Source organism: Nocardia sp. NBC_01503, assembly GCF_036327755.1.
Classification (GTDB): Bacteria; Actinomycetota; Actinomycetes; order Mycobacteriales; family Mycobacteriaceae; genus Nocardia.
In genome coordinates this window covers 4,749,210-4,806,880 of sequence record NZ_CP109596.1, presented here as the reverse complement: position 1 = coordinate 4,806,880, position 57,671 = coordinate 4,749,210, and the positions used below count along the sequence as shown (strand labels likewise).

30 protein-coding genes (2 of these 30 cut by a window edge) are annotated in these 57,671 nt (G+C 67.4%); 5 read left to right on the top strand and 25 right to left on the bottom strand.

The genetic code is table 11. The features are described from left to right. From OHB26_RS21590 to OHB26_RS21545, 10 genes are all read right to left on the bottom strand, one after another. A protein-coding gene (locus OHB26_RS21590) for a WXG100-like domain-containing protein (protein ID WP_330179083.1) crosses the window boundary here: on the bottom strand, nt 1-514 show its beginning. Its footprint begins 1,718 nt before the window's first position; only the first 514 of its 2,232 coding nucleotides appear in the window; its start codon is at nt 512-514; its stop codon lies beyond the left edge, outside the window. Nucleotides 515-529: 15 nt separating this feature from the next. Continuing rightward, complete coding sequence (locus OHB26_RS21585) at nt 530-27,520, bottom strand: C2 family cysteine protease (protein ID WP_330179082.1); 26,991 nt, start codon at nt 27,518-27,520, stop codon at nt 530-532. Then, entirely contained in the window at nt 27,520-28,653 is a 1,134-nt protein-coding gene (locus tag OHB26_RS21580) for a hypothetical protein (protein WP_330179081.1), read from the bottom strand. The genes OHB26_RS21585 and OHB26_RS21580 overlap by 1 nt, the downstream gene beginning before the upstream one ends. Before the next feature lie 880 nt (nt 28,654-29,533). After that, on the bottom strand, nt 29,534-30,961 hold the full coding sequence (locus OHB26_RS21575; protein ID WP_330179080.1) for a sensor histidine kinase: 1,428 nt from the start codon (nt 30,959-30,961) through the stop codon (nt 29,534-29,536). 12 nt (nt 30,962-30,973) lie between these two features. After that, entirely contained in the window at nt 30,974-31,633 is a 660-nt protein-coding gene (locus tag OHB26_RS21570) for a response regulator transcription factor (protein ID WP_330179079.1), read from the bottom strand. Between the two features lie 111 nt (nt 31,634-31,744). Further along, complete coding sequence (locus OHB26_RS21565; protein WP_330179078.1) at nt 31,745-32,092, bottom strand: hypothetical protein; 348 nt, start codon at nt 32,090-32,092, stop codon at nt 31,745-31,747. Nucleotides 32,093-32,439: 347 nt separating this feature from the next. Continuing rightward, complete coding sequence (locus OHB26_RS21560) at nt 32,440-34,020, bottom strand: MFS transporter (RefSeq protein WP_330179077.1); 1,581 nt, start codon at nt 34,018-34,020, stop codon at nt 32,440-32,442. Between the two features lie 30 nt (nt 34,021-34,050). Beyond that, nucleotides 34,051-35,481: an aspartate ammonia-lyase gene (locus OHB26_RS21555; RefSeq protein ID WP_330179076.1), complete on the bottom strand. Its 1,431-nt coding sequence runs from the start codon at nt 35,479-35,481 to the stop codon at nt 34,051-34,053. Nucleotides 35,482-35,521: 40 nt separating this feature from the next. Beyond that, nucleotides 35,522-37,684, bottom strand: a complete 2,163-nt coding sequence (locus tag OHB26_RS21550; protein WP_330179075.1) for a serine/threonine-protein kinase — start codon at nt 37,682-37,684, stop codon at nt 35,522-35,524. 86 nt (nt 37,685-37,770) lie between these two features. Then, nucleotides 37,771-39,330: an amino acid permease gene (locus OHB26_RS21545; RefSeq protein WP_330179074.1), complete on the bottom strand. Its 1,560-nt coding sequence runs from the start codon at nt 39,328-39,330 to the stop codon at nt 37,771-37,773. Nucleotides 39,331-39,533: 203 nt separating this feature from the next. On the opposite strand from OHB26_RS21545, the gene OHB26_RS21540 reads away from it, so the two are divergent. The 4 genes from OHB26_RS21540 (at nt 39,534) to OHB26_RS21525 (ending at nt 45,271) form a co-directional block, all read left to right on the top strand. Further along, complete coding sequence (locus OHB26_RS21540) at nt 39,534-40,283, top strand: MerR family transcriptional regulator (protein ID WP_330179073.1); 750 nt, start codon at nt 39,534-39,536, stop codon at nt 40,281-40,283. An 88-nt stretch (nt 40,284-40,371) separates the two neighbouring features. Further along, entirely contained in the window at nt 40,372-40,686 is a 315-nt protein-coding gene (locus OHB26_RS21535) for a hypothetical protein (protein ID WP_330179072.1), read from the top strand. Between the two features lie 9 nt (nt 40,687-40,695). Then, nucleotides 40,696-43,737, top strand: a complete 3,042-nt coding sequence (locus tag OHB26_RS21530) for a WXG100-like domain-containing protein (protein ID WP_330179071.1) — start codon at nt 40,696-40,698, stop codon at nt 43,735-43,737. A 202-nt stretch (nt 43,738-43,939) separates the two neighbouring features. Further along, nucleotides 43,940-45,271, top strand: coding sequence for a hypothetical protein (locus tag OHB26_RS21525; protein ID WP_330179070.1), 1,332 nt, complete (start codon nt 43,940-43,942; stop codon nt 45,269-45,271). Nucleotides 45,272-45,324: 53 nt separating this feature from the next. On the opposite strand, the gene OHB26_RS21520 is transcribed toward OHB26_RS21525, so the two are convergent. The 4 genes from OHB26_RS21520 to eccB form a co-directional block, all read right to left on the bottom strand. Continuing rightward, nucleotides 45,325-45,681 carry a YbaB/EbfC family nucleoid-associated protein gene (locus OHB26_RS21520; protein ID WP_330179069.1) on the bottom strand — a complete coding sequence of 119 codons (357 nt, stop codon included), beginning with the start codon at nt 45,679-45,681 and terminating at the stop codon, nt 45,325-45,327. Nucleotides 45,682-45,715: 34 nt separating this feature from the next. Next, complete coding sequence (locus OHB26_RS21515; RefSeq protein ID WP_330179068.1) at nt 45,716-46,207, bottom strand: hypothetical protein; 492 nt, start codon at nt 46,205-46,207, stop codon at nt 45,716-45,718. Further along, nucleotides 46,204-47,280 carry a hypothetical protein gene (locus OHB26_RS21510; RefSeq protein ID WP_330179067.1) on the bottom strand — a complete coding sequence of 359 codons (1,077 nt, stop codon included), beginning with the start codon at nt 47,278-47,280 and terminating at the stop codon, nt 46,204-46,206. The genes OHB26_RS21515 and OHB26_RS21510 overlap by 4 nt, the downstream gene beginning before the upstream one ends. A gap of 266 nt (nt 47,281-47,546) precedes the next feature. Then, nucleotides 47,547-48,956, bottom strand: coding sequence for a type VII secretion protein EccB (gene eccB, locus OHB26_RS21505; protein WP_330179066.1), 1,410 nt, complete (start codon nt 48,954-48,956; stop codon nt 47,547-47,549). 126 nt (nt 48,957-49,082) lie between these two features. Between eccB and eccE the strand changes: the two genes are divergently transcribed. Then, a complete protein-coding gene (gene eccE, locus OHB26_RS21500) occupies nt 49,083-50,813 on the top strand; it encodes a type VII secretion protein EccE (RefSeq protein ID WP_330179065.1) in 1,731 nt (576 codons plus the stop codon). Nucleotides 50,814-50,898: 85 nt separating this feature from the next. Here the strand turns inward: eccE and OHB26_RS21495 are convergent, their stop codons facing one another. From OHB26_RS21495 to OHB26_RS21445, 11 genes are all read right to left on the bottom strand, one after another. Further along, the gene (locus OHB26_RS21495; RefSeq protein ID WP_330179064.1) at nt 50,899-51,192 is read right to left on the bottom strand and encodes a hypothetical protein; all 294 of its coding nucleotides are present in this window, start codon (nt 51,190-51,192) and stop codon (nt 50,899-50,901) included. A 33-nt stretch (nt 51,193-51,225) separates the two neighbouring features. Continuing rightward, nucleotides 51,226-51,540 (bottom strand): WXG100 family type VII secretion target, encoded by a 315-nt coding sequence (locus OHB26_RS21490; RefSeq protein WP_330179063.1) that lies wholly within the window; start codon nt 51,538-51,540, stop codon nt 51,226-51,228. A 102-nt stretch (nt 51,541-51,642) separates the two neighbouring features. Further along, the gene (locus tag OHB26_RS21485; RefSeq protein ID WP_330179062.1) at nt 51,643-52,428 is read right to left on the bottom strand and encodes an ESX secretion-associated protein EspG; all 786 of its coding nucleotides are present in this window, start codon (nt 52,426-52,428) and stop codon (nt 51,643-51,645) included. A 49-nt stretch (nt 52,429-52,477) separates the two neighbouring features. Then, on the bottom strand, nt 52,478-53,479 hold the full coding sequence (locus OHB26_RS21480; protein ID WP_330179061.1) for a PPE domain-containing protein: 1,002 nt from the start codon (nt 53,477-53,479) through the stop codon (nt 52,478-52,480). A gap of 35 nt (nt 53,480-53,514) precedes the next feature. After that, on the bottom strand, nt 53,515-53,820 hold the full coding sequence (locus OHB26_RS21475; protein ID WP_330179060.1) for a PE domain-containing protein: 306 nt from the start codon (nt 53,818-53,820) through the stop codon (nt 53,515-53,517). A 12-nt stretch (nt 53,821-53,832) separates the two neighbouring features. Next, nucleotides 53,833-55,161, bottom strand: a complete 1,329-nt coding sequence (locus OHB26_RS21470; RefSeq protein ID WP_330179059.1) for a hypothetical protein — start codon at nt 55,159-55,161, stop codon at nt 53,833-53,835. A 2-nt stretch (nt 55,162-55,163) separates the two neighbouring features. Then, complete coding sequence (locus OHB26_RS21465) at nt 55,164-55,478, bottom strand: type VII secretion target (RefSeq protein WP_330179058.1); 315 nt, start codon at nt 55,476-55,478, stop codon at nt 55,164-55,166. A 248-nt stretch (nt 55,479-55,726) separates the two neighbouring features. Next, nucleotides 55,727-56,011: a YbaB/EbfC family DNA-binding protein gene (locus OHB26_RS21460; protein WP_330179057.1), complete on the bottom strand. Its 285-nt coding sequence runs from the start codon at nt 56,009-56,011 to the stop codon at nt 55,727-55,729. Beyond that, nucleotides 56,008-56,547 carry a hypothetical protein gene (locus OHB26_RS21455; protein WP_330179056.1) on the bottom strand — a complete coding sequence of 180 codons (540 nt, stop codon included), beginning with the start codon at nt 56,545-56,547 and terminating at the stop codon, nt 56,008-56,010. The genes OHB26_RS21460 and OHB26_RS21455 overlap by 4 nt, the downstream gene beginning before the upstream one ends. Then, entirely contained in the window at nt 56,540-57,319 is a 780-nt protein-coding gene (locus OHB26_RS21450; RefSeq protein ID WP_330179055.1) for an ESX secretion-associated protein EspG, read from the bottom strand. Before OHB26_RS21450 ends, OHB26_RS21455 begins: the two co-directional genes overlap by 8 nt. Beyond that, nucleotides 57,316-57,671, bottom strand: the end of a protein-coding gene (locus tag OHB26_RS21445; protein ID WP_330179054.1) for a WXG100 family type VII secretion target. The gene runs 1,297 nt beyond the window's last position; 356 of the gene's 1,653 nt are visible here — the last part of the coding sequence; its start codon lies beyond the right edge, outside the window — the gene reads right to left on this strand; the stop codon is at nt 57,316-57,318. The genes OHB26_RS21450 and OHB26_RS21445 overlap by 4 nt, the downstream gene beginning before the upstream one ends.

Here is a 57,671-nt window from a genome sequence, read left to right as displayed (position 1 = left end):
CCTTCCGACCTACCTCACCCGAAGCCTTCAAGATCGTCTGCACGATCTTCTCGACCGTCGCGTCCTCCAAAGCCCGCAGGCTGGAACGGGTTCCGCTCACCGCCGCCGCCTCCAGCGCGGGCGCGGTCGGCGGAAACATCCACGCCCACGTGATCTCCACCGCCAGCAGAGCGTAGGAGATGATCATCATCAACTTCTGTTCCTGCACGGTGGTGCCGAAATCGAAAGCGGCATTGCCGATCTCGTCGAAGTCACGCGCCAGGACGGCGAGTGAACCGTCACCCTCCAGCAGGCCGCCGAAGAGCTCGGCGATGGTCGCGGCGCCGTCACCGGCGTGATACGCCCCGGTCGCCTGCCGCCGCACCGCCGCCAGCGGATCCACCTGGGCCGAAATCGATTTCGCCGCCACGTTCCAGGCATCGCCGATCGCGAACAGCAGATCCTCATCGCCCTCCGGCGGGTCGACCCCGACCAGCCAGCCCAGCCACCTCAGGTCGTGCGGGATCTCGATCACGACCGACGCGACCCGCTACCGGCCACGGAGACCACTCAAATCCATGAAGTCCGGTTCCTCGCCGACCGATTCCCGCTCGGCGGATTCCGCGGGCGACGGCGGCCGCAGTCCCGACAGCCGGATATCGTTCTCCTCCAACCACCTTCGGCTCACCCACACGGTGGAGCGCTGCCCCGGAAGGGCGACCTCGAACTCATCGCCGACAGCGGGTCCGGTGAGCGCCGGTGGCGGGGTGTCCAGCGTCAGCTCGATATCGTTCTCCCGCAACCAGTCCCGGCTCACCCACCTCGGCGAACTCCCGCCCGGCCGAGAGACCTCGAACTCATCGCCGGTAGCGGAGGCCGATCGTTGCCGTCCCGTCCAGACCAACGGCGAACCTCCCGCCACCGACTCGTGCCGTTCGGCGGCGCATCGCGCGTTATGCGCCACCGCCTGCTGCTGCGCGGCGAGAATCAGGTGCGGCCAGGCGAAATGAGCGTCGTTCAGCACATTGTGCCAGCCACCACGGCGGCTCACCCGCCACCAGCGCGGCCGGCCGTCCACGACCAGGCGGACATCGACGGTATCGGTCTCGATACTCTCCGGGCTCTCGCGAACCATTGCCCGGACCGCACCCGGGTCACGGCCGACCAGCTCTCGAAGCTGTTCGACGGCACGCGGGTCCGACGCCGCCCGCATCTCCGAGAAAATCCGCAGATCCGCGGCGCTCGGGCCACCGGCCCCCCACAACCGACCCGCGAGCCGCCGCTGCGGCTGCTCGGGCGAGACCGATTCCGCCAACACCTGATCATCGGCGGCCACCGCGTGCGCGGTCAGGAACAGTGGTCCCGGCGGCATGGATTCCGAGTCGTAGCGCGGCGGCCCCTCGGCCAGCAATCGGTCGCCACCGGCGAGTTCGTGCAGTGTCAGCGGATGGATTTCACGCAACCCGAGGACGCGTTCCTGCAACCATTCCCCGTCCTGCCAGACCAGCGCGTCCGCGGCGGGATCGGTTCGGACCAGGAACATCTCGCGTCCGTCGACCATTCGCGTATGTCCGGTCCACTCCACCTCCGGGAATTGCCCGTGGAGCATTGCCGCCGCGCCCTCGTCCGCGGCGAACCTGTCCGCGAGCTCGTTCGCCATGAGAACCAGGTAGGGCCAGATCGGAGTATCGGCGGGCGACCTGACAGGCACGATGAACGAACGACCCACCCGCACCCACCGCGGCCGATCGCCCACTATCAAACGGATGTCGACCGTTCCGGTCTCCACATTCTCGGGAGTCTCCCGAAACATATCGCGGACCGCGGCGGGATGATCCGCGACGAGGTCGCGCAGCTGAGCGATCGCCGCCGACAATGCCGGCGTGTTCAGGTCATCCAGCACGTTCACATCGCCCACGTCCGGACCGCCCACAGCCCACAACGGGCCGAAAAGCGGTGGCATTCGACGCAACCCGTATTGCGCGGCGGCACCCTCGTCCACCCACACCGAACCCTGCGACGTATGCAGCAGGACCCGCCCGCGGGTCCCGCGCGCCGGATCGATACGAACCGGTTCACCCTCGAACACCGTCACCTCCCGGGCGACTCCCGACATATCCCACCCCCGCGTCACCCAGGAACGCAGGTATCCCTGGTGCTGCTCCGAGAAGTGGAAGCCGTTGTTGCGCAGATCGCTCTCCCATACCCAGCCGGCCGCGCCCAGCCCGTTCGGGTCCTCCCCCGTCACGAACAACCGGGTTCCGTCCACGGTGGTGACCCGGCTCGAGGGATGGTTCCCGAACCGCACCGTCGTACCCGTGAACTCGGTCACCGTTTCTGCTCCGGTCACCCAATCTTCCTGGGTGATCAGCAGATACGGGTCCGGGAGCCGCAGATACGAAGGCAACTGGACCGTTACCACTCGCCCATCGGTCGCCGTATCCGGCAGCATCAGATACGGAGGCCGGGGCGGGCCGTGCCGCTCCGCATCCGCCGGTACCCGGGGCGGAGCCAGGCGAATCGGACCGGGCGGCATAGCGATACCGGCCGGTGGCGCCGACTGTCGCTGCGGTACCGGCTGTTCCATGGGCGCAGGCTCTTCGATCAGCAGCGCGTCCCCGGCCTCCCGCCGCTCCGGCGCCGCGGCGGGCGCACGGTCCCGCGTGAACTCGCCCGCACTATGCGAGGTTCCCGAATCCGAATCCGTCGATTCGACACTGTCCTGCGACGCCGATTCATGTATGTACAGCGGGCCGATCGACTCGTGCCGCACGAGCTCGGCGACCGCGGGCCGGGCCGCGCGCCCTTCCCTGCGCACGCCATGCCGGAGGCTGCCCAGGAAATTCCAGCGTCGCCCCGAACGGGGACGCCACCACGGCGACCGCGGCGGGCGCGCGGAATCCTCGGCCGGGACCTCGGCACGATCCCGCCGCAGTCCCCGAGCCAGCCGACGGACCGAATCGCCGAACACCGCCCGCGCCGGGCGTCGCACCGGCGCATCATCGTCGCCGACGCCACCGCGCCACAGTTGCCCATCCGAATGCGTTGCCGCGGAAGGGTTCTGGGTGTGCTCGTAGGCGAAGACCTCACTGTCGCCCGCGCGGACGGCGACCCAATAATGCCCGTCGTCAGCACTCACACCGTCGCGGAACAGTGCTTTGACCCGCGTGCCCGCAACGCCGAAACGCAGCGACCGCACCGATCCATTCCGGAAATACACATCCAGATTCAGCCGCAGTGCCCGCGCCGCGGCCGGCAACAGCCGGTCGGCGGCGAGGTTGTTCCACTGCCCCGGCTCCAGCAAGACCCGCAACTGCTTGGTGAACTGGCGAAGACGCAGGTCCATCGAACGCTCCGCACCCATGAAACCGCCGAGATACGCCGCCGGATCGTGCAGCATCGCGCTCACCACCGTGCGCCGGAAGTCCAGGTGCGCCCGTTCATCCGCCACCGGGATCTCCAGCGACCGCGCCAGCGCATGCCAGAGGCAATTGTTGCCCAGTCCCGGCTGTGACTCCCATACCGTGTCGCGACCCGGCGGCACGATACCGCCGATCGCATCGGCTCTGTGACGCTGATCCGACGAGCCACCGGCACCGGCCATCGAGACCGTGTGCCCGGCGACCGGGGCACCGGGCGAATCCTGCGGACCGTAGGCGAAATGCGTTGCGGTACCGGCTGATACAAGATCATCGAACTTGTTCAGATGTTCGAAATCGACGAGCAGGACACCGCCGTCACCGTATTCGACACCCGCTATCGGACTCGGCACCCGAGGGTTACGGCCCCAGGGATTCTCCAGCCGTAGGACGAAGCGGCCGTCGGCCCGGTCCTCGACTCCGAGCAGCGAGTATCCATGGCCGCCAATCAGACCCGGGTACCGGGTCGCGTCCTCCGCTTCATGCCCGTACCGACGGGTGGAGATGGACAACGAGTCGCCTCGTCGCAGCAGGAACCGAATCAAATCGGCCAGGTGCCGCTGCACGGTCTTATCGGAGAACGGAATCGCACTGTCGGCGGTGTCCCGGTAGTACCCGTGCACAGCGTCGAGTTCATGACGCCAGCGGTCCCGTTCGGCGGCGGTCAGCAGCGCGTCCACGAATCGCCGGAACCGCCGCGGGGTATCGATCCGGCCAGGCTGCCGGTCGGCTTGCCAGCGCGGCCCCAGCTCGCCCAATCGATCGGCGAAAGCGGGATCCGCCCGCGCCACCGAGACGAGTGCCGGGTTCGCGCGGATACGCGCGTCGACCAACTCGTGCAGCGTGTCTACGCCCAGGGTCATCGGATGCAGGAACTCCGGATTGCCGAGAGCGCGAACCGGCTGACGCAGGCTGCCGAAACCGCCCGGCTCGAACGGAGGTAGCAACTCCGCGAACGTCTTGCCGGGCATGCCGCCGTAGATATCGGCGAAACTGCCGCCCCGCCACACCACGTACGCCTTCTCGATCAGCGCGGGCCACACCGCGGAACCCGGACGGGCCGCCGCGTATACCGCCGAACCAGCCGGACTGACGAATAGCTCCCGGGTAATCCGAACCCATTCCGGCCGGCCATTGTTGAAGAACCGCACCGACACGGTGCCATCCCGGTGACCGTGAATCATTTCCTCGATCTTCGCGGGATTGCGCTCGGCCAGATTCTGCAATGGCGCCAGCAGATAGCAATCACCGGCCAGCCCCTGCACGACATCCGCTCGGACCGGGCCGTTCGGACCGAACAACGGACCGTCGGCCGCGCGCCGCCCGGGCCCCAGCGCGCTCGCCGCGGCGGCGGAGACAATGCCGTCCCCGTTCAGCAACAGCTCACCGGCACCCGGCCCAGGCCGCAGGGCCGCGTATCCGCCCGCCGGACGTTCGACAAGGGCGGAACCCGATGTCAGCCAGCGCAACCCCTCGACCCGAGGAACGGTGCGGGTATGCACGACATCGGCCGCGAGACCGGCGAACTCGGGCAGCAGATTCCGGTGCACCCGGTACTCGCCGCCATTGCGGTACAGCGCGAACAGTTGTGGATCATCCCCGCAGACACCGACCTCCCAGGCATCGCCCGGAACCAATCTCAGCAAATCCCCGCGTTGTCCGTAAATGATGTTCAGCTCGCCGGCCGGTGCGAACACGGTGGCGGCGGCGGGCATCGGCGAACGCGGGATCGACGCCGGATCGAGCGGCACCCCGTACCGCCGCACCGATACGACGGCCCCGGCCTCGATATCCCCGCGCAGAATCCCATACGCCTTGTACGCCAGCGCGGGCCACATCGCCTCACCTTCGGCGTGCGCCACTTCCGACGGCGAATCGCCGAAATGGATAAGAGTCCGATCGACCCGCACCCAACTGGGCGCACCATCGACAAAGAACCGCACCCCGACCGTCCCATCGGGATACTCGTGGAACATCTCGACCAGGGCCTGCGGATCCTCGGCCGCGATCAGCCCCATATTGGCGATCAACCGGCCCGCCGACCATATCCCCAGCGGTCCCGGTCCGGCGTCCTCCGCGCGTGGCACCGGCCGCCCGTCCACCGTTGAAAACACCGGGCCCGCATGCATTCTCACCGTCGGCTCGACCTCCAGCGCGACCCCGGCCGCCTCGGGGATCACCACGACCGAGCCCCGATGCTCCAGCTCCCAGCTGCCGGGGACGATCTCCCGAACCGATACCTCGGCACCGCCGAGCAGCTCTCGCACCTCCCCGTCCACGTCGGCGAACAACAACCGGCCGGGGCGGATCCCCGGTGCCGAATCCAGGGCGCGAGGTGTTCCCAGCCGCGAGCCGTCCGGCTGAATCGTCCATTCGAAGAAGGCGAGCACACCCGGGCGCACGCGGTGCACGGCATCCGGTCCGGCACTCAGCTGCAGCGAGTTCCGCTCTGACACACCGTCGGAACCGCGCTCCTTATACCACGTCACACTCTGTTCGGGACCGATCACCAAAGCCCCGCCATCGTCATCGATCACCACGGTTGTCCGATTGTCAGCGATGGCGTGGTTCAGATCGTTGATCTCGAGCTGCCGTACCACGAGCTCGTCCGGCACCTCCGACGCGAACGCACCCCTGATGCGCGGATCACCCACCGGGACCGTCGAATCCGCGAAAAGCTCCGGCAGGCCGCCTTCCTCCCAGGATTCGCCCTGGGATTCAACGAAATATCCGGGACCGGCGCCCTGGTCCTCGACAGCCCGATGCGCGGTTCCGTCGAAACTCTCCTCGAAGATCAATTCCGCCAGTTCGCCCGCAGTCGGGTGCGCGGTCACCACATCGCTGATCTGCTCGGCGTAGACCCGGGCCCGCAGATTCGCCGGGCTCAGCGTGACGGCCTTCCCGGTATCCGGGTCGTACAGCTGAAAGTGATCGGCGGTGGTTCGGATCGCCGCGAACGTGGTACGGGCTCCCGGTCCCGTCAACCAGAGCCGTGCACCCACCGCCATCTCATCGAAATCGATGTCCGCGAGCGCCGCCGACGACGCGGAGACGCCGAGTCCCGCGCGGGCCCACTCCACCCAGGCCCTTTCACTACCGGGCCGCAAGGCTTCCCGGCTCGGGTCATATCGGGCGACGACCGCGTCGACCGCCCGCCGGCGCTGGTCGACCGTCAACTCCTCGAAGTCGAGCAGACCGCCTTCGGGTAGACCGTGCAGCAGCCAGTGCCGTGCCAGCCACCCGCCGAATCGGCCGAGCGAAACGCTGCGAGGTTTACTCGTCCGCGCCGCGTAGATCCGCGGAACCGATCCTCGCGCCTCCGAATGCCATACCGGCGACGAGGAGAGTGGACCGCTGCCCCGGGGTCGCTCCAAGTGCAAATACGGATTCCGCAATCGTGGACCGCCCGGATTCGGCAACACCACAGCGGTTTCCGCACCACCGATCCGGGTGCTGAGCGCTTCCGAGGCAGGCCGCGCCCCCTGCTGGTCAGACACGTTCGCGGGCGATATGACACCCGCCTCCGACTGGGCGACCGCCGCGGACCCTTCGCCGCGATCACTTCCGATCGCCGCGGCCGCTCTCGCGGTGTCATCGAACGCGGTCATGGCATCGGCCCCGGTCGCCGGCGACGCGATAGGTTGCGCGACCTCCGTGTCCGCGCCGGACCGGCTCGGGGGCAGGATCTCCGCCTTCAATATGGTCATGCCGTCGGCGGACATTCCTACGCCATTGATCTTGTATCTCGTACCGCGAGCCAGCAGGAATTCGAATTGATTGCCGCCCTGGGCCACCGTGTCTTTCCCTATGTAGAGCCCCGGCGCGCCGGGCGGGAGGATCAACTCCAAACGGTATCCGGAGAACACATTCACAATGGTATTCACGGCAACCGAGGTCGACATGTATCCGGGTTCCGTCTGGACTGCACCGATCAGCAGCCGCGGGTCACGGCCATTGAGCGGCTCGCCCCCCTGATCGACCAGATACCCGATATCACTCACCACGCGAACGATCTGAATGGGTTCGGATATCAGCGCGGGCCGGCCGGTAGCTCCGTCCAGGAGATCGATCTGTTCCATGAGCTGGGCCGTGAACGGCTCCTCGAAGGGTAGGCGATAGTGATCCCAGAGCAACTCGCATAATTCACTCGCGGCCACCAATTTTTCGAGCCGCCGCGGATCTGCCAACGTGTCGCGGATCTCCCGCAACCGTTCGGCATTCTCCTCATCCGGCCCCGCGTCCTCGAGTTCTATTTTGTCCTGTTCGAGCTCGGATATACTGGGCGCATCATAGTAGTCGTCCCCCTTCAAGATTTTCAAGACATTGAAATCCGTAAAGAGACCGTCGATATATCCAGCAATGTCGCCGGTATCGGAGGCGTTCCGCAAGATCCGATTGATCCACGTTTCCCGCTCATAGTGATGGACGGCGAGCTCCATCTTCCGGGGCGACATACTTTCCGGGCCCGCCATCGGCGTCCGACGCAATTTTTCCAGCGTCTCGAGGTGGCGACTGGCGTACTCGTCGCCGGCCCTGTCACTGGAGAAGCGGCGAACTCCGTCATTATCGACTTGACCGGCCGCAGCTGTCCGCGCCTCCGCGAATTCGGTGAACTCCGCGAATCGGCCGCCCCAATTCTCCACTGTCCGGCCGACACTCACCGCGGCGCTCGGATATTCCGCCGACTCGGCACCGCTGAGTGCACCGGCGTCCTGCCGCTGCGGCGATTCGAGTGCGGCCGAGGTCGACGGCGTACTGTCGCCCGCGGTGGACCGCGTGCCCGCACCCGCCGAGGATATGCGCGTGAATTGGTTGAAATGCCGCGCGAGAACCTCGACCACACCCCCGTTCGGGTCCGTCGGACGTGACCCGTGCGGATTGGTCAGCCGCACGCCGGTCACCCGCCCGGTGGCTTCATCGGTCACCAAGCCCGAGACGATATAGGCGTGACCACCCACGAGTTGGGTGTACGGGTGTCTGCCCACGGCACGGGGGCGAGTGCCGACGGCGACGGTATCGCCGTGATTCAGCAGGTAGTCGATCCGGTCGAGCGCCCACCGCGTCACCACCGAATCCGGCAGCGGCGCATCGGATTCCCACCGCGTCATCTCGGCCAGCAGTACTTCGATCAGCTGCTCCCGCTGCCCATATTCGCCGGCTCCGAGCGTCGCCCTCAGGAATGCGTCGAACCCGGCCGCTTTCCGGGCGTCGTTGGCACGGGATACTTCCGGGTTCGGCCGGCCGTTCAGCCAATCACGCCAGGCCCCCTCGAGGGTCAGCAGCTCGTTCGCGAACTCGGCACTACCCACCAGCTCCGCCAGCGCATCCGGGCCCAATGTCATCGGATGCGCGAAGGTCTCGTCGTCGGAGGTTCCGGTCGGCTGCGCCCGGCCCGCCGCACCGGGCAGTTCAGTCGGGCGCAGCATGCCCGCGGTGGCCCCGGCGGAACCACCACTGGCCGCGACATATCCCCGAGCATTACCGCGATAGATCGCCCACGCCTTCTCGATCAGGGCCGGCCACAATGGCTGGCCCGGCTCGTTCGCCGCGTAGGCCATCTTGCCGCCGTAGGCGTAGAAGCGCCGGTCCACCGGAACCCACACCGCGCGACCGTCGGGCTCGATGAATCGCACCTCGAAGTCATGATCCGGACGCGACCGGATCATCTCGCGAATCCACTCCGGATGATGCCGCGCCAGATCGAGGAGGGGAGCCAGGAGATAGCATGTCCCCGCGCCACCCTGCCGCACATCCTGCGGACGCGGTCCATCCGGGCCGAAAATCTCGCTGTCGACCTCCACGAGGCCGGGCACCCGCACACCCTGGCGCTGAAGTTCGGCCTCGGCGACCTGATGCCATACCGTTCTGCCCACCGCTGTCGCGGGAGCATGCACCAGGACTTGATCGGATGCGCTGTCGCACCGGCGGATCGCGACCCGGGCGCCTCCGGCAAAGCGGATTCTCTCGCCCTCCGAGTCGAATTCGATCCCGGTCGCGGGCATTGTCACCATCGCAGCCGGGACACGCTCGTCACGTTCCGGATCATGCACCGCGGCAACGGCTTTTTGTGCCTCGAGCAGCAGCGCGGGCCAGATCGGATCGGTGTCGTAGACATTGCTCCGGTCCAGCGTGGTGGAGCCGTCCACCCGCACCCACCGCGGGCGGCCGTCGACCATCAGGAGCACATCGAACAGTTCGACGGAGTCCGCACCCGCCCTGCCCGCGACGGGCCGCACCATATGCTCGACCGCGCCCGGATAGTCAACGAGGAGTTCACGAAGCTGTTCGGCGGCGGCGTCATCCTGACCCCGCAAAATCTCCAGATCGCTCACCTCCGGCTTGCCGGTGTCCCCGAACAGCGGGCCGTCGAGCGCCCACACATAGGGCAGCCCGGCTCGTTCGGCCGCGAGCCGTGTTACCGAAACAGCCGGGTCACCGGCCCTGTACACCAGCACCCGGCCCCATTGGCGGCGATCCGGTTCGACCAGAACCGGATCACTCGCGAACAGATCCAGACCGCGTGGGTGCCCGGACAGTCGCCGCTCCAGGACGAACCCGCCCCGTAGCGCATTACGGCGGTATCGGGAACGCAGGAAAGCGCTCTGGGACACCCAGCCGCTGTCCGCTACTCCTGTCACCAGGTACGACTTCAATCCGTCAGCGCTCACCCGGGTCGACTCCGGCCCCTGAACGTACTCGAAAACGCCTCCCGGATGGGGCATCAACTGCCGTCCATCCTCCGTCACCACCGGAGCGGTGTCCGCTTCGACACGGTGCACCCGCCGGGCGGGATGCAGCACCGCCGCGCTCGTCGCACCATGCGGAACCAGCGCGATCGGACCGGCGATCACCGAAGCCGATGCGGGCCGGGACATTTCGTCGACCCGCAGGGGGTTCGGCCGACTGTACAGGTGATCCAGTGCCGCACTGTTGCGGAGGGGATCGGCCGGGTATTCGCCGCCTTCGTCCGACAACCTGGTGAGCACACCCGCGCGCACCTCGATCAGCGCCGCGGCGGCCGCCGGGGCGCCGTTCAAAAGGCTTGCGTGCGTGAGCTGTTCATCGCTCTGCCGCGCCTCGGGAACCGCGTACATATTGCCGTACTCGTCCATCACCATGACCGCGAGCGAGATCGCTTGGCGCGTAGTGATTTCCGTATCCCAGGTGGTGTCGAACAGGCCACCGTCGGACCTGTACAGCAGTCCCCGCGGCCCCACTACGATTCGGAACCGCTCACGCTCGGCGGGCGCGAGCGATGAATCGATCGCGGCCGAGGCGCGCACCCCCTCGAGCGACCGGTCCACGGCATTGATTCGCTCCGGCACCGGAAGGTCGGTCCAGGCGAAAACCGGCCGCGCCGCGCGCGAGCGCCCGGACTCGGAATCGGCACTCTCCCCGTACTGTTGGCGATCGAGATCGTCGAAATCGGGTAGCGCCGCGCGGAAACCCTCGACCTCATCCGAGGTTATGCCGGAATCCACGGCCGCCATATGCCTGCGGAACATGCGCGCCGACAGCCCGATCTCCCGACGCGTATCGCTATCCATCGTCGTGCGCAGGAAGCCGACGAAACCGTCGGCGTACCGGGCATCATGAAGTCCCAGCCAGCGCCGATACGCGCGCTCGGCGAACCGCACGGCGAAATCCGTGACCGCGTCCCCGCTGACACCCCGAGCGACCGCCGCCTCGATTCCCGCGGCGTAGGCCCGATCGTAAGCGTCACGGGCCGGGGTCCAATTATCCGGATCCTGTTGTGCGCGATACCAATCGGCCATATGTCCGCGCCACCGCTCGGCAAGCTCCAGTACTCGCCAGGCCGCGGCGAGATTGCCCATCGGCTCCGCGGGCGTACGCAGCGAATCCGTGAGATTCTCCACCGACATCGCCATCGGATGCGGAGTGAAATCGTGGCCGGCCGCCCATGTCCAACTGTTCACGCCCTCCGGCCGCAATGCGCGCACGGCCTCCGGGAGGCGGCCGGCGCGCACTCCGGCGTGCCCCTGCTCGCCACCGTGGTACACCGCCCACGCCCTCTCGATCACCGCGGGCCACACGGGCTGACCGGGAACGTGTGCCGCATAAGCCATTTCGCCGGCGCTGCCGTAGGCGTGGAAGTAACGGTCCACCGCGACCCGAACCGTACCGCCCTCGACTGTCCGGAACAGCACCTCGAAGTTGCCGTCCGGACGCTCCCGCACTATCCGGCGAACCCACTCCGGCCGTTTCGCCAAGGACAGCAACAGGGCCAGCAGTGCCGACGATCCGACCCCCACCTCGTGCACATCATCGATACGCACGGCACCGCCCGGCCCGAACAACGGCCCCTCGGCCCGGACCAGCCTCGGCGCCGCGATACCGAGTACCGACTCCGGTACCAGGTGCCAATCCGACTCCGAGTCGTCACCCAGCGGATCGAGCACCCACACCTGCTCGGTGAGGTTCTCATGCGGGCGAACCGCGGCGCGCTCGTCACCCTCGAGCTCTATCGTCTTATCCCCCGAGTCGAACGAGACGCCGGGCTCGGGGATCAGCAGTGCGGCCGCCGGTTGGGCCAGCCGATGGTTCACCGGCCGGTCGAGCCGATAGTCGTCGGTGCTCTCAGCGTCCGGACGCCACCTGTCATCGAACACCTCGACGGCGGGCACTTCGGTTCCGGCGGCCGCGCGGGCCGCGGCGAAGGCGGTCAGCGCGTTCCGCAACCGGCGTTCACGAGGAGCCACCAATGCCGCCGCGGAGTTCAAAACCCGCGACAGCGTTCCGGATTCGCGGCGGGTCTCGTCGTCCAGCCAGATCACCACCGCCGCGTCCGTCGCCGGATCCTGCTGCCGCGCCGCCGCGTACAAGTTCATACCGTCGATCGCACCGCTACTCATCACGGACAGCGTGGTATCGAACCCGGGAACATGCCATGCCACGAATCCGGCAGTGTCGATATTTCCGAAACTCACCACCATCGCGGCGTGCGGGCCGGACGCGTTCGGATCGAATTTCAGCAGGTGCACGTCCGGGGTGGCGATGCCGGACAGACTCGCGGTCAGCCGGGCCTCCAATTCGGCTTCACAGAGCGCGAACGACGCCTCTTCGAATTGCCGAAGTCGCCGCTGCTCGGCCTCCGAAAGGGGCGCACCAACGCCACGCGCGGCCCGGTCGAATCCGACCGTCAGTTTTTCCAGCACAGCATGGAGATAATTCCGATTCAGCGTATCCCGGACCTCCGCTGGAATACTCACGGAATTACGCAGGGCGGGAAACTCCGTCACCAGGCGATATTGATTCTCCGGTGCGATATTCGAGAAGCGCAGATCATTCCACCACCGGCTGCCGCGCTCGGCCCACCATCGCGCCATCAGGTCCTGCCGAGCTGCCGCCGCACCGGTGGCAGGCAGATCGGGCGGGGTCGGATCCCCGATCTTCACCGGGTCAACGGCGGGACGCGTCTCGCCGCGCGCGAGCGCCTCCGACCACGCGGTGAGATCGTCCTGCCTGCGGGCGAGTGCCAGCTTCTCCGCTCGCAGCAGATCCTGGACGGCCGTCGTGCCGACCCGCCGAAGCCGTCTCAATACGGCCAATTCTTGCTGGTTCCGCAGGATCCGCTGCCGCTCGACCGCGGCTTTCTGCCGTCCGAGTTCGCTGGCCGAGTGCGCCGATGCGGCGATAGCGGCCGATACGGGAACCGTGGCGGCAGCGCTCCCCGCGCCGACCGGCTCGGCGCCGAACGCGAACAAAGTACCCGGGCCCGAAGTACCGATAGCCGAGAATTGGTTGAGGTCTTTCAGCGGAACCGAGATCTCGGCGTTGGCGTGCGGATCGAGGACGATCACGGCGGTCGGCGTCTCCGGATTTCCGGAGTTCACCACGCGAACTACGGAATACGCATGCCCGGCCTGCAACTGGACGGTATGCCTGTTACCGCCCGCGAATTCCGATTTGGTGCCGATGACCACCGTATCCTGGAATCGGAGCAGGTGTTCGATCAGTTCGGCGGTCCACCGCGCGATCGTCGTATCGGATAATTCGATATTCGACTCCGAAGCCCGCATATGCGCGAGCAGGATATTGCGATCCACCCACTGTTCGGTGAGGAAGGCTCGGAAGGACCCGACAGCATCCTCTCGCACTCCGGAGTTCCACTTCGCCAGCGCGTCCGTCACCGCTCCGGCCACATTCTCGGACCAGCCCAAACCCTCGGTCAGCACACCATCCGGTGCCAGCAGCGTCGACGGGAGCAGTTCCTCGTCCACCATGCTCTCGATCACCGCATCGATCGCATCCCGCAATCGCTTCTCCAGGGCGCCCGCGGCCCCCTCCACAGCGCTCGCGGCGAACCGGTTCTCCGCATACCGGCTATCCGCGTCCAGGACATACCGAGCCAGACCGGAACTGCCCAGCAGTTCCTCCAGCCTGTCCAGATCCAATTGGAACAGGGGCTCATCGATGGTGTGCGTCAACTGAACATCGGTCTCGCCGCGCGGCGTCACCGGCGGCCGCAGCATCGCCGCCGTGGCACCGGGGAATCCGCCGCCCGCGCCCTGATACCCCAACTCCCCGCCGCGCAGCACCGCCCATGCCTTCTCGATTACCGCGGGCCACAGCGGTTGTCCGGGACGATGGGCGGCGTACGCCATACCGGCCGATCCGTAGCTGTAGAACCGGCGATCCACCGCGACCCGCAGCACCCGGCCGTTGGGCTGGGTGAACCGCACCTCGAAATTGCCGTCCGACCGCTCCCGCACCATCTGACGGATCCACTCCGGATGCCGCTGAGCCAAGGATTTGAGGCCGGCGAGCAGGTAGCACGTTCCGGCGTCGCCCTGCCGCACATCGTTCTCGTGCGGGACGCCGTCCGCCCCGAACAGCGCGCCGCCGACTCGCTCGAGTCGCGGCATCGGCACCCCGAGTCGCGCCTGATCGACCAGGCGCCACGCCTTCCGGTTGGGCACCGCCGCCGAGTCGTGCACGAATACCCAGCCGGGCAGGGTGTCGTGCGGGCGTACCGCGATCCGCGCGGGCCCGGCCCGGCCGGGTCCGAATATCGTCGAGAGATCAGCGACCTCCACCGTCGCCGCCGGCTGGGCCAGCTGATGGTTACGCGGCCGGTGGGGCTGCAGACTGTCCGCGACGCTTCCGGCGACCGGCCCCAAGGGCTGCTCGAGCACCCGGATCCCGGGCACACCGGCCGAGCCGCCGAGCCGGGCGGTATCGAACGCGATCAGCGCGTCCCGCAACCGGTCCGCGCCCCTGCTCAGCAGGGTCTCGACCGTCCGAGTCAACCGCGCCGCCCGGCCGTCCCCACGCATGACCCCGTCGTCCATCCACAGCACGACCGCGACTCGCGCCGCCGGTTCCTCCTGCCGCATGGCCGCGGACAGCTCCATCGCCTCGACCAACCCGGTGCTCATCGACGAAATCGACGTCTCGAACCCGGGTACCAGCCAGGTGATCGACGTGGCGGCGTCGACATCCCCGAAACTCAGCACCACCGCGCCACGCTTACCGAAGGCGTCCGGATCGAACTTCAGCAGATGCACCGGCGGAACGGCCGTTCCCGCCAATTCCGCCACCACTCGGGCCTCCAGCTCCGCGGTGTGCAGGTTGAACAGCATTCGGTCCAGCAGGTGGCGGCGGCGCAAACCGGCGCCCCAGGTGACATCCGCGAGTTCGACGACCCCGGATCGGAGATAGGCGCGGTTCAGCGTGTCGCGGACCTCGGCGGGAACACCGTCGGTATTGCGCAGCATCGGGAAGTCCGTGACCAGGCGGTGCTGGAATTCCGGTGCGAGACTCGGGAACCGAAGCTCGCTCCACCACTGCCGACCGTGATCCCGCCACCACCGCGACCATCGCGCGGGCTGGTTGGTCGCCGCGTCCGTGGCCGGCGAATCCGCCGGGAGCCGCGGCGGCGCCATCCGGTCCGTCGGAGCGGTCGGCTCCGGGCCCGTCCAGAGACCACCGGCCGGTGCCGCCGGGCGAATCTCCCCGCGCTGCAACGAGTTCCACCATTGATCGAGATCCTCGCGCTGTCGGCGCAGCACGAGGAGTTCGGCCGTCAGCAGGCGCTGCACCTGCACGGTGTTCTGGGCGCGCCGCAGCCGGCTCGAGACGGCCGTCTCCTGCGGGATCAGCAGGAGTCTCCGGCGGTCGACTTCGGCCCGCTGCCATGCCAACTCGTCGGCAGGCTCCCGCACCGGTGCCGGAATGTCCTCGCGCACAAGCGAAGCCGGAGTCGTGAGATATCCGGGCGGCGTCGCATCCGTTGTCCGCGCGCCGCTCCCCGCACCGGGCTCACCGAGGCCGGCCGATTCCGACGCCGCCATCAGCTCGAGGGCCAGCCACGCGCGCCGTTCGGCATCGGACCGAACCTCTTGATAGGGAAGGGAATCCGAATCGGAAACGATGACTTCCGAGACACCGGCCGCGCTGTCATCCGATACCGCACCGACCCGGCCCGCCGCTCGGTGCGCCGCCCCGCCGGGGGTCCGGGCCTCCGGGCCGAACGCACTGAGAGTTCCCGGACCGGAAGCGCCGATTCCCTCGAATTGATTCAGACGGTTCAGGGGTACGCGAATCTCCGGTCCCCCGTTCGGATCACGCATGATCACCGCGGCCGGAAGGCCGGACCGGTGATTCTCCCCACGGTCCACGCGAACTATGGAGTACGCGTGACCGGGAGTCAGTCCCACCTCGGCATGCTGATCATTCGATAGCGCCCGCTTCGTCGCCAAAACGACGGTATCCCCGCGCCGGAGCAGATGATCGATCCGCTCGGCCACCCAGGAGGCAATAGTGGTGTCGGTCAATCTGTCATTGGATATCCACTCTTTCAGGTGCGTCTGAAGCAGTTGACCCGACTCGGTCCATTGCGTTTCTATGAGGTCGGAGAGGACGGTCGCGTCATCGTCGAGTCCCAGCTCCTTCCACACCTTCAGTACATCCCCGACCGCTGCCGCGATATCGCGACCACCGGCGAATGCCGCGAGCTCCGCACGACTCATTGCGAGCAGCGCGGATGGACGGGTGTCACCATCCAGTATTCGAACCGCGATATCGAGGCTCGCCTCCAGCAGCACGGGTTCCAGCAGATCCGACTCGATCGCCGCGACAGGATTCGTCCAGAATCCCGAAAGCAGATCCTTTTCCATGCCCAGGATCAGCTGCGCGACACCGGGACTGCCGATCAGTTCGCCAAGCATGTCGGGACCCATCTGAAATGGGGTGCCGATCAGATACCGATCGATACTCAGCGTCGGCTGAGTTCCCGCTCGACCCGCCATCTGCGGCGGTCGCAATTGCCCGGCGGTGATTCCCGAATGTCCGGAGTCTATGCCTTGATAGCCTTGCGCTTTGCCGTGGAATACCGCCCACGCCTTTTCGATCACCGCGGGCCACAGCGGTCGCGATGCATTGTGCACGGCGTACGTCATCTTCCCGGTGGAGTCCTGGTAGAAGGTGTCATCCACCTTGACCCATTCCCAGCGGTCATTCTTACGATCGTAGAATCGCACGCTGAATGTGCGCACCTGCTCAACCGTGGTCTCATGGATCATATTGACGATGAGGCCGGGGTTCCGATCCGCCAAGGAGATCAGACTCGCCATCAGGTAGCAGTCTCCGACGGCGCCCTGCTGAACATCCGCCGGTCGTGGAATGCCGTCCACGAACAGTGCGCCGGCCGCTTTCCCCTTTCTGATCTCCGTACCGCCGGAAATGGCGGCCGGCAACCAGCTTTCGCTCGCCGGGCGATAGAGGTCGATCTTCGTCGGATCATCCGGATTCGGCCGTATCGCGATGGCTGAGCCGGGGCCGAACTCCACCACCTTGCCGCCCTCGAGGCAGAAGAGCCCGGCGGTCTTCGGACGCAGGCTCTTCGCCCCACCGGCAAGCGCGATTTCGTCGAACGCCGCGCGAACCACGGCGTCCGCCAGCTTCCGAACATTGCCGTCCGGGAAGGCGATTTCGCGGAATACGGGTTCGCCGGGTCTGCTCCCGCCGACGATCGGCAGCGTCGCAGCGATGGTGGCCGATACCAGTCGACCGCCGGTATCGACCACGATCAGGTGGTGATCCGGAACCTTCAGCCGCGTCGCCGGCATGGTGGTCAGCAGGTTCGAAGGCGGGGAGATCTCGGAACCGGAAGGCGTCGGCACGGCCGATCTGAACTCGGCTTCCGCGGCCGCCGACGCGTACCCGACCGGTGCTCGCAGCAGCTGTTCCACCAGATGCTCGCCCAGCGGCGAGGCGTACTCCGCTGCCGCGCTCAGCGTGGGGACGACCGGCGGACTCGCCGGATCGGCAGTGCTCGGCGACACCTGATAACCGAGGGCCTCGCCGTCCTCGCGAACCGCGACCCAGTAGTGACCGTCATCGCCGGCGCCCTCGCGGAACAGGGCCTTCGCCTGAGTGCTGGAGCCGCCGAAATGCAGCCGCGCCGGCGACTCACCGGGGAAGTAGACGTCCAGATTCAATTCCAGCGCCTTGGCCGCCGCGGGCAGGAGGTAATCGGCGGCGAGGTGATTCCATTCCCCCAGCTCCAGCAATAGCCGCAATTGTCCGACGAATGCCGCACGGCGTACGGCGAGAGATTCTTCCGCCGCCATGAAATCGCCGATGTATTCGTCCGGAGCGGCGAGCATCATGCTTACCACTCCCTTTCGGAAGTCCAGATGCGCGGCCTCGTCTTCGAGCGGAATCTCCAATGTTCGCGCCAGCGCGTACCACAGGCAGTTGTTCCCGGCTCCGGGCTGCGATTCCCACGTGTTTCCGTCGCCGGGCGGTCGAGTCCCCGCGACCTCCACCGCCCTCCGGCGATCGGTCGAGGAGTCATCGGCGCCACCGCGGAACAGTCCCGTCGGCGCGGCAGCGATCGACTGTCGCTCGAGCTTCTCCGCGCGCCTCCACTGTGACCAATTGGCTGCCGAGGCCCGCCGGATCCGTGGCCGGCCATCGAAATCGGTCGATCGGAAGCCCTCCGCCAGTCGAACGCCCTGGCTGCGCAGCGCATCGAGGACTCTGTCGTTGGCCTCCTCCTGGGATGCCTTGGCGTCCGCGAGGGCTTTCTCCCACTGCTGGACATCCTTGTTGTGGTCGATATTCGGTAGATAATGGCCGCTACCATCACGCAGGGCGATGAGCTGCCCATGCCTGGCCTCGATATATCCGGCGCCCGAGACGATGCGGCCGCCGAGAAATGAGGAGTGCTGGATATAACCGCGCCGTTTCTCGGCCGCGTACAAGTTGCCGAATTCGTCCATGACGAATATCGAGTGAGTACCGGCAGGGGTATCGAAAACAGCGCCATCACTTGCTCGATGCAGAAGTCCACCGGGCCCTACGAAGATTCGATGCGACTCGAGTTCGGACGCGGTCATATAGTATGTCGGCGTATGTTCGAAAACCGGATTGACCGATTGATTTTCGCGCCTGTCATTCCGAGGCGTGAGGTGTGCCTTGGTCTCGAGGGGCCGGGTTTCGCCGATATACCGGCTGCTCATGGCGAGGCCGTTGAGTAGCGGGAGCTTACGGGTGGCGAGCATCCGGGTGCGCCGTGGGGGTATATGGGCGCGGTGCGCCCACTGATCGGCGGGTGCTGGATGCGGGCGGATGGAGAACTCTGGATCCATGCTCGCGAAGAGATTTCCGTCGTCGTTGACGCCGATCTCGTACCGTGTTCCATCGGATGATCGGCGAAGATAGGTGAATTGCTTGCCCGGAACGTTCTGATAGACCTCCACTCGGCCATCGCGCTGCTGGAATACGAGATTGAGTCGCAGGGCGTTCGCGATATCGGCCAGCGCGTGATCTTCGTGCTCGGCCCGATTCTCCATCGGCCAGTCCGCCTCGTCGAACGCATCCAGTCGATATGAAATCGCGAGATCTCGCAAGTTCATTATCTCCTGGTAGGCGGCGGTGGCGCGATTCTGCTCTGCGACCGATTCCGCTGCGGTGACCGCTCCACGAACCCAGCGCGCCCTGAATTGCGCCCGCGCCTGCTCCTCGCGGTTGACAAGGTCAACGATTTGGGGGTCCGTGGCGGTATAACGGTATTGGTCCCTCCGCATGAAATCGAGAATTTCGCGACGGAGATCGTTCCCGTTACGGTTGGTGAGGCGACCCAGGGCCATCGGCAGCGTGCCGGACCGCTCGCTCGTCCAGCGGGCGGGTGTGATGAAGGGCCGCGCGGCTTCGAGCGCTGAAACCGGCTGTGCCGCGACATCAACCGATGATCCTGCCGATGACGCCGAGGCGGCGTGTTCCGCAATGGGTTCCAGGTTCACGCGGTATTGCGCCATCCACGGGTCCGCCGGCGCACCGGCCGCTTCGGCCTCCTCCGGCTCGACCGGGCTCCACGCCTTCGCGAGCGCGAGCGGCGCCGCCCGATCGGGCTGTAAATACAGCGCCGTCGGTGCGGCGGCTCGCTGCGTCGGACGCGCCGCGTCGGAAGCCAGCGCGGCGGCGTGCGCCTCGATGAACAGCACGGGCCAGACCGGATTAGTGCCAGGCGCCGGCGCGGCCAGTCGGGTGGATCGATCCACCCGCACCCATCGGGGTTCTCTCGCCACTGTCAGCAAGACTTCCGCACCGACCACATTGCCATCGCTGACGATCACCCGTCCGGCACCGTCGATCACGTTTCCGCCGCCATCGAGCCGATTGCCCTCGGCGTTGATCACCTCGGCGCCGACGGTGCGCACGGCGCCGCGGTCGGCGACGACGAAACGCAGCATGCTCGCGATGGCACCGGGAACGGCCGCGCGAGATCGCAACTCGCGCACCATCGGACCGTCCGGGAGACCGAGCAGATCATCGAGCACCGGGCCGCGACTGCCGAATACCGGACCGTCGAGCCCGCGCGGACGCGACAGCCCGGCGCGCTGAGCCTCATCCTCGGTTATCCAGTGGCCCTGACCCCCGGCGTGCACGAGCAATTGCCCCGGATTGCCGATCGCGGGACTGACGACCACCGGTTGATACTCGAACACCGCGAGTTCCGCGCTCACGGCCACGGTGCGCGCGTACCAGTCGTTCGCTTGGTCCCAGCGATATCCCGCGGCGGCCAATGCGGCGGTCGAAATCCAATGGTCGCCGTTCTGCCCGGATATCTCGACATGTGCCGAACCATCCGCGTCGGCGTACCGTGCCCGGGACGCGGGAAGTCGGAGAATACCGCCGGGGTACGGCTCAACGGATTCGTCCGCATCGGAGGTCAATGGGCGGTTCGGCCCGCGCAGTCGGACGCCCGCGGGGGGACGCAGTCCTAATCGCGCGGCCTCGTTCTCTCGGACCCAATGCCCCCGGCCCCCGACATGCACCAGCACGTGGCCCGAGACGACTCCCAGCGGATCCACGACCACCGGCTGATATTCGAAGACCTCCAGCCCGCTGGTCAGCGTCGTGGCGCGGGCGAACCATCGGTTGGGGTTGTCCCACTTGTACCCGGCGGCCAGCAGAGCGGCATGCGAGATCGCGGCGTTTCCGTTCGCGCCACGCAATCTGATATGCAGGATTCCTGCCGGGTCCACGAACTGCCAGGACCCCGAAGTGTCGTCGGTGCGCAGGATACCGCCGGGATACGGCTCGAACACCCGGCCCGGACCGATCAGTAAAGGGCTGTGCCCGAAAGTGATTCGCGTACCGAGCCCGGCCGGGGACAGCACCGGCTCATCACTCCAGGCACCGATCGCGGCAAGGGCGACCGGTGCGTCCGGCCCCGGCGGTGGCACTGCCTGATCCCACGTCGCCACATCGGGCGACGGGTTCTCGGCGGGAGCTCGCACCTCGAGGACATGTGCGTCTTCGTGGGCGATTCGGAATTGCGAGAAATTCCGCTCGCGCAGGAATTCCCGAACCGTCCGATCCTCCAGCGGGACGGGTGCGAGGTTGTGGTCGTAGACGATGTGATCATCGGTGCCCTCGATGCGCACGACCGTGTACAAGTGCCGGGTCTCGTTGCCCAGCAGCAGGAACTCCCCTTCGGCGATCCCACGGGCGAAGATGTCGACAGCGGTGATGGCGATCGGATCGTGGTATCGCCGCGTGACCCGCGTGTCTTCCCACCGCGGAGGTTCGGTGTCTGTCTCCTGCCCCGGTGCCGGAGCGGAGGTGCCGGGACGAGCCTGGTCCGTTCCGCCGCGCAACGGTTGCGCGGCCGCGGCATCCGAAGCGTCCATCGGCGGCGGGACCTGCTCGGCGACCCCCGCACGCGGGCCGGGCTGCGACTGATCCGCCGTGGCGGACGAACCAGGCGTCACCACAACACTATTGGTGACAAGGTGGGCGGCATTGCGGACTTGCAGATCCCCGGCCAGCGTCAGCAGCTCGGACTCTGCGGCCCGGCGCTCGGCGAGCGCGACGTCCCGGACGTTGAGCGCGGCCTCGACGGCGGCCTTGTTCCGGTCGCTGGGAACCGCGTGGAATTCGTCGGTCGCACGCTCATGCGCGGTGATGGCGTCTTCGTGCGCGGCGATCGCACCCGTGTACCGGATAACGGTCTGCGCGTGCTGGGGTGAGTGCGCGAACAACTCATCGTCGGCGGCCAAATAGTAACGGACGCTGCCCTTCTGGCCCATGCGCGCGGCACGGTTCTCGGCCTGGATATCGATATCGCGCAGATTCGACTTGCTTGTCACACTGACCTGTAGACCACCGCGCTCACTGACCGCGTCGGCGACGGGAATGTCGACGCCACGGCTGCCCTGACGATTGATGATCAAGATCTTGCCGAGTGCGCCGGCCTCGTCGAAGATCTGCTGCAGACGAGCTTCGGCATGTTCGCCATTGACGAGGAACCACTCCGCGTCGATCGCCACATGCTCGACACCGGCCGCCCTCAGCAGCGTCGAGAGGCGCGCGACCTCACTATTGCGGTTGGCGATCACCAACTCCGGGAGGGCGGTCGGGCTGTGCCCCGCCACCAGGTCCTCGGCGATCATCTGGTGTTTGGCCGTCTGGTCGACCGCCGTTCGGGCGGCCAGGGTGAGCAGTTTCGATTCCTTGTTGCGCGGAATCGTCACCACGTCCGCCATGCCGTAGTCCTCGGACAGCGGCCGGGATGCCCCTCGAGCGGTGCCGGACGCGCCGGTCACCGAGGTGTAGTGGTCCCCGGAGAACAGTTCCCGCGCCGTCAGGCTCTTCGAATTCGCCGAATCGGCGCGGATGGTGAACCCGTGTTCGGCCTCGATCGCCTGTGCCAGACCACCGTTCCACCGGCTCTCGGTGGAGGTCTTCGGATCGAACATCACCTTATGGGTGGTCTGGTCGAGGATATAGACCTTCTGATTCGCCCGGTCGACGATGTAGTGGTCGTTCTCGATGAACTCCCAGCGCGCCGAGGCTGCCGAATTCACCCGCCGCACAACGTCATCGAGCCGCTGCTGCGCCGTCTCCGACGTCGCTCGATCACCCGGCTCGGTCTTCAGCAGGTCCCTTACCGCGGCGACGCCGGCGTCGGTGAGCTTCGCGGGCCCACCGAGCTGCCCATCGGTCCTGCCGAAGTGCGCTTCGGTCAGATCACCTGTGCGCAAATACCTATCGAGAAAGTCCCGGGCCTCGACGACGCGGGCGGCCACCCGCGGATCGGCGGCTTGGGACACGCCCTCGGAGGTGATCCAGGTGGTGTCCGCGTGCACCAGTGCCTCATCGATCTCATCGATGACGGCGATATGTCCGGGCAACTCCTTGCCGCGCAGACGTCCGAAGGCGGCATCGTTCAGGGTGCCGACGTAGATGGTCGGCTCCCCCCGCACCACCTCGGCGTACGCGTTGTCCGGACCGTCCTCCGGATTCATGCGCGCGATCTTGAACCCGTGCGGCTCCAGGACTTTCCGATACAGCTCATAGGCATGGTTGGCCAGGGTATCGCGGGTGGTGAACACCTGCACCGGCTCGCCGGCCGACGCCTTCAACATCGCGTCGGCCAGGAATACCAGCGTCTTACCTTCGCCGGCATCCATATTGATCGGGCCGCGGCGCATCGCCATCGCCGCCATGACCTGGTTCCAGAACATGGTCTTGCCGGTCCCGCGCCGGACCACTTCGATCGCCGCCGACACCGCGTCGTGGTACTCGTCCGCACGCGCGGGGTCGTCATGATGGGAACTGCCCGCGAGCAACTCCCGCAGCGTCGCGTCCGAGGTCTTCGCCCACACCTTGGGGTCGTACCGGTCGACGAGGTCTCTGGCCTCCTGCTCGAAATTCCTCGCCCGCTCGGCGGCCGGACGGTGCGAATCCTGCGGCTCGGAGTGCGGGGACTGCGAATCATTATGGGCGGGTAAGTGATTCGAACCGTCGGTCGCGGCGGGCCGCACTCCGTCGGATTCCGGATGCGGCGAAACAACCGACGGTGACCGGCCCTCGAATACCCGGCCGTCTTCCCGCACCGCGACCCAGTAGTGCCCGTCGTCCGCACCGGCGCCCTGCCGGAACAGGGCGCTCACCTGCTGGTCCCGCGGACCGTGGTGCAGGGACCGGGACAGCCCATTGGGGAAGTAGACGTCCAGATTCAGTTTCAGCGCCTTCGCCGCGGCGGGCAGCAACTCCTCGGCCGCGGGCACGTTCCAGCTGCCCAATTCCCGCAGTTCGGCCAACTGCCTGTCGAATTCGGCGTACCGATCCGGATGCCCCCGCATGAAGTCGCCGATGTACGACTCCGGATGCCGGCGCATTTCCTGCACCATATGGGCCCGCAGATCCGCGTGGGCCGTCACATCGCCGACACCGATATCGAGGGCGCGGCCCAGCGCGTGCCACAAACAGTTGTTCCCCTCCCCCGGCTGCGACTCCCAGACGCTGTCCCGGCCCGGCGGAGCGATCCCGTCGACCGCGGCGCGGGTCTCACGTTCACCCGATGCCCGGCCACCACCGGTGAGCCGGAATTCGTCATCGTGCCGCGACCCGTTCGCTCGCTCGTCGCGGATCGGCGCGGGCTCCCGGTGCGCCACATTCTCATCCGCGCGCACCCGAAATTCGGTCATACGCCCGTCGGTCAATATCGCGGCCAGGTCCTTGGCCGGTACGTCCGCTCCGCTGACATGCCGCCAACCGCTTTCCGCCCCAGCGTCTGCCGCGCTCTCCCCGGGACGCCGCCAGATGTAATGGGCGCGTTCGCCGTCACCCAGCGCGATCACCGAGATGTCGGAGACGCTGGCGTTCGCGTATTGGTCCTTCGTGAGGATTCTCGGATCGTCACCGAGTTCGGTGAGCAGTGCCCATTCCTTGCCCTCGGCCGCACTCTGGTCGTGCTCCTGGGTCCGCGATGATCGAATGCTCTCGGCATCGCGCTCCGCGGTCTTCCCCGCATCGCTGTGCACGCTGTCGGCGTCCGATTTCGCCTCGGGGGGTGTGGGTTTCGCCGCCGGCTTCCAGTCGGCGACCTGTTCCGGAGTGTATTTCCGCCCGTGCTGGTCGAAATGATCGACGCCCTCGTAGAACTTGCCGAGCGCGGCCTTCACCCGGGCCGGGGCGGGACGATAGGCCCCGGCCGCGTCGTGGATCGCGGTCAGCCTCCCGTTCTCGAACGTGGCCTTGAAGGCGGTGTACACCCCGGCGTTGTGGAAGGCCTCATGCGGCAGATCGCTGACATACCAGCGTCCCTCGTGATCGCCGACGACCGTCCGCATGGCCGGTGCCTGCTGCTGGGCCCACCGCCGCAGCAGTGGTCCCTTCGGAGGCAGGTCGATCCGACGCTCGTCGAGCGCGTCCGCACCCGCGGCTTCATCCGACTTCGGCAAGCGGGTCCAGTGGCCGTCCTCGGAGATCTCATGCTGATAGTCGGGACGTTCGTCTTCGTTGAGCCGGTACACATTCCGCGAATGCGCGTGGTCGGAGCCATGGATCACGGCGCCGTCGTCCCCGGCGGCCGCGCGCGCGGAAGGCTTCTTCTCGCCGAAGTGGGGACGCAGTGTCAGGTCATTGCCCTGGTGCTGCCGGAACGCCTCGCGATCCGCGTGCGGCGACTTGGTGCCCTTGAGCATCGCCCAGGTCTGCTGGAAGCCGACGATCTCCTTCAGGAAGCCGCCGAAGCCGGGCCACACCGGTCCCAGCAGGCTCGGATCGACCCGGCGCCAGCGCACATCGGGGAGAGGTGCCGCCGAAGCGGCGCTCTCATGTTTGGCGTTGCCCGAATGTTTCGGGCCTTCCGCGAGTGTCGAATTCACACTGTCGCCGGTGCGGGTAGAGACGGAGTCGCGGATAGATTCGCTGTCCCGCCCCTCGTGTGACGGGGTACCGCCGCGTGATGCGGACGCCGCCGACTTCTGTTCGGGCTGTTGGGATTTCGACGGTGTGCGGGCGGGAACCTCGCTGGGCGACCTGTCGTTCTCGTGGGTGGCCGGCGCGCCGTCCCGGATCGGCCGGGGGCTCGCCGCCTGCTCCGGTGAGCGCGGGGACGCCGGGGTGTCGGCACGCGGCGGCGCGGGCTCGTGCACGGTCGCGGAATCGGCGTGTTCGTCGCCGGTCCGGGACAGGTTCGACTTGACCTCCGACGTGGACGCCTTCGCCTGAATGCCGTCGGGCGTATCGGTCCTGTCGCGGGTCGAACTCGCGCTGGAGCCTGCGCTCGATCGCGGCCGCGAACGCGGTTCCTCGCCGGTGGGGCGACCCGGTGCCGAGGGCCGCGGTTCGGCCTGCGGGCGAGCGGAATTCCCGGCCGTGGCGGCCTTGCCGGATTCGTTCGCCGGGGCGCGCCCATCAGCCGGCCTGCCGGGCGTCTCCGCGGCGCGGCTGCCGTCCTGCATGCCGGTCGTACCGTTCGACGGCTGCCGGACCGGCGCCTGCCCTTGACCGCTCTCTGCGGCCGCCTCGTTCCCGCGCTCGGATTCGTGCTGCGATCCCGGGCTTCGGTACTGCGACTGATCGCTCGCGTCGGTTCGGTCGCCGCCGCGGGCCGACGAACCCGAACTATCCTGTCCCGAGGAGGTTTTCGAGTCCGCACCAACGCTGGAATCGTCCGCTCCGGAGTTCTGGCGCTGGACGCCACCGGCATTCGAGTCGGAGCCGCCGGTCGAGCGCTGGGTGGCGCTGTCGCCGGAACGCTGACTCACGACGCTGTTCGCGCGCTCCGTACCCGCTCCCGAACCACCGGTGGAGCCCTCCGGACCGTTTCCGGTCGCGGGCTTCGCACCGGTCGCACCCTCCGATATCGGCGCGGTGATGCCCTCCGGGACCTTGGTCGCCCCGAGGTCCACCTTCTCGGGCAGATCCACATGGACCTTCGCGCCGGAGTTGCGAAAACCCCGGGCGCCACCGGCGAACGCGCCGGCCACGCCGGCGCCCAGCATCGCCGGGTCCAGGGCGAACGGTCCGCCATTGATGATCTGGTTGGCGACGCCACCGCCGATCATGCCGCCGACGCCACCGGCCCCGCCCTGTACGGCACCGCGCATGAGCTGTTGGAACTTGCCGTCGAATTCCGATTTTGTGAGCTTTCCGCCCAAATGCTGGAAGAGGTCCCCACCGAGTTTTCCGAACAGGTGACCGAATGCGCCACCCAGCGCGCCACCCAGCGCGAATTGCCCCAATTCCTGGAGATCGAAACCTTCCCGGTGGCCCGCGGCCATCTGCCCCAATTGAATCAGGATATCCATGATCACCTGCTGACCCATCGCACGCAGGGCGGCGATCACGATTTCCATCATCAGTTTCTTCAACCAATGGAATACCAATTGATAGAAGCCGATCAGCAACACCTCCTCTTCGGCGGCGGTCGGCGGGAAGAACCATGCCATGATGATGTCGTACAGCAGCTGAAACAGACCGATGAGGATCATGATCTTGTTTTCTTGAATCGCGCAACCGACCTTGTCGCACGATTTCGCCATCTGCTCCAAAGACTCAGCGATCGAATGGAGCGACGATTGGCTCGATTCGTCCGTCATATCCTTGAGTGTCTTGACCATCTGCGAGTTCTTATCGCCCGCGGATTCGTACGCCTTCAAGACGTCCTCGATGGCCTGGGTGATGCCAGGAACCAATGCCGTCAACTCGGAGGAAGCCTCCGCCCACGCGTCGGCGAGCGCGAACATGCCGTTCTCGCTGCCCTCGGGCCATCCACTGCCGGCGGCATAACTCAAGAAGTGCAGCTCGGAAGGCAGGGGGATATCGGACCGCGTTATCGGATCGGGAACAGTCATCACTGACCACCGACCGGCCAGCCGGACCGCTGCCACGGATCATTCGGACCCGAAGCGCCCTCACCCTCGTCGGCGGATGACGAGGGCTTGCGGCGCTCACCGCGCCGCTTCTCCTTCGCCTCACCGGCGCCGACGCCGGCACCGCTGCCCGGTATACCCGGCGCGCTCGGCATCATCCCGCCGCTGGACACCGCGGCCCGCGACTGCACGCCGCCCGGCGCGCCCTTGGTCGCCAATTGCTCGCCCTCGACCGCGGATCCCGGCAATGGCGGCCGGGGAGCTCCGGCCGTCCCGCCGCCCGGACCACCGGGACCGGGGTTCGTCGCGACCGGATTACCCTGCGGCCCAACACCTGCCGGATCGGTGCCGGGAACGTACGCGTTCGGTCCGAAAGCACCGGGCAGCCCGGTGCTACCCGGATCCACGGGCGTCTCCGTAATGGAGGTACCCGGCGGCGTCATCGCGGCGATCGGGTTGCCGGAGCTCCACGGGCCGGTACCGTTCTGCTGCGACAGGGCCAGGGGGCCGGTGCTGTCGGTCAATGCCCTATTCGCCAGCGACGGCCCGGACGGGCCGGTATCGAGATTCGGCCCACTCGCATCGGCCCCACTCGGATTCGCGCCCGGTGGGTTCGCGCCACCGGGGTTGTGCCCGCCCATGTTCGGACCGCCCGACTGCGAGCCGCCCGTATTCCCCCCACCTGAATTACCGCTGCCCGAACTGCCGCCGCCCTGATACTGATTGTTCGCCGGTGGACCGGAGGGCTTGCCGAAGTTCGGATCGGAGCTGACCGGGCCGGTGAACGGCGCCGGTTTACCGTGTGCGTCCTCGTCGATGTAATTCTTCAGCATCCACTCCGCGTAGAGGTCCTCACCGAGACCGAATGCCTTACCCGCCTCCTCGATCGTTTTGCCGTAGTTCACCAGCAGCTGTCCGTATACCGGAATCGCACCGGAGGCGTCGGAACCGGTGCTGCCATTGCCGACCAGCGCCTCCACCGACGCCAAATAGCCCGACGCACCCTCGGAGAATTGCTTCCCCATCGCGTCGCCGCCCCAGGGCTGTCCGAGCGAGTGGATGCTATTGCTCAATTTGGTGAGCACGTCGAACAGCCCGTGTGCCGCGCTCGGCAACTCCGCCAGTTTCTTACCCTTCGCGGTCAGGGCTTCCGGGTCGACCTTGACAATGTCTCCGCCCTTCCCGCCACCGCCCGGGTTACCGCCGCTGCTCGGGTTGCCGCCGCTATTCGGGTTACCGCCGCCGCGTGGGCTGCCCGCACCCGAATTTCCGCCGCGGGGTTCGCCGCCGCTCGGTTTACCGCCATTCGGCTTGCCGCCGCTCGGTTTACCACCGCCGGGCTTCGCGCCACCACCTCCGTGTGGTCCGCCGTCGCCGGAGGCCCCATGGTGACGCGGACCATGCGCTCCGCTCGACCCCGAGGCACCACCGTGGTGACCGTGCGGCCCGGTCGCGCCGGAAGCACCACCGTGGTGCCCATCCGAACCACTCGCACCCGAACCGCCCTCGGGCCCACTCGCACCCGAACCACCCTCAGGCCCACTCGCACCCGAACCACCCTCAGGCCCACTCGCACCCGAACCACCCTCAGGCCCACTCGCACCCGAACCACCCTCAGGCCCACTCGCACCCGAACCACCCTCAGGCCCACTCGCACCCGAACCACCCTCAGGCCCACTCGCACCCGAACCACCCTCAGGCCCACTCGCACCCGAACCACCCTCAGGCCCACTCGCACCCGAACCACCGTGATGACCATGCCGGTGACGGTGGTGCGGCCGATGCTGCTCGGTGTGCTCGCCACCGTTGCCGGATGCGGGTGCCGTCACGGGTCCTCCTGGTGGCTCGCTGAGTAACGGCGCAGTCGCCGCGCCGACCAGCGGGTCTACGACATAGCCACAGCGGGATCTTGCCGCACCGGCCGGAAGTGTCCCGGCGCCCGAGGGGTTTGTTCACCACCTCTTCAGCAGTTCACCCGGCCGTAAGGTTGTGCGATCAGCGGGATTCGGCGCGGTCGAGCACCGCGGGGAAGCTCACGGTGACAACGAGTCCGCCGGTTTCGGCGGTGTCGAGGAAGAAGAGTCCGCCGTGTTTCCCGGCGAGGGTCGCCGCGATCGGCAGACCCAGCCCGGAGCCGCCCGCCGCAGCATTGCCGCCGCGGAAGAATCGGGTGGTGAGCCGGTCGAGTTCGTCCTGGGGGACGCCGATCCCGTTGTCGCGCACCGAGATCACCGCCGAATCCGATTCCTGTGCCACCACGACCGTGGCGTGCGCGCCCGCACCGGCGTAGCGGGCGGAATTGCTCAGTGCGACATCGAGAATCTGCGTGAGGATCTGTGCGGGCGCCCGCATTCTCGCGGTGGGAACCTGTAATTCGACGGTCAGCGCCATGCCCGCGCGGGCGAAGGCCGCGTGCCATGCCTCGACCCGGTCCTCCGCCACGCTCACCGCATCGCACGTTTCGGGCGCGGCGGCCACGAGTTCCCCTGTGCCGCATGACTGCCGGGCTTCGGCGACCGCTTCCGCGACCGCTTCGGCGAGCAGATCGTCCAGCAGTCCGGTGAGCCGGTCCACTTCACTGACGATGCTGGCGAAGGTCGATTCGGCCCGGCCGCCGGCGATCGCCGGTTGCAGGGCTTCGAGGCGAACCGACAACGCGGCCAGCGGATTACGCATGGAGTGCGCGGTGTCGGCCACATGCCGACGCTCGGCGGCGGCGGATTCGGCCACCGCGTGCGTCAGCGCTCCGACGGCATCGGCCAGTTCGAGAATCTCCCGCGGGCCGTCATCGCTGCCCGGTGCGGTGCGCGGGGTCCGTCCCGACACCGGCAGCGTCGCCGTCAGCGCCTCGACATTGCGAATGAGTTCGGATACCGGTCGCAGTATCCACCCGGACAGCACCAGTGCCAGACCGCCGAAGACCAGTAGCGCGCTCGCGGTGATGCACGCCAGTTGTATCCAGCCGTCGGCGATTCCGGTGGTGGTCTCGACCGTCGACGCGGCGATGAGCACCACCCCCGCGGCGACCGGCGGACTTCCGACCGGTTGCGCGACGAGCATGGTGGGACGGCTCCACGGGTACAGGGTTTGCGGTAGGGGCGGCGGCTGGTATCGGCGAGCGCGGTCGACGGCGTCGATAATCCTCGGGTCATTGCGATCCACCCCGAGATCGCAGCGGACGGTGCCGTCGGCATCGATCACGAGCACACCATTGCGGCTGCGGTCGTAGTAGTTCTGGGCTTCGTGCACCAGTCCGGCGGAATCCCCGGCGGACCAGGCGGCGAAGCGACTGGCGTCGCCGATGCGATCGATCATCAATCCGCGGGTTCGGTTGGCGGCGAGTTGTCCGCCGATACCGATGGCGAAGCCGATCATGCAGATCGCCGCGAGCATGGTGAACGTCAGCAACAGGCGTCCGCGCATGGGAGGTCTTCCTCACCGATCCCATCGATAGCCGAAGCCGTGGATGGTGGTGATCAGACCGGGCCGGTTCAATTTGGCGCGAAGCCCACCCATGTGGACGTCGAGTGAACGCGAGATGGACGGATTCTTCTCGCCCCAGACCTCGTCCATTAATTCTTCGCGCCCCACGGCCGCGCCGGCCCGCTCGGCCAACGCCCGCGCGACCGCGAATTCCTTCTGGGTCAACGCAACCGGTTGCCCCGCCACCTCGACACTGCGGGCGACCAGGTCGACCCGGACATCACCGGTGACCACGATCGCCGGACGATAGTCGGTGGCCTGCCAGCGCCGCACCACCGCCTCGAGCCGCGCCGCGAGCTCGCTCACCCGAGCCGGTTTGACGACGTAATCGTCCGCACCGGCGCGCAGACAGGAGACAACGGCCAGCTCATCGCCTTCCGCGGTGAGCACGACCACGGGTACGGAGCTGACCTTGCGGAGCTGGCGCAGCACCAGATATCCGTTGACATCGGGCAGACCCAGATCGAGGATGACCGCGTCGTACCCGGTATGCGAGGTCAGCAGATCCAAACCGTGGGAGAGATGGTCGACCCGGTCGAAGCCCTGTGCCCAGAGGCCGTCAACGACGGCTGCGGCCATACCCGCGTCATCCTCTACCACCACCACACGCACGACCGCTGGTCCCTTCCGGAGTTCAGAGGCGACCTGAACAGAAGGTGAGACTACAGCAAGCAACTGGCGATCCAGCCCCTGACCGGGAGCGTGACGATGGTTACCGTGGCATCAGGCGCTGGCGCGACCCGGGGCCGGTCGGGCACCGGCGGGGGGCACCGGCGCGACGACAACCGGGGGGTAACCGGCCAGCCGCGGCGCGGGTGGCAGGCTCGGGAACCGGCGGCGCAACCCGCTCAGGTTCCGGTACACCTCGCGGAGTTCTTCGTGTACCAGTCGGAGCTCCTCGTGCAACTGCTCCGCTTCTTCGATGAGGGTGGCATGGAACAGGCGTCCCTGCTCGAGTTGCGCGCGATCCGCGCGGGATCGCATCAGCGCCTCTTCCGCCGATGTCCGGGACGAGGACGGGCGGGCGGCGGCGCGGCGACCGACCCGGGTGCCATTATCGAATTCCTGCACAGCAAACCCCAGCCTTTCGATTTTTCGGGCACATCGTGCGGTATGGCCCGGATGGTTCGGAATGAAGTTACAACAGTGAATTGAATTGTACGAGCCATTCCGAAATTTGATACTCCAGAAGCGGGAATATTTGGATCAGCTTTACAAGCGTGTAGATCGTCTTTTCGATCTTTGGAATCTCTTGATAAACCGGCAGGTTCTTGAGCATGCCAGAGAAAACGCTGTCCGATCTGCGAGAGCATGACCTGTAGCCGCCAATTTTGCGTGTAATTGGCGGTGACAAATAATTAGTAGCAGCGGTATCCCCGCACCAATAACCAGCGCGAGTCGCCGAACGCCGCCGGTAGCTATCTGCGCAGTGGCGCGGCTCCGCGGCGCGACTTCGAGCGGGCAGCCGCCGCCAGTATGGCGACCATCACCGTGGCGACCACGACGATAAGGGCCAGCAACCCGTGCCGGTACCCGGCCAGAAAGGCGTTCTGCACGGCGTCGGCGAGCGAAGTACCGGCCGAAGCCGCCGCCGCGACGCCTTTGCCGAGCGAATCGCGGGTAACGGTGGCGCCCTCGGCGGTGATGAGGGCGCTGGGCAGCCGCAGACGATCGTGATAGCCGCGGTCGACGAGGCTGCCGACCAGGGCCAGGCCCACCAGCCCGCCGATTTGCACCATGGTTTCCGTTGCCGCCCAGGCGGTTCCGTAGTTCGACAGCGGCAGTGCGGCGCTCATGAGGTCGAGGCCGACGCTCATCACCATGCCGAAACCCACGCTCGCCACGGTCACCATCAGCACGATCGAGCCCAGATCACCCGCCGCGTCGGCGGTGAGACCGATGGCCAGGCCGTCCAGGATCGCGGTCAGACCGATGGTGAGGGCCGCGGTGACGCCGTAGGACCGCTGTACCAGCGATCCCAGTTTCGCCCCCAGCACGGTCGCCGCGCAGGACGGCAGGAAGATGAGCGTGCCGGCGACGATCGGCGCGTGGCCGCGCACCGCCTGGAGATACTGAACGGCCAAGAAGACGGTGCCGCACAGCGCCGAAACCCCCACGGCCAGTGCGAACATGGCCGGTCGGAGCCGAGCGTCCGCGGTGATCAGGCAGTCGTAGGGCAGCTGACCGCCGCACCGGATGATCGCCGAGACCACGCAGAGCACGATGCCGGCCGTCATCGGCCCGGCGACCCAGGGGGCGAGCCAGCCCCAGTCCGGCGCCTGCATGAGGGCGAAGGCCACCAGCCCGGTACCGAAGGTGATGGTGATCGTGGACGGCCAATCGCATTCGGAGTCCGGGTCCGCCGGCACCTTCGGGACGAGTGCGATAACCCCGATCAGCAGCGCGACGGCGGTGATCCCGATCGCGGCCATCACCTTGGGCCACAGCACATTGTTCAGCAGCAGGCCCGTGACCAGCGGCACGACGGTCACGCCGGCCGCGCAGCACCCCGCCCAGAGGGTAATGGCCCGGGCCCGCTGAAGTGCCGAGCCGCTGACGGCCGACAGGATCGAAAGGGTGGCCGGAATGATCAGCGCGACCGCGGCGCCCATCACCACCCTGGCCAGGGCCAGCGGCAGCGCCGTGGACGGCAGCGCCAGGTGTACCACGGCTCCGGCGAGGTAGAGCAGATAGCCGCCTACCAGAAAACGCTTGGCGCCGAACCGATCCGAGAGGGTGCCACCGGCCATGAGTAGCGCGGCGAAGGCCAGCATGTACACCTTCGGACTCCACTGCGCGATATGCAGGTTGGGCCGGTCACCCAACTGCTGCAGCAGGGTGGGCACCGCGATGCTGTGCAGCGAGACGTCTTCGGTGAGGAGAAAACCGGTGCCGCACAACACCAATAGAACGGCTAGGCGTTCTCGGCCCGGACCGGGCAGTGCACCGGCCCGGTCCGGTGCCGTGATGCGCCGGGAACGCTCGGCGTCGAGTGTCATAGTTGCCCTTACGTCCGCATTCGGGCTCGGCTACCCGACCTGGCTAACGGAAGTCTCGGGGATAGGCGGCAATCCCGCCAGCCGGCGAGGTGACAGCAACTCCTCGACCTGCGATCTGGTCAGTGCTCCTTCGGCCACCACGATGTCCGCGACCGAGTCACCGGTGGCGAGCGCCTGTTTGGCCACCCGCGCGCAGGCCGCGTACCCGAGCTGCGGCGACAACGCGGTGACGATGCCGATCGAATTCCGCACGCCCTCGCGCAGCCGCGCGCGGTTGGCGGTGATTCCGTCGACGCATTCGGTGGCGAGGGTGTCGGCCGCGGCCGTGAGGTGGGTGAGCGTCTTGAGCAGGCTGAAGACGATAACCGGTTCGAAGGCGTTGAGTTGGAGCTGACCGGCCTCGGCCGCCATGGTGACGGTCAGATCGTTTCCGATCACCTCGAACGCCACCTGATTGACGAGTTCGGGGATGACCGGATTGACCTTGCCGGGCATGATCGACGAACCCGCCTGCGCGGCAGGCAGATTGATCTCGTGTAGACCGGCGAGCGGACCGGAGGAGGTCAACCGCAGGTCGTTGCAGACCTTGGAGAGTTTCACCGCCACCCGCTTGAGAATCCCCGACACCTGCACGAAGGCGCCGCAATCCTGGGTGGCTTCGATCGGGTTGGCCGCCAGCGACATCGGCTCGCCGGAGATCTCTCGCAGATAGCGGCAGGCCAGCGCCGCGTAATCGGGGTGCCCGTTGATGCCGGTGCCGATCGCGGTGCCGCCGAGGTTGCATTCGAGCAGCAGCAGCGCGCCCTCGCCGAGCCGTTCGCGATCCTCGCGGACCATGGTGGCGTAGGTGCCGAACTCCTGTCCGAGGCTCATCGGCACGGCGTCCTGTAATTGGGTGCGCCCCATCTTGATCACATCGGCGAACTCGATCGCCTTGCGGTCGAAGGATTCCGCCAGCCTGCCGAGCGCGCCGACCAGCTCGCGAATGTAGGTGACCAGGCAGAGTTTGATCGCGGTGGGGTAGACGTCATTGGTCGACTGGCCGAGATTGACATGGGTCAGTGGATCGAGTTCGGCGTATTCACCCGGCGCGAAGCCGAGGAGTTCCAGTGCGCGATTGGCGATCACCTCGTTGGCGTTCATATTCGACGAGGTGCCGGCGCCGCCCTGAATGGGATCGATCGGAAATTGGTCGAGGAACGCACCGCCCCGAATCTCGATACAGGCCGATACGATGGCGCTCGCCCGCTCCGCGTCCAGCAGTCCGAGATCGCGATTGGCTTGGCAGGCAGCCTGTTTCACTGCGGCCAGGGCGGAGATCAAGGCCGGATAGCTGCCCATCGCCGATCCGGTGATCCGAAAGTTCGCCATCGCACGAGCGGTGTGCACGCCGTAGTACGCACGAGCCGGAACGGTCAGCTCGCCGATCGAGTCCCGTTCGATTCGCAGCTCGGTGGGCATGGGAGTTCTCCTTCTGATTTCACTGTTGTTCATGGGGTGTTCATATCCACGAGCGCGGGCGCACCGCATTGGCGCGATCCACCAGCGCGAAGCGGTCGAAGCGGTCCGGCGTCGCGTGCGCGACGGCCCGCAGGGCCGACTCCAGTCCCTTGCGCAGCCCGCGTTCGGTGTAGAGATGGCCGAGAATGGTGTCGTCCGGCGTACCGGGCCGGCCACCGGCGCAGAACCAGCGCAGTGCGCTCTCCAGTACGGCGGAACGCAATTCGAGGGCGCGGCGCTCCCGTGGCAGGCCGCGCAGCCGTTCCGCCGCTTCGTCCAACTGGGCCTGGGTCAGTTGCGCCGGTGTCCGTGACACCAGCAGCAGGCTGAGGGTCATGCGCGCGGCGTCGTAATTCCGTGCGGCGGGTTGCACCTGCCGCAGCGTGTCGATCGCCGCCGCGGTATCGCCCGCGCCGAGCTGTTGCCTGGCCAGTCCGAATGCCGCGGTGACCATGGTGCGATCGGTCCGCCATACGCTCCGGTAGTCGTCGGTGGCCGACCGCGACCAGCGTGCGCGGCGGCGCGGATCCGGATCGGCCTGCGCCAATAGTTCGGCGGTGGCCGCGAGCGCCAGCGGCGGCGCGAGTTCGCCCGGCACCATGGCGGCGACGAGTTCGAAACGCGCATAGGCTTTTTCGAGTTCGCCGGAGACCACATCGGCCAGGCCGTCATACCAGTCGATCCGCCAATCGTTGGCATGTTCGTCCCGCAGCCGGTCCAGTATCTCGCGCGCCACGCGCACGGAGCCGATGTCCAGGTAAGCCCTGGTCTCGATGAGCGCGCTCTCCAACTCGAAGGAGTCGGGCAGTTCGATCAGGCCCTTGCGCACCGCCGTTCGGCTGATCCGCAATCCCTCCAGGGCGTGGCCCGGGTCGGCTTGCAGTTGAGCGGAGAGGAATTCGAAGCTGGGTTCCTCCGGATCGATCATGGGAATCGGCAGGGCCGCGGCGAGTTCGGCCGCGTCCAGGCGGGGTGGGTGTCCGGCCACGGCGTCCCGCCCGCCGAGCAGCGCGTCGACGCCGAAATCGGTGCGCGGGGCGCCGAAGGTGGTCGATATCTGCCGATGGTCCGTACCGGTGTCACGCGCGAGCACCATTCGCAATACGCCGCCGAGCTGGCGGTACATGACCGAAGCGGAGGGGAACCGCTTGGCCGGATCCGCGTCGGTCGCCCGGCGCAGCAGTTTCGCGAAGGCTGGATGTCGTCGCAGAATGGGCTCGTCTTCGGTTGTGCGCCAACGGGATCCGCCGGGCAGGGTGAGCGCGGCCAGGGTGCGGCCGACGGTGTAGATGTCCGAGGCCACCGTGGGACCGGTCCGGGGCACTTCGGGCGCCTGATAACCCGGTGTGCCGTACAAGCTGCCGCCGGAGCGCAGCGCCGCCACCGCCCCCAGGTCGATGAGTTTGACCTCATCCTGGCTCACCATGATGTTGTCCGGTTTCAGGTCGTTATAGGCGAGCCCGAGCGAGTGCAGGTAGTCGAGAGCCGGCAGGATCTCGAGCAGGTACGTGATGGCCTGCGCTACCGGAAGTGGTTCGCGCGCTTGCTGTTCGAGCATGGCGCCCAGCGATCTGCCGCCGATGTACTCCATCACGATGTATCCGGCGGAGACGCCGTCGGCGGTGCGGTGCGTGACGAAGTTGAAGATCTTGACGATGGCCGGATGGATCACCTCGGAGAGAAATTGCCGTTCGGCCAGCGCCGCCACATGCGCCTCGATGTCTCGCGGGTTCTGCAGGCCCTTGAGCACCACCCAGCGCCCCCCGACATGGCGGTCACGAGCCAGGAACACCCAGCCGATCCCGCCGTAGGCCAGGCAACCCCGGATTTCGTACTGGTCGGCGACCACATCGCCGTCCCGCAGCGCCGGGCGGAAACTGAACGATTCCCGGCAGTGCCCGCAGGCGCCCTGGATCGCGCCCGGCCCGTGATCGTCATGGCGACCGACGGGCCTGCGGCACTTCCAGCAGAAACGTTTGGCCTCGGGCACTTCGAGTTTCGTCAGCACCGCGGCTTCGGGTTCGACGGGCGGCACGGCGGGCATCGAGACCAGGCGCAAGCCCCAGCGCAGCGGACTTTGCCGGACAGGCCCGGATCGGTCCGAATGCGGCTGCCCCTCAATAGCATCGGAGGCCTCGGTGTTGTCCTGCGTTACGTTCTTCATGCCTACCACGTCATTTCTGCTGTTGAAGCCGTAAAAGCCGATCCCGCAACGGGTTTGCGTATACGCGCCGCGGGATCGGCCGGTATTCACCGCGTTCGCGACTCGCCGGGCGTGACTTCGCCCTGAATCTCGTCGAGCACGGTGGTCAGATGCGGGTCCCGATGTTCCAGGGGCCGCTCGGCCAGCACCGGGAACTGCCCGGTGTAGCCCTGTCGCATGGTCGCGATGGCCGCGACGCGCCCGCGCACCAGGAACCAGCCGATGATCATCAGCGGCAGCACCACCACGCCCATGGCGATCACCGCACCGCGCTGGGTCGCGTCACGGCCGAAGAGCATGATGCCCAGCACCGCCACCAGGAACAGCAGCGCCGCGATGCTGGTGTAGGGCGCGCCCATCAGCCGGAACTTCGGGCGCTCGACTCGGCCTTCCCGGGACCACTGCCACAGCTTGAGCTGACAGACCAGGATCGCCCCCCAGGCCGCGATGGTGCCCAGCGCCGACATGTTCAGTACGATCTCGAACGCTTTCTGCGGCACGATCGCGTTGAGTCCGACACCCAGCAGCGCGACGGTGGCGGTGGCGAGAATGCCCACGTAGGGCACGCCGCCCTTGGTCATTCGCGAGGCCATGCTGGGAGCGCTGCCGTTCATCGACATCGAGCGCAGGATGCGGCCGGTGGAGTAGAGGCCGGCGTTGAGGCTGGAGAACGCGGCGGTGAGCACGATCAGGTTCATGACCGAGCCCGCGCCGTGAATGCCGAGCTTGGCGAAGAAGGTGACGAACGGGCTGGTGCCGGATTTGAAGTCGGTGTACGGCAGCAGCAGCGACAGCAATACCAGTGAGCCGACATAGAACAGTGCGATGCGGGCGATGACGGAGTTGATCGCGCGCGGCATGATCTTCTCCGGGTTCTCCGCCTCACCGGCGGCAGTGCCCACGAGTTCTACTGCCGCATAAGCGAATACGACGCCGGTTGTGGTGAGCACCAAGGGTATGACGCCGTGCGGGAAGAGTCCGCCATGCCCGGAGATCACCGTGGGGCCGGTGACCTCGCCCTGAATCTTGAAGCGGCCCACCAGGAAGACGAGTCCGATGATGAGGAAGCCGACCAGCGCGACCACCTTGATCAGGGCCGCCCAGAACTCCATCTCGCCGAACCACTTCACCGAGACCATATTGATCGCGACCACGATCACCAGGGCCACCAGCGCGATCGTCCACTGCGGGATCACCTTGGTCGCACCCCAGTAGTGCACGTAGGTGGCGATCGCGGTGATGTCGACGATGCCGGTCATACACCAGTGGAAGAAGTACATCCAGCCGACACCGAAAGCCAGCTTCTCACCATAGAATTCGCGCGCGTAGGAGACGAACGAGCCCGAGGACGGGCGGTGCAGCACGAGCTCTCCGAGCGCCCGCAGGATGAAGAAGACGAAGATGCCGCAGATCGCGTAGGCGATGAACAGCCCCGCGCCGGCGTCTTTGAGCCGGGCGCCCGCGCCGAGGAACAGGCCGGTGCCGATGGCGCCACCGATGGCGATCATCTGCAACTGCCGGGGGCGCAGCACCTTGTGGTACCCGGCGTCCTCGTCGTTCAAGCCGACGGCGGTCTCCGAAAGTTCTTGTGGTCGAACGGTTGTCATGATTCGGTCTTCCTTAACATCAACCATGCCAGTGATTGACGGAACATACCGGCAATCAATGGCACATATCAATGGTTGACCGAGAACGTAACGTGGAGGACACTCCCGGCACCGATGTTGTGGCGATTGAAGCAGCGGCCACACCGCGAGGACACCGGATGCCACCGGGATCGGTAACTGTTCATCTATGGTTTCCTGGAGGCATGGCGGTGGATGCGGGGCTCACGATCAGCGACCTGGCCGAGCAGGCGGGCCTGACGGTCCGAACGCTGCGCGACTACAACGAGCGTGGTCTGCTGCCGCCACCGAAGATGAAGGGCCGCACCGGTTTCTACGGTGAGGAGCATCTGAATCGGGTCCGCATCGTAGAACGGCTACTCGAGCGCGGCATCACCCTGAACGGCGTACGCGGCCTGCTCGAGGCCTGGGACCGCGGCGAGGATCTCGCCGACGTGCTGGGCGTGGCCGCCACCACGACCACTCCCCCGGCACGACAGGAGACCGCGGGCGACGGACTCGTCACCGCCATCGCGCTCGCCGAACGGTTCCACGAGATTCCCGACGGTCTCGCCCGCGCGGTCATGGCCGGGCTCTACGAGCCGGTGGATCCGAACACCTACCGCGCCACCGATCCCGAACTGGTCGAACTCTTCGACGAGCTGATCGAGGCCGGCATGCCGATCACTCGCGCCCTCGACGAGGTCGAACAGCTGCGCACCGACTGCGATCACATCGCGCGGCAATTCACGGATATCTTCCTGCGCACCACGATTCGAAGCTTTCGGCGGTCCGATCGCGGCGAGCGGGATGTCGGCGAGCTGACCGCCCAGCTGACCGCGGCCCGGGCGCGCCCCGGCCGGGTCGCGGCCGGCGTGATCGACCGCTTCGTCGAGCGGTACCTCGGCTCGGTGGTCGGGCGGGAACTCGCGGACGTCTTCCCCGACGGCGCGTAACACCCGCGTAAATCTGACCATGAAAACCCGGTATACGCCGCAGATTTATGGTAGATACGTCTATACGACGTATTGAGAAGCGGGTGCCATGGCAGAAAAACTGATCGTCACGCCAAACGCTGTGCGGGCCGGCGGCAATGAACTACTCGCCGCTCAGGCCGCATTCGAAACCATTATGCGCACGCTCTCCACATCGGTCGGGTCGAATGGATCCGAAACCTGGGGCACCGACTCCTACGGTAAGCAATTCGCCGAGGGTACGAACGGTTACTACAGCTCCCGCGGTAATCTCCTGAAGGGTGGAAGCGATATGTCGGACACATTGCGGGAATTCGGGACCGGGCTGATCGACGCGTCGAACACAGCCGTGAAGACCGAATCCGGCAACACCTCCGCGTTCTGATACGTCGATATGTCGCTGGAGTGGCCGCCGGATCTGCGGTTTCTGACCTATATCGTGGGACAGGCCTGGCCGGACGGCGATGAGGACCGCATGTTCGCGATGGCCCAGGGCTGGCTGGACGCCGCGACCGATCTCGAAGCGCAGGTCATTCCCCTGGTGCGGGCGGGAGAAGCGCTGGCCCTGACCGGATACGAATCCGGCACGGGCCGTACGGCGATCGCCACCGAGCTCGGCAAGCTCAGCACCGGCGACAACTCGATCGAACGGCTGGCCAAGGACTTCCGGGAGACCGGCGCCTCCACCCGGCACGCGGCGACCACGATCGAAGAAACCAAGCTGATGATCATCCTGTCGGCCACCATGCTGGCCGCGCAGATCGCGGGCGCGTGGCTGTGGCCACCGACCGCGCCGGCGGTGGAGGCGGCCGCGATCGGTGCGACCCGAGCGGCGGTCTACCGCATCGGCAATCGCGCGCTGGCGGCCCTCGCGGAGATTCCGCATATCGGCGAATATCTGGCCGGCGCATTCCGGTACCTCCCGCGATTGGCGGATGAGCCCGGGCGAATCTCACGATTGGTCGCGCAACCGGCCACCGCACTCGCGTCGAGAGCAACACCGCGATTGACCCAGATGCTGGTTGACGCGGGATTCCGCGAAACCACTGCGCTGACCCTCGCGGAATTGCCCGCCGACACCGTCAAATTTCTCATCGAGAAAGCCGTCAACAATACGATCTGGGCCGGTGGTCTCGACATCATGGTCCAGGAGATACAGATCGGGAAGGGCCACCGCGACGGGCTCGACGGCAAGGAGATCGGCATGTCGATCGCCGCCTCCACCGGCGGCTGGTATGCCGGAGCGCTGGTCGCCACCAATCTGGGAAAATTCGGCGGCAAGCTGCTGACCGGCTGGGGCAAGGACCCCACCGCCGGGGTGTGGGGTGCCGGGCTCGGCGTGCTCTCCGGCACGGTTCCGACCATGGTCAGCACCCTGGTGGGCGGCGGAATCGCCGAATTGTTCACCGGCACTTTCGATCCGAGGATCGGACTGATCGGCGCGGTCTCCAGCAACTCGCTCATCGGCATGCAGCGCGGCTATATCGGCATGCTCGGGCGGGAGCCGGCGGCGACCCGCTTCGACGAACCGGCCCTGCCCACGAGCCGGGCCGCACTGGAGCACACCCCGGAACCGGTCAGCGCGCCGAGGTCGGCGCCGCTACCGGGCGAAGAGCACATTCCGGCGGGCGAGCAGCCGAATCCGGGCGGCCGGGCGGCGGCGGCCCGGACCGACGCCCCGGCCGAACCGATCAAATCCTCATCGCAGCTGTTGGAGGAGATCCGGCAGCGGGACGCGCCGGGATATCGCGGTGCCCGCGCCGACGATCGCTCCGCCGCTCGTTCAGGTGAGAATCCCGCTGAGAGCGGCGGATCGAACGATGCCCGCGCCGCGCGCAACGCGCACACCAACGAGCAGCGCGCGCTGGTTCGCGACCTCACCACCACCCGGCGCGAGGTGCTCAACGCCGAACTCGAGCATGTGCGAGCCCGAGCCCGCGCGGCGGCCACACCGACCCCGGAGGCTCATACCGCCGTCACCCGAGCGCAGCAGCGGCTGGATACCGCCGTCGCCGCCGATGCGGCGACCCGCACGAATATCCAGGCCGGATTGGCGGCCGATAACGCGGGTGCGGGCGGCAATGCCGGTCATAGCACCGGAGGTGACGAGGCTCCGGCCCACCCCGGCCCGGTGCCGCGGCACCGCGACGACGCCGAAAGAGCCACCGCGGGCGGAAGTTCGGCCGATGACACGGCGCGGCGGGATGCCGACGCGGCCACCGGCAACGAACTCGGCACACCCTCCGGCGAACCCGCTCCGCATGCCAGCGATGACACGGTCCCGCACCCCGGCGACGAACCCGCCCAGCGCAACGGCGTCCAGCACACCGATGACGGCACCGCCCAGCACTCCGGCGATGAACCCGTATCGCACGCCGATTCCGACACCGGGCACGCCGGCGGACAACCGGTCGCGCACCGGAACGATGAACCGGCGCATGGCGGCCGGGACGAGCAGGTCGGCGGTATATCGCAGGTGGCGGAGGGCCCGAAGGTGACGGCGGTCCGAAACAAGCTCGCCGCGGCCGATGATCGTCTCGCCGAACTGCGAACCGCGACCGGCGATTCCGCGCGGGCCTATACCCGCGCGGACCGCCGGGGCCTGAGTGCGCTCAACGAGCATCGCGCGGCGGAGCGGGAAGCCTTGGCCGCCGCGAAAGCCACTCGCGACGCCACCAAAGCCGAGTTGGTCACCGCACGGGCCGACCACGATGGAGCACCCGCCGAGCAGCGCGCCGCGGCCCGAGCCAGAGTCACCGACCTCGAACAGACCCTGCGGACCCATGAACGAGACGTCGCCGACCAGACGGCTCGGCTCGCGCTCACGGACCATGAGTTGGGCATGACCCGCGGAAACCTGGAAAAGGCTGTCGCCCAACAGGATCGGGCGATGGCCGCCGCGGAGAACGCCCTGACCGAACTGGACGACGCGAACCGGGCGGCCGCGGCCGACCGCGAACGGCCGCACTCCGAACCCGGCCGGTCCCCCGCGCCGGGCGACCATACCTCCGAGGCCGGGGAGCACCCGCGGGCCCCGCACCCCGACGCATGGGAACGACTCCAGGGCGAAATCCGCCAGCACCGAGCCGAACTCGACAGAATGCGAGTCGAACGCGATGACCTGCTACTGAGATCCGGCATCGCCGAAAGCAGGTTGCGCGCACAACTCGCCGAACTCGACAACAGCATCCGATCCGAGCGCACCCTCCTCGACGGCGGCTATATGAGCGGCAAACCCAAACCCCGCAAACGCCCTCTCGAGCACGGCATGCCGGACCAGTTCACCGCACTACGACCGCCGAACCACGACTTCTGGCGCACAGGGGGAATCGATGAACAGCCCAAGCCCAACCCCCAACCCGTCCCGCCCGGACATCACCCACACCGACCCCGCCCGCCACACCACGGACACCCACCGCACCGGCCCCACCCGTGACCATGCCCCGGCGGGGGCAATCGAACGACCGCGAGACCCCGACCCAGCCACCGCGAACACCCACCGCGCCGATGGAGATACGCGGGGGGTGGCAGCCACCCAGCCGGAGCACTCGTCGAATGATGGCACGGCGGAGGAGATCCCAGACCTCGCGTTCACCTTGACCGCCGAGTTCACTACGGGCACAGGCACATTGGAACTCATGCCGATCCCCCAGACGACATCCGCCACCGGCGGTGCGACCGAGCAGGCCGTCGCGCCCGGCGTCGCGGCGAGCGACGCACCCGACCTCACGACAAGCGTCGCACCCAGTCTTGCGGTAAGCCCCGCACCCGGCCTCGCGGCGGGGGCCGACGCTCCCTCGCGGCCGACGCCCGCGACGCGGACCGCGCCGATCGCGGAGACCGCCTCCGCTGCCCGCGCATCCGCCCACGACGCCGATGATCACCGGGGCGATCATCGCCGCTCGGCCGAGAAGTTGGCCCTCGACATCACCGAATCGCTGTTGCCCGCGGCCCCGCCGCAGTGGCGGCAACTGCGGTTGGCTTTCTCGGTCACCGTGGCCGCGGTGACGGCCGATGCCGTCTTCGTGATCTCCGATGATGAGACCGTCACTGTCGAGGTGCCTTCGACCGCAGTGGAATTGGTACAGGCGCTGCGGCTGGTGACGGTCGGGCCGGAGGATCGGGCGTGGTGGCAGGTCGTCATCGGGCGCGATCGCAGCGGCGTCACCGAGTGTGAATTCGGCTATGGCGATCTGCCGTTTCCACCGAACCGGCTGCTGCCCGCCGCCGCCTATCGGGCCGATCTGGCGGAGTTCCCGCGTGAGCGGCTGCCGGTCTGGCTGGCGGCACGACTCGCCGTGGACGATGGACGGCAGCGCCTGCCGGAGCTGCTCACCCGCGCCCGGATCGACCGGCGCGGGCCCGCGACGCCGGTCACCTTCCTCGAACCGGGCACGGCGCTGGCGCGCTGGGCGACGGTGGCGGCCGCGGCGGTGGCGATTCGCACCGAATGGGGGCCGCGAATTCTGGGTTCCACGGCCGTATTCGAGGCCACCAACGGCAGTGGCTCGACGCTGCAATTGCTGCCGGGCGGGCGGGCGGTCCTCTCCGGCGGAGTCTGGAATGCCGCGGAACTCGATGCCGCCTACCACGCGGGCGGCCCGCTTCCGGAGTTTTACGCCGGGGTCCCGGATTGGCTCGACATTCCGGCCCTGAATCCTCGCGCGGCCACCGGAGAGCTGTCCTTCTGCTACTGGTGGGACGGCGACGGCTGGTGGAGCGGGGAGTCCCCCGCGCCCACCGAGATCGGCGCCGCGGTGCCGGGTCTCTGGACACCGGCGACGGTGGTCGACATCGTCTGCGGCGTGCTGGGTGATTCCGCCTCCCGCCCGGCCGTCACCGATTTGGTAGCGGCGACCGAATCCGGCTGGGTAACACCGGATTTGGTGGAATCGGCGTTCACCACCGACGAGGACACCGATATCCCGGGAGCCTGGACTCAACTCGCGGTCGCGGGCCTGACCCGCTGAGCGCGATCGGCTCGGGGGCACGGTTTCCGCACGGAACCGAGCCCCGCCGAGACTCAGCTGAGCTGGTCCCGCAACGAATCGACCGCGGCGAGGATGTCCTCCATTTTCGGGGCGGCGGTGGCCTGTGCGGCAATGGGGGCCATCAGTTCCTTCCTGCGCTGGGCGACCTCGACCACGGCGGAGCGGGAGGCCGCGGTGACCGCGGCGGCGATCTCGTCGTAGCTCAGGTCACCGATATCGGCGGCGAATTTGATGTCGATGGCGATACCGTCGGCATTCACGGTGACCCGCACTCGGCGGCGTTCAGCCGTGCCGGTACCCATGAGCTGCGCGCATTCGGCTCGCACCCGCGCCACTTCGGCGACCTGCTTCTTGAAATCACCTACCGCGCTGGCGAATTCGTCATCCATCAGGTGAAGTTCTCTCTCGTTGATCAGGATTCGCTCAGCGGTCCAGGAATCGGTGGCCGCCGGTGTGCGGGCGCACCGCGTCGCCGTAGCGCGGATCGACCGATTCCGTGCGCTCCGAGGGCGGAGTGAGGGGTGCCCGCACCTGTGTGGGCAGCTGTGCGCGCAGTTCGGCGAGTTCGGTGAACCGCTCCTCCAGCCGCGGCATATTCGCGCGCAGGGCGGCGAACGGTGCGAGCAGTTCCTGTTTCTTGAGCTGCACCTCCGCCGCCGCGGTCTGTGCCGCCCGCACGGTGGCGCGGGCGATCTGACCGTAGCTGAGCTCCTCGATACCGTCGGAGTACTCGGTTCGCACGATGGATCCGGAGGCGTTGACCACCACGGTGATTCGCCCGTGTTCCACGGTGGCGGAGGCGGTGAGCGCGTCGCGCGCGCCGCGCGCTTGCGCCATCCTGCCGATGGTCTGCCGCAGGGTGTCCACCAGGTCGGCGGCGTCCGCCGCGGCCTGCCGGTTCTCGGGTCGTATCACGATGCGGGCACCTCCAGCAGGGCTTGCTCGAGCCCCTCGGACTCCACCCGCAATCCCGCGTATCGCTCCAGATAGGCGATGACCGACGCGGGGTCCTGCTGGTCTTCGCGTTCGGGCAGCAGCACCAGGAAACGCCCCGGGTTCGGGTCCTCCTCACCGACCAGGGCCACCAGTTGCGCGCTGCGCAGCCGCAGTACCAGCAGCGCCAGATCATCGGCGGCGACGTCACCGAATCCCGCCTTGACCGCCCACTCCAGATCGGTGATGGGGATGTCCACCCAGCCGATCGGCCGGCTCGCACCCATCGACGGCCACATCGCCGGATCCACCGAGATCAGGGCGGGATCCGGCCAGGGGCGGCGCCGGTCGAGCTCGGCGACGAGCCGTTCGATGAAGTCCAGGATCTCGGCCGCGCCGAATCCGTCGGCCAATTCCACCGCCGCCTCCGGGAGTGTGCGGGCCGCCACCGTCCGCGCCAAGGCCGGGTAGAACTCGTGCACCGTCGCGACGTAGCTCATCCGGTCGATGAGATCTTCCGCCGCGTCCGCGACGATCTGGTCGCCGGAAAGATCATCCACGTAAACCATGGAGGCGCAAAGCTGCACCACCAGTTGGGGTTCGGTGTCGGCACCGGGATCCGCCGCATCGAGCGGCTCATCGGACGCCGGCTCGAGAGCGCGGTCGAGGGAGAACAGATGGCCGACCGCCGGCGCCGCGTGGTTGTTGGGGTACGCGTCGCCGGTGTCCGGCCGATAACGCAGATACAGTTCGGCCTCCGCGGCGCTGAGGCCGGGCCGCTCGCCGTCTCCGGGTACGCCCTCGACGAAACCGACTTCCCATTCGAGAATGGCCGCGATCTGCGTCGCCGACAATAAACCCGCTGGCATCGGTTCATCGGTGGCGGCGAATCCGGCCTCACCCGCTGCCGTGCTCACCAATGTCATGCGCAAATCTGCGGGCGCTGTCTCACAATGCCCCGCCGCGTTGATCGTCTCCGGTCCGACAATCACACATGCCCCGCCGATGGCGACAATAGCCGCGCCGTCCCCCAGCTTGCCAACTAATCGTGGCATAAGCCCTCACTTTCGCGTTCCGATCCCTCGGACCGTACCGACCGCATACTCCGATGGCCATCGAGAATAGTTCTGTTAACCGAGCACGGAGCATGGCCGGAGCATTATCGCCCCGGCCGTTCACAATGAATTCTTTCGCAAATATCCGATGCACCGCACGCGATCCCGGCGAAGTATTCACTCACCGCGCCGGTTTCCATGAACGGAAGATGAACACGGCCGCGGCCCGGCCCGCGCCGACGGTGAATTCTGCGCGCCCGGTGGAACTACTGCCCCGCCTGGTCGGTGTGGACGATATCGCGGGCGATCAGCGCCGAGGACCGGTCCAGCATCGGCCCCGCAGGGAGCTGACCGACGATCTGCCAGGGCGCGAGCTTGGGTTTGGTCAGGCCCAAGACCGCCGCGGTGGCGGCGTCCGGGATACCGAATCGAACCCCGGTGTCGGTGATGTACAGCAGGCCCTCGCGCCGGGTACTGTCCGGCTCAACCCCGGTGACCTGCACGAATTCCCCGGTGGCAGCGGGGATGTAGACAGAGTCGGCGGCGTTCGCGACGACCAGGGCCATCGGTCGCACACCGGTGGCCAGCGGCAGCTGCGCGCCGATCAGTAGTCGTAGCCGCGAGGTCTGGTCCTGGCTGTCCCGCCCCCAGGAGACGCACGCGACCGGGCTGGCATCGGCGGTCACGATGGCCGGGCGGCCGATGGGGAACTGGTCCACCGGCAGGGTGTGCACCACCGGCACCCCGCTGACCGCGTCCGGCGAGAGCACCGGAATCTTGGTCAGCCCCATGGAATTCGCGGAGCGCAGCACGTCCGCGGTGAACTCGGAAATCTTCTGCAGGCCGTCGGCGAGTACCACGTACGGTTTCTGACCGGTGAGCTCCTCGACCCGAATCACCGATCCGACAACGATATCCCCGCCATTGACGACGCTGGGCGCGCCCGCGTTCGGAATCGCGGGCACGGTGAGGTCGGGGGCTGCGACCGTGGCGTTCAGCAGGCCGGTTCCGGCCTCCCGCGGGCGCATGCTCTGTATTTCGAGCGCGGAGACGATCGCGGTGTTGTTCAGGTCGATTCGGGCATGCTTGCCGTCATAGACGAGGTAGGTCGCACCGTCGCGGGCGATCAGCAGCGCGTCACCGGTCCCGGCCGCGTGGATCTGCGGGCCCAGCTCCGGAATACCGTCCAGCACAGCGGTTTTCAGTCCGGCTGTGGTGTCGTCGCAGAGGGTCCATTCCGAATGACCGGCCTGCGCCGGGCCGGGCAGTGCCGCCGGTGCGCCCGGAATGCCCAGCAGTGGGCCGCGGGGCGCGGTAGCCAGCTTGGCGTCATCGACCGAGGTGGGCGATTCATTGCTGCCGGTGATCAACCGGGCCGAGGCCAGGTTGAGCGCCGGGTGCAGGGTCTTGTCGACCACCGCGTAGAGCGCCCCGCTGTCGGAACCCATGACGATCTTGGCCTCGCCGATCTGACCCTGTGGCCGCAGGAAGGCCAGCACGGCGCAACCCCCGGTGGCCAGCAGTGCCAGTACCAATCCGGTGATCAACGACCGGAATTGGATGCGCATGGGATCGTGCAGCATCCGCACATCGCGCCGGACGAGCGCGTGCTCGAATCGCTGCAACAGAAATCGGTAACCATTGACCTGCGCCCGGGTCGTCAACTGTGCCGGCACTTCAACTCCTCCACCATGCGCGTGAACACCATGCGCATGGACACGCATATTCGGCTGGATTATGGGAGGCTACCGCAACGCGGGGGTGGGCGCCGAATAAAGATGGGCCGAATGGAGATGTGCTGAATGAGTGAGATGACTTCCCCGGACGAAATCACACCGAATGCTGCCGAGATTCCGCCGCTGCGTTCGAATACGCGCGGATTGTTCAGACGACTGCCGTTATCCATCGTCCTGCCTTCGGCCGCGGCGGGAGCCGTCGCCGGTACCTTGACGATCGCATTGAACGGAGAGCTCTGGCTGACACTCGGCGTGGGTTTCGCTATTGCGGCATTGGGTGCGGTCCGGCGGCGGAAGACAAATATTTGGCGAATTCTCGGAATGCGACTGGCATTGCGGTGGCGTAATTGGCGCGGCACTGATAGCGCGCCGCGTACCGAACCGTTCGCCGTGCCGATACCGGAGTCCGGTGGCCTGCACTGCGGCATGCGCTGGGACGGCGATCACCTGATCACCATGTTGCGGGTCGACCGCACCGAGCTGACGCCCACCCTGCTCGGTCCGGCGGAGATTCGCACGGGGGCAGCGGTTTCACTCGCCGAGGTGGCGCGTTGCCTGTCCCAGTTCGATATTCGGCTGGCCGCGGTGGATGTGATGACGCTCGCGGTCCGCACCCGGGGCCCGCACCATGTCGTGCGGCTGTACGAGCAACTGCTCGGCCCGCTGCCCGCCACCGCGGAGCGGAACCTCTGGCTGGTGCTGCGCTTCGACCCGCTGGACAATGCCGAGGCCATCGCCAATCGCGGGGGCGCGGAGGTGGGCATGATCCGGACCGCGCTGGTCGCCACCCGCCGGGTCGCCGCTCGTCTGGCCACCCGTGCGGTGCGGGTATCGGTGCTGACCGCCGAGGAGTTGGCCGCGGTGGAGGCGACCGAACTGCACGACACCGATCCCCGGCAATGGCGTGAGAGTTGGCAGGCGTTGCACTTCGGTGGCATCGATCTGGCCGGCTACGCGGTGCGGCCGGAGCGACTGGACTCCGAGGTGCTGGCCACGGCGTCGGCGCTGCCCGGACTCGCCACTCTCACCCGATTGCGGATGACCTCCGCAATCGGACCGGAGACTCCCGCGCAACGCGCCGATACGGTGACGCTGACCGCGCTGGTCCGTCAGGACACCATCGGGGCGGGGCGGCAGGATCCCGAGCAGACGCCCGAGGGGCTCGGATTGTTGCCGCTGCACGGCCGCCAGCGGCGGGTACTGCTCGACGGCGGGCAACTCGATCGTTCGGCCGCGGTGTACGGGGCGCCGGCGGCATTGGCCCGCCTCTCGGTGCCCGCCGGGGGTTGCGGTCCGGTACTCGGCGCGACCGGCGATGGGCTGGGCGTCGCCATACCGCTATTCGGGCCGTCCATCCGGCGGGTCGAGATCCACGGCAGTCTGCGATTCGCTCAGCTGATGATCTTGCGGTCGATCGCGGTCGGCGCCCAGGTGATCGTGCACAGCACCCGGCCGGAAAGCTGGGACCATATGGTCGATTCGGTGGACTCTGCTGCGGCGCTTTCGGTTTCGTCGCCGGGCGGAGTACAGCACACCGCCGCGGCCACCATGATCGTCTACGACGGAGTCGCCTCCGCCGGGCAGGTCTCCGAGGCCACGGCCGTCCACATCCGGGCGCGGGTGTCCCAGGCCGCGGAGGCCGATGTCGTACTCATCGAATCCCCGGATCGTCCGGGTGATGCGGTGGTTCGGACCGCGGGCGGCGAACTGCCGATCCATATGGTGTCGGTACCGCAGGAGTCCGGGTTCCTCGGCGTCCCGGAACCCGCCCCCGCTCCGGAGTTGCAACCGGTGTAGCACCGCTCGTTCCGCACGCGGGACCCCGGGCGAACGAGTATGGGCCCGAAGCCGAATGGCTTCGGGCCCATAGAGTTTCGACGGGTTACCAGGTGAAGTCGTTGGCGACCTTGGTGTCGGTGCTCTTGGCCTTCTGCAGGGCGTCCGCGACGTGCTGCTTGCCGGTGGCCAGGGTGCGCAGCAGATCATCCAGATCGGTCATCAGGGTGTTGTGCTTCTGCTTGAAGGCGTCCGCGGCGCCGCCGTCACCGCTCTGCCAGGCCTCGGCGAGCAGTTTGTTCGCCGCGTCCATCGCGTTCTGGCGCTCGGTGCTGATGGTGGTGTGGTATTTGCCCAGGTCGTCGATCAGGACATTGACCTTGGCGTCATCGTAAAGCATGGTGAAATCCGTTCCGGGAGTGTGGTTTCGGGGCTAACTGTAGGTGCTGCTGAGCGAGGTGAATCCGGACATGCTCTCGTTGTCCGAGGTGGAGACGGTCTTCTCGCCGGTGTTCAGCGCGTCGGAGACCAGGCCCAGGTCCTTGTTGACCTTGCGGATCTTGTCCTCCAGGTCGGTGGCGAAGCGGGTGAAGGCGTCGTTGGCGTCACCGGCCCAACCCGACTTGGCTTCCTGGACAGAGGTTCCCAGGGCATCCACGGACTTGTTGATGGGGGGGATGACGGCGGCGTAGTCGTTCGCGTACTTCTGGAAAGTCGCGAAATCAAGATGAAGAGCTGAACCTGCCATGGGATTACCTTCCGAACGGTGGATGTGTGAAAGTGCCGGAGTTACGGCTCCGGACGATGGGGGAATCATGGGCCGTCGGCGGCCCCGGGTCTGGTGCGCGAATTACGGCATCCACCTGCCCTCCCGCAGCGATTCGATCTGCGCGGCTATGACATGCGCGAATCGGCGGTCGCTGCCCGGCGCGAGGGTGGTCCAGGCCCGTCCGTCGGCGGCCACGCTGCCGCCGCCGATAATGCGGCCGACCGCGGTGTCGTAGACCGCGGCGGTGGCGGGAGACCGGGCGGCACGACCGTCCCGGTAGGAGTAGCAAACCAGTTCGGCGAGCGAATTCCATTGCCGGAGAGCAGATCCCAGGGTCACCGCATCGGCTTCGGACATGCCCAGGTGATACGCGACGCTGGTGTGCCCGGTTTCGCCGTCGTCGAATCTCCGTCGCAGTTCGGCGGTGGCGGCGGTGAGCACCGGGATATCGGCGGGCGGGCACGAGCCGAGTGCGGTCAGCAGCGGGCGAGCCAGTACCGCGGGATCCTCATCGCCCCATACGGTTCGGACGTCGAGCTCCTCGCCGACCCGGATCGCGACGGCATGGTCGAGACCGCGCCGCACCAGGCAGAGGCGGTGCACCGTGCCCTCGCGGCGGATGCGCAGGACCAATTGCCGCTCCGGGCGCGCCAGGGCGAACAGGGCGGTGGTGAGATCGTCGTCGAGAACGTTCCCATCGTGGTCGAGCAGACCGCGCTCACGCAGGTCCGGGAGCACGGCGGCACGGGCCGCGAGCAGTCGGGCGTGTTCGGTCTGCCGCGGGCGCAGGGCGAGGACGGCCGGGAGCGTCTGCACGCCGAGCGCGTCGGCGACGGCCAATACCGCGTCGCTGGTCAAGGTCGTCATCGGCGCTCCAGGTCCGGAGTGGCGTTCGGCGGGTCGCGGTGAGCGCGGTTCACTCGCGCACCTCCGCGACGCGTGGCCCCCGCGCGTTCGCCGCACCGCCCAATACCGCTGGGGCTGTGGCGAATCCGGCATCGACCACGATCCGGTCACCCAGGTCTCCGGCATCGGAGGAGAGCGCACGCGTCGTGGCGGGCTGCGCCGCCGGCTTGGACTCGGCAACGGGCGGCGGCAGCACCGGCGGTGAGACCGGTTGCGCCGCCGCCACCAGCTGGGTGGTGACCGAGCTCTGCGGAATGGGCGCGATGGACGGCAATACCGGTGTCAACACCAGCGATTCACCGCCGACCACGACGGTGGGCGCGGCCGGAGCCATATTCAACGACAGGTCAACCGGCCGCAGCTGTAGTGCTGGTTGCTGTACGGCTTCGGTACCGGCGGGCGGACCGTCACCTCCCGCCTGCGGCGGAACCTGTTCGGCGAGCAGCGCGGCTCCCGCCGAAACCGCCGGAGCCGCCTCCTGCTCCCAGGGGACGGCCAGCTTCGCACTGGCCGCCTCGTAGGTGCGCATCACCTGGGCGGCCTGGTCCCGGAGCCCGTCGAGCTGATCCTCGGCCAGGTCCAGCAGGCCGGCCAGGGGTGCGCCGAGCAGACTGCCGCGGATCATCTCCTCGGCCGTCTGCACGGCCTGGGTCACCTCCGCGACATGCGGCATGGCGATCTGCGCGATCTCGTAGGAGACCGCCTGCTGCGCGGCAGTGGCGGCATTGCGCTGGGCCGCCGTGGTGATCTCGTCCAGCCAGTCGGCCAGCCGCCCGAGCTGCGCCAGGCCGTCCTCGTTCGAGTGCGACCCCCAGGCATCGCCGACCATGGACAGGATTGCGCGATACTCGGCAGCGGCCCCGCCCAGTCCTGCGGCGAGCGCGGCGTAGGCCAGTCCGGCCTCGACCATCGGGCCGGTCCCGGGCCCGGTGGTCAACTCGTGTGCGAGCTGTTCGGCCGGAACGGCATCCCATACCGTGCCGGTGAAACCGGCCTGCGGCGATTCGACCATCACGTCAATCCTTGTCTCGCGGTACGCTTTCGGTGCTACATCAGGGGTTTGAACGCGTCGACGACGTCATTGCCCGCACCCTCGTGCAGATCGGCGTGCGCGCGCAGGTTCGCGGCGATCTTGCGCAGTTCCCCGACGCCCCCGAGATACGACTGCCGGAACGAGACGCCGACCTCGTCGATGCTCAGCGAGGTCCGGCGTGAGACCGGATCCTGGGCGGCGGCCACCGGGCTCAGCGAAGCGGACGAGTTACGTAATCCGCCCTCCAGCCCGTCGGCGAGCAGGTCGAGCCGACCGGCCGCCTGCCGGGCCAGCTCATGATCGAATGCGATGCGACTCATGGGATTTCTCCTCTACAGGTGGTACGGGTTTTCCGGGTCGGCGGGCGTGGAGCCGCCGATGACCGGTGCGGTCGTATCGTCCGGTGCACCGCCGACGAGTTCGTCGCCATTGCGGGCATCGACCAGAGCGCCGGCACCGCCGCCGGTCCCGCGTGCGCGGCCCGCGCCGAGCGCCCCGCCACCCGGGATCACCGGTGGCAGCGCCTCTTCGGAGACCGTCGTGATTCCGGTGGGAGCCACGGTGGTCTTGATCGAGCCGGGTACCGTCTCGATGATGTTCGCCGCCTGCCAGCGGCCGAGCTGAGCCGCCGCGGTCTCGGTGGCCGCGCCGCCGCCGCTCCCGATCGGCCCGGCGGTGGTCTTCGCACCGAGTACAGGCGCCGAAATGGGCGGCGCGAGTGGCGCGTCCACCGGTGCCTGCGGAGCGGCGAGAGTGGCCGAGATGCCCTTACCGGCTTGCTCGGCGGCGGACATCAAGGGCCGTATCACCTGCTGCAACTGTGTGAGGAGCTGCTGTAGTTCGGCCTGATTGGACATGGTCGAGGCGGTGGCCGCAGGAGACTTCGCGGGGGTCGGAGCGGCCACGCTCCGACCCACTGTATGTTGTGCCGCAACAGGTTTGGCGACCTTGTGGTTGGGCGCATGCCGGGACTGCACCTTGGTGCCGTCCTTCGCCATCTTCGCCGAGTGCGCGGCGAGTTGCGCCTTGGTCTGGGCGGTGATGGCGACCGCCTCGGTGCCCGCCTCCACCGCCGAGGCGAGCAGCGCGGCCTGGCCGGGCGGGGTGACCAGGGCGGGACCCAGCGCCGCCGTGGTCAGTGCGAATCGTGCTGCCACCGCGGCCAATTGGGTGTAGCCAACAGCGACGGTGCCCGCGGCGCCACCCATGGTGAAATGCATCTGGGCGGCCTGTGTGGCGATCGCCGCCGAAGTGGCGTGGGTACCGACCGCGGTCGCGGTGGCCGCCTGGGCGCCGCTGCTCTGCATGGTCTGCAACAGCTGGATGCCCTGTGTGGCGAATTGCATCGCCGTCTCGACGGACTGAACCACGTTCTGCAGCAACGTCTGCGGGTTGATCGCACCGCTCGCGCCCAGCTGCCCGTCACCGAAGCCGCTGAAAAGGTCGGTGATCGGCTTGGCCAGGGCGGCCAAGTCCAGCGGTGGGAGCGCGGGCAAGCCGGGCAGCGGCGGGAGCGCCGGTAGTTGCGGCAGTGCGGGCAGGCCGATGCCGGCCAGAATCTGCTCGACCGGCTGACCGAGCAGGGGCGCCACCGGGGTGTTCCGCAGCGCGTCCTGCACAGTGGGATGCAGTGGCTCCGCGAGTGATTCGGCGGAAATCATGGCTATACGTTCGTCTGGGAGAGGAAGGTCTCGACGCTGTTCGCCTCGGTCTGCTCATACGACTGAGCCGCCATCCGGGAAGTCGCCGCGGTGGTGACGCAGGCGTCCACCAACTCCGCCAGTGCGGCGAAGTGATTGGTCTGGGCGTATGCGAAGCTGGCCAGGAAATCCTGGCCGATCAAGCCGAAGACCGGTACTACGGCGGCAATGCTCGCGGCTTGATCGACGGCGCCGGCGACGGCGACCGTCGCGGCCATACCCTCGGAAATATCGCCGTATTGCCGGAATGTCTGCGGCTGCACATTGAGAACGTTCATCGCGGCACCCTCCTGGGGCTAATCTGCGAACTCGATACGAACACGGTTCACGGTGAAATCTAATGAGCGCGATATGGTTCGCAAGCGCTGCGCGAGCGGCGGTGCCTACTGTTCACCTGAGCGTCGATCGCGCTGATCAGCGTGCCGCGCAAGGTGATTGCGCTGCGCTGCGAACTCGGCGGCCGACGACCTACCGGCGCCTTCGGACCGCGCTGTGCCCGCGGGATCCACCGGCGCTCGCTGTTCACCTATCCGTTGAATTCCTCGATCAGCCCACCGCGCCGGCCGAGCGCCTCCCGCGCGGCCGCGGCGGCCGTGGCCACCACCGCGCACTCGAACTCGGCCGGAGACAATCGCGAAATATCGTGGGACAAAAGCAGATTCATAAGTCTGCCCGCGCCATCGACCGATATGGTGACCGTCGCGTCGTCATTCGCGTGGTCGACCCTGATGGCAGCGAGATCGTCGGTAAGACGTTGTATTCGATCCAACTGCGCGCGGGCCGCGACCTCCAGCGCGTCGAAACCGCTCACCACGTGTCTCCATCCCGATCGAGCCAACTGCGCGGCTCGTATTCGTGTTCGGCCTCGTCGGCCAGTTCGGCGGTCTCCACGGCCGCTTGGGTGGGCAGACCCAACCGGGTCAGCGTCTGTTCCGACAGTCCGAGGTCGCTCAGATAGGCGCGCCGGGCCAGACCGGCGCGATCGGCGGCGAGGCGGCACAGCCGCAGTATGTCATCGCCGAGATCGCCGGGATCGCGGCGTAGCTGACCGGGAGCGACGCGCACCGTCAGCGGAAGACCGGAATCGGTTGCGGTGATCACGATTTCGCCGCCGCGCGAGGAGGCTTCGCCGACCGAGTAGGTGGCGAAGCCCGAATCGTCCGGCGCCGCGACCGTTTCGGAATCGGTCATGGCCGAATCCGGCGCCAGCGGGGTGGTCCGATCCTCCGCTGCGGCCGGGTCGGAATCGACGCCCGGGTAGACCGCGTTCTCGTGAATCACGCCTTCGACCGCGCGGTTCGGATACCCCGAGGTCGCGGCGCCGGTCGCGCGGAGTTGTTCAGGCACAGCGCTCGTCCTCCAGGGTTTGCAGCACTTTGGTGATATCGGCGGTGATCATGGCGGCGAGCCGGGCCCGGTCCACCGCCGTCGCGATCGGCGCGGTCCCCTCGCCGACGGCATAGCGGCCGTCATCGACCAGATCACGCCAGGCGATGCGATGCGCGACTATGCCGCGCGGCCCGAAAATCGAACTACCCAAACACGTTTCGATCTCTCCCAGCCGTTCGGCCGGCAGCTCCAGCCAAGCCGCGCTGCGGCGTTCGATCTCGAGATACCCGGCCAGCGCCGGGGAGCGGCCGTAGTCGTACTCGGCGGCGTCACTCTCGGAGGCGATCACCAGCTGTGTGTCCGAGAGCCGTCCCGGATCTCGCGCGGGCAGCGCGCCGACCACCGCACCGGCCAGCCGCTCCGCCCCTCCCGTACTGACAACGTAACCGCCACTGTGCCAAATGGTTTCGCCGGGCAGCTGGCGAATCAGGGTGGCCACCGCACCTTGCCGCCCGCCGAGTATCCGAATCGGCCCGTCGCCGCGGTCGGGGGCGCGCGGGTCGACGGCCTGGACGGCTACCCGGACCTCGGCCCGCGCGATCCGGCCGAGCGCATCGTGCAGTTCCCCGTCGTTCCGGACCCCGCTCCAGGCCGCGGTGGCCGACCGCGCCCACTCCTCGGCGTTCGCACCGCGGTGCAGCGCGAACAGCGGCGACGGCAGCCGGTCCCCGAAAAGCTTGTCCCACAGCACGATCAGCTCGACATCGGAGAGATGCCAGGTGCGGCTCACCGTTCCAGCACCGGCTTGACGCCGCGCCCCGGCCCGCCGAGCGCCTCCTCCAGATGCTCGGTGGAGTTGAGGTAGTCGGACTTCTTCTTCTCCTTCTCCTCATCCTTCGCGCGGCCCGGCGCACCCCCGAGCGGGAACCCGGAGCCGCGCCCGGAGCCCGGCCCGGCCCGGCCCACGAACTCTTCCTTCGGCAGACCTGCGGCGCGCGGGAAGAGTTTCGACTCCGAGCGCAGCAGCTTCTCCTCCGCGCTCAGCAGGCTCGGACCTCTGCCACCGAAGCCGCCGCTCCTGCCCGGCAGTCCACCGGGGTTCGGCGGCGGCACAGTGCTCAACACCATCGGCAATCCATCCG

What these genes read in the sequence shown, in the direction of transcription:
- OHB26_RS21555 (WP_330179076.1), bottom strand. Translation starts at nt 35,481, where the DNA reads ATGCCCACCGAGCTGCGAATCGAACGGGACTCGATCGGCGAGCTGACC.
- OHB26_RS21530 (WP_330179071.1), top strand. Translation starts at nt 40,696, where the DNA reads ATGTCGCTGGAGTGGCCGCCGGATCTGCGGTTTCTGACCTATATCGTG.
- OHB26_RS21495 (WP_330179064.1), bottom strand. Translation starts at nt 51,192, where the DNA reads ATGCTTTACGATGACGCCAAGGTCAATGTCCTGATCGACGACCTGGGC.
- OHB26_RS21520 (WP_330179069.1), bottom strand. Translation starts at nt 45,681, where the DNA reads ATGGATGACGAATTCGCCAGCGCGGTAGGTGATTTCAAGAAGCAGGTC.
- OHB26_RS21525 (WP_330179070.1), top strand. Translation starts at nt 43,940, where the DNA reads ATGCCGATCCCCCAGACGACATCCGCCACCGGCGGTGCGACCGAGCAG.
- OHB26_RS21465 (WP_330179058.1), bottom strand. Translation starts at nt 55,478, where the DNA reads ATGAACGTTCTCAATGTGCAGCCGCAGACATTCCGGCAATACGGCGAT.
- OHB26_RS21475 (WP_330179060.1), bottom strand. Translation starts at nt 53,820, where the DNA reads ATGAGTCGCATCGCATTCGATCATGAGCTGGCCCGGCAGGCGGCCGGT.
- OHB26_RS21585 (WP_330179082.1), bottom strand. Translation starts at nt 27,520, where the DNA reads ATGACTGTTCCCGATCCGATAACGCGGTCCGATATCCCCCTGCCTTCC.
- OHB26_RS21560 (WP_330179077.1), bottom strand. Translation starts at nt 34,020, where the DNA reads ATGACACTCGACGCCGAGCGTTCCCGGCGCATCACGGCACCGGACCGG.
- OHB26_RS21535 (WP_330179072.1), top strand. Translation starts at nt 40,372, where the DNA reads ATGGCAGAAAAACTGATCGTCACGCCAAACGCTGTGCGGGCCGGCGGC.
- OHB26_RS21575 (WP_330179080.1), bottom strand. Translation starts at nt 30,961, where the DNA reads ATGCGCGGACGCCTGTTGCTGACGTTCACCATGCTCGCGGCGATCTGC.
- OHB26_RS21540 (WP_330179073.1), top strand. Translation starts at nt 39,534, where the DNA reads ATGGCGGTGGATGCGGGGCTCACGATCAGCGACCTGGCCGAGCAGGCG.
- eccE (WP_330179065.1), top strand. Translation starts at nt 49,083, where the DNA reads ATGAGTGAGATGACTTCCCCGGACGAAATCACACCGAATGCTGCCGAG.
- OHB26_RS21480 (WP_330179061.1), bottom strand. Translation starts at nt 53,479, where the DNA reads ATGGTCGAATCGCCGCAGGCCGGTTTCACCGGCACGGTATGGGATGCC.
- OHB26_RS21490 (WP_330179063.1), bottom strand. Translation starts at nt 51,540, where the DNA reads ATGGCAGGTTCAGCTCTTCATCTTGATTTCGCGACTTTCCAGAAGTAC.
- OHB26_RS21470 (WP_330179059.1), bottom strand. Translation starts at nt 55,161, where the DNA reads ATGATTTCCGCCGAATCACTCGCGGAGCCACTGCATCCCACTGTGCAG.
- OHB26_RS21510 (WP_330179067.1), bottom strand. Translation starts at nt 47,280, where the DNA reads ATGCCACGATTAGTTGGCAAGCTGGGGGACGGCGCGGCTATTGTCGCC.
- OHB26_RS21485 (WP_330179062.1), bottom strand. Translation starts at nt 52,428, where the DNA reads ATGACGACCTTGACCAGCGACGCGGTATTGGCCGTCGCCGACGCGCTC.
- OHB26_RS21550 (WP_330179075.1), bottom strand. Translation starts at nt 37,684, where the DNA reads ATGAAGAACGTAACGCAGGACAACACCGAGGCCTCCGATGCTATTGAG.
- OHB26_RS21545 (WP_330179074.1), bottom strand. Translation starts at nt 39,330, where the DNA reads ATGACAACCGTTCGACCACAAGAACTTTCGGAGACCGCCGTCGGCTTG.